Source organism: Epilithonimonas sp. (assembly GCF_036780765.1).
Classification (GTDB): Bacteria; Bacteroidota; Bacteroidia; order Flavobacteriales; family Weeksellaceae; genus Epilithonimonas.
The window spans coordinates 76,376-134,046 of the sequence record NZ_DAIQCG010000006.1 but is presented as its reverse complement, the minus strand read 5'-3'; the positions used below and the strand labels follow the sequence as shown (position 1 = coordinate 134,046).

44 protein-coding genes and 2 tRNA genes (2 of these 46 running past the window's edge) are annotated in these 57,671 nt (G+C 35.4%); 18 read left to right on the top strand and 28 right to left on the bottom strand.

The window, feature by feature from the left end; all coding sequences use genetic code 11:
- On the top strand, positions 1–1,014 hold the 3' portion of the coding sequence (locus tag V7P73_RS11020) for a Y-family DNA polymerase (protein ID WP_333853651.1). The gene continues 261 nt to the left of window position 1, outside the view; the window shows 1,014 of its 1,275 coding nt (coding positions 262–1,275); its start codon lies off the left edge, out of view; its stop codon occupies positions 1,012–1,014.
- 39 nt (positions 1,015–1,053) lie between these two features.
- Here the strand turns inward: V7P73_RS11020 and V7P73_RS11015 are convergent, their stop codons facing one another.
- From V7P73_RS11015 to V7P73_RS10975, 9 genes are all read right to left on the bottom strand, one after another.
- Complete coding sequence (locus tag V7P73_RS11015; RefSeq protein WP_333853649.1) at positions 1,054–1,356, bottom strand: ATP-dependent Clp protease adaptor ClpS; 303 nt, start codon at positions 1,354–1,356, stop codon at positions 1,054–1,056.
- Between the two features lie 8 nt (positions 1,357–1,364).
- Positions 1,365–2,720, bottom strand: a complete 1,356-nt coding sequence (locus V7P73_RS11010) for a hemolysin family protein (RefSeq protein ID WP_333853647.1) — start codon at positions 2,718–2,720, stop codon at positions 1,365–1,367.
- Between the two features lie 255 nt (positions 2,721–2,975).
- Positions 2,976–3,842 carry an ATP synthase F1 subunit gamma gene (gene atpG, locus V7P73_RS11005; protein WP_333853646.1) on the bottom strand — a complete coding sequence of 289 codons (867 nt, stop codon included), beginning with the start codon at positions 3,840–3,842 and terminating at the stop codon, positions 2,976–2,978.
- Positions 3,843–3,921: 79 nt separating this feature from the next.
- Positions 3,922–5,499: a F0F1 ATP synthase subunit alpha gene (gene atpA / locus V7P73_RS11000; protein ID WP_333853644.1), complete on the bottom strand. Its 1,578-nt coding sequence runs from the start codon at positions 5,497–5,499 to the stop codon at positions 3,922–3,924.
- A 17-nt stretch (positions 5,500–5,516) separates the two neighbouring features.
- Positions 5,517–6,053 carry an ATP synthase F1 subunit delta gene (gene atpH / locus V7P73_RS10995; RefSeq protein ID WP_333853642.1) on the bottom strand — a complete coding sequence of 179 codons (537 nt, stop codon included), beginning with the start codon at positions 6,051–6,053 and terminating at the stop codon, positions 5,517–5,519.
- Positions 6,054–6,058: 5 nt separating this feature from the next.
- Positions 6,059–6,556, bottom strand: coding sequence for a F0F1 ATP synthase subunit B (locus tag V7P73_RS10990; protein WP_333853640.1), 498 nt, complete (start codon positions 6,554–6,556; stop codon positions 6,059–6,061).
- A gap of 86 nt (positions 6,557–6,642) precedes the next feature.
- Positions 6,643–6,834 (bottom strand): ATP synthase F0 subunit C, encoded by a 192-nt coding sequence (gene atpE, locus V7P73_RS10985; RefSeq protein WP_027384648.1) that lies wholly within the window; start codon positions 6,832–6,834, stop codon positions 6,643–6,645.
- A 38-nt stretch (positions 6,835–6,872) separates the two neighbouring features.
- Positions 6,873–7,988, bottom strand: coding sequence for a F0F1 ATP synthase subunit A (atpB, locus tag V7P73_RS10980; RefSeq protein WP_333853635.1), 1,116 nt, complete (start codon positions 7,986–7,988; stop codon positions 6,873–6,875).
- A 415-nt stretch (positions 7,989–8,403) separates the two neighbouring features.
- The gene (locus V7P73_RS10975) at positions 8,404–8,658 is read right to left on the bottom strand and encodes an AtpZ/AtpI family protein (protein WP_089770082.1); all 255 of its coding nucleotides are present in this window, start codon (positions 8,656–8,658) and stop codon (positions 8,404–8,406) included.
- 293 nt (positions 8,659–8,951) lie between these two features.
- Between V7P73_RS10975 and ffh the strand changes: the two genes are divergently transcribed.
- Positions 8,952–10,316, top strand: coding sequence for a signal recognition particle protein (gene ffh / locus V7P73_RS10970; protein WP_333853632.1), 1,365 nt, complete (start codon positions 8,952–8,954; stop codon positions 10,314–10,316).
- A 123-nt stretch (positions 10,317–10,439) separates the two neighbouring features.
- Here the strand turns inward: ffh and V7P73_RS10965 are convergent, their stop codons facing one another.
- The 4 genes from V7P73_RS10965 to V7P73_RS10950 all read right to left on the bottom strand — a co-directional run bounded on the left by V7P73_RS10965 (position 10,440) and on the right by V7P73_RS10950 (position 19,663).
- Entirely contained in the window at positions 10,440–12,011 is a 1,572-nt protein-coding gene (locus V7P73_RS10965) for a SusD/RagB family nutrient-binding outer membrane lipoprotein (RefSeq protein ID WP_333853630.1), read from the bottom strand.
- Between the two features lie 5 nt (positions 12,012–12,016).
- Positions 12,017–14,938, bottom strand: a complete 2,922-nt coding sequence (locus tag V7P73_RS10960; protein WP_333853629.1) for a SusC/RagA family TonB-linked outer membrane protein — start codon at positions 14,936–14,938, stop codon at positions 12,017–12,019.
- 247 nt (positions 14,939–15,185) lie between these two features.
- The gene (locus tag V7P73_RS10955) at positions 15,186–16,763 is read right to left on the bottom strand and encodes a RagB/SusD family nutrient uptake outer membrane protein (RefSeq protein ID WP_333853627.1); all 1,578 of its coding nucleotides are present in this window, start codon (positions 16,761–16,763) and stop codon (positions 15,186–15,188) included.
- 11 nt (positions 16,764–16,774) lie between these two features.
- A complete protein-coding gene (locus V7P73_RS10950) occupies positions 16,775–19,663 on the bottom strand; it encodes a SusC/RagA family TonB-linked outer membrane protein (RefSeq protein ID WP_333853625.1) in 2,889 nt (962 codons plus the stop codon).
- Between the two features lie 184 nt (positions 19,664–19,847).
- On the opposite strand from V7P73_RS10950, the gene V7P73_RS10945 reads away from it, so the two are divergent.
- Together V7P73_RS10945 and V7P73_RS10940 are read left to right on the top strand one after the other, a co-directional pair.
- Positions 19,848–20,441 carry a ribonuclease HII gene (locus V7P73_RS10945; protein WP_333853623.1) on the top strand — a complete coding sequence of 198 codons (594 nt, stop codon included), beginning with the start codon at positions 19,848–19,850 and terminating at the stop codon, positions 20,439–20,441.
- A 235-nt stretch (positions 20,442–20,676) separates the two neighbouring features.
- Positions 20,677–23,826, top strand: coding sequence for a UvrD-helicase domain-containing protein (locus tag V7P73_RS10940; RefSeq protein WP_333853621.1), 3,150 nt, complete (start codon positions 20,677–20,679; stop codon positions 23,824–23,826).
- Between the two features lie 45 nt (positions 23,827–23,871).
- Here the strand turns inward: V7P73_RS10940 and V7P73_RS10935 are convergent, their stop codons facing one another.
- The 7 genes from V7P73_RS10935 to folE form a co-directional block, all read right to left on the bottom strand.
- Complete coding sequence (locus V7P73_RS10935; RefSeq protein ID WP_333853619.1) at positions 23,872–24,381, bottom strand: ferritin; 510 nt, start codon at positions 24,379–24,381, stop codon at positions 23,872–23,874.
- 106 nt (positions 24,382–24,487) lie between these two features.
- The gene (locus V7P73_RS10930) at positions 24,488–24,862 is read right to left on the bottom strand and encodes a hypothetical protein (RefSeq protein WP_333853618.1); all 375 of its coding nucleotides are present in this window, start codon (positions 24,860–24,862) and stop codon (positions 24,488–24,490) included.
- A gap of 100 nt (positions 24,863–24,962) precedes the next feature.
- Positions 24,963–25,934: a hypothetical protein gene (locus V7P73_RS10925; protein WP_333853617.1), complete on the bottom strand. Its 972-nt coding sequence runs from the start codon at positions 25,932–25,934 to the stop codon at positions 24,963–24,965.
- A 271-nt stretch (positions 25,935–26,205) separates the two neighbouring features.
- Positions 26,206–28,860: a 4-alpha-glucanotransferase gene (locus V7P73_RS10920; RefSeq protein WP_333853615.1), complete on the bottom strand. Its 2,655-nt coding sequence runs from the start codon at positions 28,858–28,860 to the stop codon at positions 26,206–26,208.
- Positions 28,861–28,931: 71 nt separating this feature from the next.
- Positions 28,932–29,651 (bottom strand): hypothetical protein, encoded by a 720-nt coding sequence (locus tag V7P73_RS10915; protein WP_333853613.1) that lies wholly within the window; start codon positions 29,649–29,651, stop codon positions 28,932–28,934.
- Between the two features lie 100 nt (positions 29,652–29,751).
- Positions 29,752–31,221, bottom strand: a complete 1,470-nt coding sequence (cysS, locus tag V7P73_RS10910) for a cysteine--tRNA ligase (RefSeq protein ID WP_313100756.1) — start codon at positions 31,219–31,221, stop codon at positions 29,752–29,754.
- A 120-nt stretch (positions 31,222–31,341) separates the two neighbouring features.
- The gene (folE, locus tag V7P73_RS10905; protein ID WP_333853681.1) at positions 31,342–32,007 is read right to left on the bottom strand and encodes a GTP cyclohydrolase I FolE; all 666 of its coding nucleotides are present in this window, start codon (positions 32,005–32,007) and stop codon (positions 31,342–31,344) included.
- A 180-nt stretch (positions 32,008–32,187) separates the two neighbouring features.
- Here folE and V7P73_RS10900 point away from each other — a divergent pair, with 180 nt between their 5' ends.
- The 5 genes from V7P73_RS10900 to pyk are packed head-to-tail and all read left to right on the top strand — an operon-like array spanning position 32,188 to position 36,364.
- Positions 32,188–32,427 (top strand): acyl carrier protein, encoded by a 240-nt coding sequence (locus tag V7P73_RS10900; protein ID WP_002976354.1) that lies wholly within the window; start codon positions 32,188–32,190, stop codon positions 32,425–32,427.
- Between the two features lie 23 nt (positions 32,428–32,450).
- On the top strand, positions 32,451–33,698 hold the full coding sequence (gene fabF, locus V7P73_RS10895; RefSeq protein ID WP_333853510.1) for a beta-ketoacyl-ACP synthase II: 1,248 nt from the start codon (positions 32,451–32,453) through the stop codon (positions 33,696–33,698).
- Positions 33,699–33,707: 9 nt separating this feature from the next.
- Positions 33,708–34,478, top strand: a complete 771-nt coding sequence (gene rnc / locus V7P73_RS10890; protein ID WP_074233002.1) for a ribonuclease III — start codon at positions 33,708–33,710, stop codon at positions 34,476–34,478.
- Positions 34,453–34,926 (top strand): IPExxxVDY family protein, encoded by a 474-nt coding sequence (locus tag V7P73_RS10885; RefSeq protein ID WP_333853509.1) that lies wholly within the window; start codon positions 34,453–34,455, stop codon positions 34,924–34,926. The genes rnc and V7P73_RS10885 overlap by 26 nt, the downstream gene beginning before the upstream one ends.
- A complete protein-coding gene (pyk, locus tag V7P73_RS10880) occupies positions 34,919–36,364 on the top strand; it encodes a pyruvate kinase (RefSeq protein WP_333853508.1) in 1,446 nt (481 codons plus the stop codon). The genes V7P73_RS10885 and pyk overlap by 8 nt, the downstream gene beginning before the upstream one ends.
- Before the next feature lie 69 nt (positions 36,365–36,433).
- Here the strand turns inward: pyk and V7P73_RS10875 are convergent, their stop codons facing one another.
- Positions 36,434–38,503 (bottom strand): S8 family peptidase, encoded by a 2,070-nt coding sequence (locus V7P73_RS10875; RefSeq protein WP_333853507.1) that lies wholly within the window; start codon positions 38,501–38,503, stop codon positions 36,434–36,436.
- Positions 38,504–38,663: 160 nt separating this feature from the next.
- Positions 38,664–38,921, bottom strand: coding sequence for a hypothetical protein (locus tag V7P73_RS10870; RefSeq protein WP_333853506.1), 258 nt, complete (start codon positions 38,919–38,921; stop codon positions 38,664–38,666).
- Positions 38,922–39,073: 152 nt separating this feature from the next.
- Here V7P73_RS10870 and dnaE point away from each other — a divergent pair, with 152 nt between their 5' ends.
- The 3 genes from dnaE (at position 39,074) to V7P73_RS10855 (ending at position 47,247) form a co-directional block, all read left to right on the top strand.
- Entirely contained in the window at positions 39,074–43,726 is a 4,653-nt protein-coding gene (gene dnaE, locus V7P73_RS10865; protein ID WP_333853505.1) for a DNA polymerase III subunit alpha, read from the top strand.
- Between the two features lie 255 nt (positions 43,727–43,981).
- Complete coding sequence (locus V7P73_RS10860; protein ID WP_333853503.1) at positions 43,982–45,514, top strand: T9SS-dependent choice-of-anchor J family protein; 1,533 nt, start codon at positions 43,982–43,984, stop codon at positions 45,512–45,514.
- A 149-nt stretch (positions 45,515–45,663) separates the two neighbouring features.
- Complete coding sequence (locus V7P73_RS10855) at positions 45,664–47,247, top strand: GEVED domain-containing protein (protein ID WP_333853501.1); 1,584 nt, start codon at positions 45,664–45,666, stop codon at positions 47,245–47,247.
- A gap of 271 nt (positions 47,248–47,518) precedes the next feature.
- On the opposite strand, the gene V7P73_RS10850 is transcribed toward V7P73_RS10855, so the two are convergent.
- Complete coding sequence (locus tag V7P73_RS10850; protein ID WP_333853499.1) at positions 47,519–49,543, bottom strand: M13 family metallopeptidase; 2,025 nt, start codon at positions 49,541–49,543, stop codon at positions 47,519–47,521.
- Between the two features lie 253 nt (positions 49,544–49,796).
- Here V7P73_RS10850 and V7P73_RS10845 point away from each other — a divergent pair, with 253 nt between their 5' ends.
- The 6 genes from V7P73_RS10845 to V7P73_RS10820 all read left to right on the top strand — a co-directional run bounded on the left by V7P73_RS10845 (position 49,797) and on the right by V7P73_RS10820 (position 55,982).
- The gene (locus V7P73_RS10845; protein ID WP_333853498.1) at positions 49,797–51,404 is read left to right on the top strand and encodes a Na+/H+ antiporter; all 1,608 of its coding nucleotides are present in this window, start codon (positions 49,797–49,799) and stop codon (positions 51,402–51,404) included.
- Between the two features lie 509 nt (positions 51,405–51,913).
- Positions 51,914–52,543: a Crp/Fnr family transcriptional regulator gene (locus V7P73_RS10840; RefSeq protein ID WP_333853496.1), complete on the top strand. Its 630-nt coding sequence runs from the start codon at positions 51,914–51,916 to the stop codon at positions 52,541–52,543.
- A 75-nt stretch (positions 52,544–52,618) separates the two neighbouring features.
- Complete coding sequence (locus V7P73_RS10835; protein WP_333853494.1) at positions 52,619–53,413, top strand: sulfite exporter TauE/SafE family protein; 795 nt, start codon at positions 52,619–52,621, stop codon at positions 53,411–53,413.
- An 86-nt stretch (positions 53,414–53,499) separates the two neighbouring features.
- The gene (locus V7P73_RS10830) at positions 53,500–54,906 is read left to right on the top strand and encodes an MBL fold metallo-hydrolase (protein ID WP_333853492.1); all 1,407 of its coding nucleotides are present in this window, start codon (positions 53,500–53,502) and stop codon (positions 54,904–54,906) included.
- A 16-nt stretch (positions 54,907–54,922) separates the two neighbouring features.
- Positions 54,923–55,486: a YeeE/YedE family protein gene (locus V7P73_RS10825; RefSeq protein WP_333853491.1), complete on the top strand. Its 564-nt coding sequence runs from the start codon at positions 54,923–54,925 to the stop codon at positions 55,484–55,486.
- A 10-nt stretch (positions 55,487–55,496) separates the two neighbouring features.
- A complete protein-coding gene (locus tag V7P73_RS10820; RefSeq protein WP_333853489.1) occupies positions 55,497–55,982 on the top strand; it encodes a DUF6691 family protein in 486 nt (161 codons plus the stop codon).
- A gap of 63 nt (positions 55,983–56,045) precedes the next feature.
- Here V7P73_RS10820 and V7P73_RS10815 read toward each other — a convergent pair whose 3' ends face one another.
- From V7P73_RS10815 to V7P73_RS10795, 5 genes are all read right to left on the bottom strand, one after another.
- Positions 56,046–56,741 (bottom strand): VIT1/CCC1 transporter family protein, encoded by a 696-nt coding sequence (locus V7P73_RS10815; protein WP_333853487.1) that lies wholly within the window; start codon positions 56,739–56,741, stop codon positions 56,046–56,048.
- Between the two features lie 66 nt (positions 56,742–56,807).
- Positions 56,808–56,975, bottom strand: coding sequence for a hypothetical protein (locus V7P73_RS10810; RefSeq protein ID WP_333853485.1), 168 nt, complete (start codon positions 56,973–56,975; stop codon positions 56,808–56,810).
- 22 nt (positions 56,976–56,997) lie between these two features.
- Positions 56,998–57,141 carry a hypothetical protein gene (locus tag V7P73_RS10805; protein ID WP_333853483.1) on the bottom strand — a complete coding sequence of 48 codons (144 nt, stop codon included), beginning with the start codon at positions 57,139–57,141 and terminating at the stop codon, positions 56,998–57,000.
- Between the two features lie 371 nt (positions 57,142–57,512).
- Positions 57,513–57,586 (bottom strand) — tRNA-Asp (locus tag V7P73_RS10800).
- Positions 57,587–57,618: 32 nt separating this feature from the next.
- A tRNA-Asp gene (locus tag V7P73_RS10795) sits at positions 57,619–57,671 on the bottom strand (it continues 121 nt past the right edge of the window).

Genomic DNA, 57,671 nt, shown 5'->3' with positions numbered 1-57,671 from the left:
GCGAAAAGTTACGTGATGAAGTACGAGATTTATAGTATTGATGAACTATTCTTAGACTTTCACGGTTTTAAATATTTTAATCTTAATGAATATTGCCGTAACATTAGAAAAGAGATAAAAGACCAACTTAAATTACCTGTAAGCATCGGAATTGCACCTACCAAAACACTTTGTAAAATAGCCAATCGCATTGTGAAAAATAATCCGGAAACATATCCTGACGGTGTTTATATTATGGACACTCAAGAAAAAATTGATGACGCATTAAGTAATCTGAAAATAGGAGACGTTTGGGGAATTGGTAGAAAGCTAAGTGCAAAAATGATGGACAATGGGGTTTATAAAGCTTCAGACCTATTATTAAAACCTGAAATGTGGGTTCGGAAAATAATGGGAATTCACGGCGTGAGAATGATTAACGAATTGAAAGGAATTCCTCAATTAGAATTAGACAAAGCCTCTCCTAAAAAATCAATAGTGGTAAGTAGAAGTTTTCTGAAAATGATTACCAAAAAAGAAGAATTGGCAGAACGTATTGAAACTTTCGCCATCTATTGTGCCGAGAAACTAAGAAAGCAAAATTCCTGCTGCAAAGTCATCAGTGTTTTTATTCAAACCAATAGATTTCGGAAAGAACTGGGCGAATATAAGGACGGATTTTCTATTGTTTTACCAAATCCAAGCAGTTCATCTATTATTTTGGCAAAGTATGCACATTCTATACTGGATGTGATTTATAAAGAAGGTTTTCATTATAAGAAAGCCGGTGTGATGGTTTCAGATTTTGTTCCGGATAATGAAAGACTGATTAATCTTTTTGAAAATGATATCGATTCCAAACATATTCCGATAATGAAAGCTATCGACAAGCTGAATTCCAAATACGGAAAGGACAAAATCAGACTCGGTGGAATGTCCGGAGAAAGTACTTATGGAAGAGCGATTCTTTCCCCAGAATATGAAGAGTTTTTGAAAAACAATACTCTGCCAGAAGCTAACTACAGATTCCAATAGAAACAAAAAACGATTACAAAATCTGTAATCGTGTTAATTTTATACTATTTCTGAACTTAAACCTTTGTCAAGTAATGCCTGATGCATCGGTTTAAGTTTTTCCAGAGCGCCTGTTTTTACGGTGCATTTTCCTTTGTAATGGACAAGGATTGTACATTGTTCTGCCTGTTCCAAAGTGTGCTCACAGATGTCCATCAAACACATTATCACAAAATCAAAGGTGTTGACATCGTCATTATGAAGCACTATTTTATACACTTCATCTTCTTCTTCCAACACCAATACTTCTTCCTCGTACTGGCGTTTTGGTTGGTCGTAAGATTGATTATTATAGATTTTCATTATCAAATTTATTCAATGATTTCGTCGGTCAAATCTTCTACAAAAGGTTTGTTGTAAAGAAGTTCTACCAACTCCACACTTTTGTTCTGCATTTTAAGAATCTTGAAATGATAATTTTCATAATCGAATTCTTGATTCTCTTCCGGAATATCCTGCAATTCGTTCAAGATAAAACCTGCCAGCGTATTATATTCGCCTTCTTCAGAAAGCGGAATTTTTTTTGGTAATTGCTCATTAATTTCATCCAAAGGCTGAGTTGCTTTTACCCAATAGACATTTTCGCCAACCTTATCTACGATTTTTTCTTCTTCATCTTCTTCATCCTGGATTTCTCCAACCAGTTCTTCTAAGATATCTTCAAGCGTGATAATTCCTTCTGTTCCTCCAAATTCATCAATCACGATTGCCAAATGCTGTTTTTTGAATTGGAAAACCTTAAGCAAATCAGAAATCTTCTTACTTCCAACAACAAAGAACGCTTCCCTCATCAGACCTTTCAAATCTTCGTGAGTCAATTGGCCTTTGCTTTTGATGTATTCTCTGATGATTTCTTTGGTGTAGAAAATACCCACAATATTATCAATCGAACCGTCATAAACTGGAATACGCGAATAACCGCTTTCCATAATTTGATTAATGATATCTTCTGGGTCATCCTGAATATTAATAGAAGAGATATTCTGTCTCGTAATCATAATCTGTTTTGCATTATGGTCTGTAAAATCGAATGCATTTTTTATGATTTCGTAATTCTCTTCTTCGATTTCTCCACTGTCTGCAGATTGTTTTACCAATAACTGCAACTCTTCTGTCGAGTGAATATCGTGTTCCGAAGCTGGGAATATTTTGATTAATTTCAAAAATGCGTTGGATAATGAGTTCATCAACCAAATGAATGGTCTGAAGATATTATAAAACCAATGCAACGGATAAGCAATGAAAAGCGTTGTAGATTCTGATTTTCTAATCGCAATTGATTTCGGCACCAATTCTCCGAATACAATGTGCATCACTGTAATTAATAAGAAACTACAAACAACCGAAATAGTTGTAACCGTCGCTTGAGTCAATTCGATATTCAGTGAGTGAAAAATAGATTCTATGATGTGATGCAGAGCGCTCTCTCCAACCCAACCCAAAGCAAGGGAAGCCAGCGTAATCCCCAGCTGAGTCGCTGAAAGATAAGCATCTAAGTTTTTGATAATGTTTTCGGCTTGTTTTGCTACAGCGTTTCCTTCCGCAGCTTTTAGCTGGATTTGGGAATAACGTACTTTAACAATTGAGAATTCGGCGGCTACGAAAAAGCCATTTAGAAGAACTAAAAATAATGCAATGAGAAGTTTGACTAAACTATCGGGGTCCATTTAATGTTGTTATATACAATATCTACAAAGATAGATATTTTTTTTAACTTCGATTTAGATATTAGAACTTAGGTTTTAGAAGTTGAAAAAATATGATTCGGGGAATAAAAAATTGGGTTAAAACCAACATTTCGGAGCTTCGCTCCTCAATAATTACTAGCGGAAGGCGGATTAAGCTGCCCAAAATAATAAAAAGCACTGAAGTTTGACCTCCAATGCTTTTTATAACTAACTACTAACTTTAACTTATCTTTATTAACTGTTCTTCAGCGCTTCTGCTCCGGAAACAATTTCTAATATTTCGTTTGTGATGGCTGCCTGTCTTGCTTTGTTATAGAAAATCTTAAGGTCATTTCTAAGTGCTTCTGCATTGTCGGTCGCCTTGTGCATCGCTGTCATCCTTGCACCGTGTTCTGATGCTACAGAATCTAAAACAGCTTTGAATATCTGAGTTTTAATCGATTTTGGAATCAATGTTTCCAATATCTCTTGTCTTCCTGGTTCGAAGATGTAATCTACATTAACGTCTGAACTTGCTTTCTCTGCAGAAACTGCAATTGGTAAAACCTGCTCAGTTACTACTTCCTGAGTAGCTGCGTTGATGAATTTGTTATAAACAACGTAAACTTTGTCAAACTTTCCAGCTTTGAAATCTGACATTACTTTACTTGTCATATTTGAAACGTGGTCGAAAGAAAGATTGTCAAACAAAGAACTGTAGTTTTCGTAAACAGTTTTGTTTTTTCTAAGTGCATCAAAAGCTTTCTTACCGATTGTCAAAACTTCTACATCAACATTTTCGTTAGCAGAGAACTGTGTGTTCAATTCTTTGATAACAGAAGAGTTGAAAGCTCCAGCCAAACCTCTGTTGGAAGTCACAGTAATGAAAAGTACTTTTTTAACTTCTCTTTCTATAGCGAATTCTGAGATACTCTCAGCATCAGAAGCAGCACTTACGTTCTCTATAATCTCCTGAAGTTTTTCTGAGTAAGGTCTCAGCATTACGATTGCGTCTTGTGCTTTCTTTAGTTTCGCAGCGGAAACCATTTTCATAGCACTTGTAATCTGCATCGTAGAAGATATAGATGAAATTCTGCCTCGTATTTCTTTTAAGTTTGCCATTCTTTAGTTCAAAGATTATTGTTTAAAAAGTTCAAGGTTTCAAAACCTATAGTTCTGAATCCTTGAACATTGAACTTTTTTAGTTGTATTTCGCAGAAAGCTCTGTTGCAACTTGCTTCAAAACTCCAGTTAATTGGTCATCAATTTTACCTGCTTTAAGAGCTGCCATCACTTCTGGATGTTTGTTTTTCAAGAAATCCACATATTCTACTTGGAATTCTTTTACCTTTCTAATAGGGATATTTCTCAATAGATTCTCTGTTCCTGCATAAATCATAGCCACTTGGCTTTCTACAGGAAGCGGAGAGTTCACAGGCTGCTTCAAAAGCTCCACGTTTCTTTCTCCTTTTGAGATTACCGCCAAAGTAGCAGCATCTAAGTCAGAACCGAATTTAGCAAACGCTTCCAATTCTTTATACTGAGCCTGGTCTAATTTCAAAGTACCAGATACTTTTTTCATTGATTTAATCTGAGCATTACCTCCAACTCTCGATACAGAGATACCAACGTTGATTGCCGGACGAACCCCTGAGTTAAACAAATCTGTTTCCAAGAAAATCTGTCCATCTGTAATAGAAATTACGTTGGTGGGGATATATGCAGAAACGTCACCAGCCTGAGTTTCGATGATTGGAAGAGCTGTTAACGAACCACCTCCTTTCACGATTGGCTTAAGAGATTCTGGCAAATCATTCATTTGTTTTGCGATAGAATCATCAGCAATTACTTTTGCTGCTCTTTCCAACAATCTTGAGTGTAGGTAGAAAACGTCTCCTGGGTAAGCCTCACGTCCCGGTGGTCTTCTCAATAGAAGAGAAAGCTCACGGTAAGCAACCGCTTGTTTTGATAAATCATCATAAACGATCAAAGCAGCACGACCAGTGTCTCTGAAATATTCTCCGATAGAAGCACCTGCCATTGCAGAATAAACCTGCATTGGAACCGGGTCAGAAGCATTAGCTGCAACGATAACCGTGTAAGCCAAAGCTCCTTTATCTTCTAAAGTTTTAACGATTTGTGCTACAGTTGAAGCTTTTTGTCCAATTGCAACATATATACAATATACTGGTTGACCAGCATCATAAAATTCTTTTTGATTGATGATGGTGTCAATAGCAACTACTGTTTTACCAGTTTGTCTGTCACCAATAATCAACTCTCTTTGTCCTCTTCCTACAGGAATCATAGAATCGATAGCAACGATACCAGTTTGAAGTGGCTCAGTTACCGGCTGACGGAAGATAACTCCTGGTGCTTTTCTTTCCAAAGGCATCTCGTAAAGCTCTCCTTCGATAGGTCCTTTACCATCGATTGGATTTCCTAGAGTATCAACAACTCTACCAAGCATTCCTTCTCCAACTTTGATAGAAGAAATTCTGTTAGTTCTTTTTACAGTATCACCTTCTTTTACCATTTTGGATTCACCAAGAAGCGCAACACCAACGTTGTCTTCTTCAAGGTTAAGAACGATACCTTCTACTCCAGCTTCGAATCTTACCAATTCTCCGTACTGCACATTTTCTAAACCGTAAACACGAGCGATACCATCACCGATTGTAAGTACAGTTCCAACTTCTTCTACGTTAGATTGAGTATCGAAATTTGCTAATTGCTGCTTCAGTATCGCTGATACTTCTGCCGGATTTATTTCTGCCATTATATGGTTGTTTTTTCTTAATTAAGTTGAAATTCTTTTTTGATATTGTTCAGTTGGGTTTTAACTGAAGCATCGATTTGCTGGTCGCCCACTCTCAGTATATAACCTCCTAAGATATCTGGTTTGATAATCGTTTCCAAATCGTAGTTAGAAACATTGACCATTTTGGAATCAGCAATTATTTTCTGAATATTTTGCTCTGACAATTTGGTAGCCATAACCAAAGAGATACGTTGAGTCCCTTTGATATCTTCTACTTTGTTGATGAATTCCTGAGCAATATTTTTAAGCTGAGCTTCTCTGCCTTGTTTGATAACTAATCTGATGATGTTCTTAGAAACAGGAGAAAAATCCTTGAAAATTTCCAAAGCTACAGCATCTTTTTTTCTAGCATCAATGAAAGGCGTATTCAGAAACTGAACTAACTCCTTAGATTCAGACATTATTTTCACAACGTCTCTCATCTCTCCGAAGACAGATTCTGTATTACCAGATTCCTGTGTGAAATCCAGTAAACCTTGTGCGTATCTTTTAGCTACTTTAGATGTAAGCATCCTGATTAGTTAAGGTTAGATTTGTTAAGAATATTTTCTACCAAAGCATTGTGAGAACCATCGTTGTTCAATTTTTCTCTAAGAATATTCTCAGCGATGTTCACAGACAAAGTTCCGATTTGGTTTTTGATATCAGCCATAGCCGCATTCTTTTCCGTTTGGATAGATTGTCTAGCCGCTTCAATCAATTTTTCGCCTTCAACTTTAGCACTATCTTTAGCTTGATTTACGATTTTATCTTTCATATCTCTAGCTTCTTTCAAGATACCATCTCTTTCTGCTCTAGCTTCACGAAGAATTCTTTCGTTATCTTCTTTCAACTGCGCCATCTCTTGTTTAGCCAATTTAGCTTGGTTAAGTGCATCGATGATAGAAGTTTCTCTCTCGTCTATAGATTTAAGAATTGGTTTCCACGCAAACTTTCCTAAAATGAAAAGCAATACTAAAAAAATGATGGACTGGATGATAAACAATCCTGATGAAAACTGATGAAGTAATTCCATTATATCGTAAGATTAATTTTTTTTGAAATTTTTAAATATAAAACATTGCTACAGCCAACCGCTGTAACAATGTTTGATTTTTTGGCTTATGATGCGAACAACGCAGCGAAAGCAACACCTTCTACAAGTGCAGCAGCAATAAGCATAGCAGTTTGGATTTTTCCAGATTGCTCTGGTTGTCTAGCGATTGCTTCAAGAGCTGCCGCACCAATTTTTCCAAGACCGATACCTACACCTAGTACAATAAGACCTGCACCAATAATTCTAGGAATTTCCATAATGTATATAATTTAAAAATTGTTTTTTTATAATTCTATTAATGAGCGTGATCGTGCTCGTGTTCTTCAACAGCCATACCAATGAACAAAGCAGAAAGCATTGTAAAGATGTAAGCTTGCAAGAACGCTACTAAAACTTCTAGTAGATAAATAACCAATGTCAAGAACGGGAATGCAACACCGGCAATCCAGTTTTTGAAGATATAAATAGACCCAATCAACGTCATTACAACAATGTGACCTGCTGTCATATTCGCAAAAAGTCGAATCATTAATGCAAATGGTTTAGTCAAAGTTCCCAATAATTCAATTGGCATCATAATAAACTTCATTGGAACAGGAACTCCCGGCATCCAGAAGATATGCTTCCAGTAATCTTTTGAACCTGAGAAAGTCGTAATCAAATAAGTCATAATAGCTAAGAAGAATGTAATCGCAATATTACCAGTTACATTGATCCCGAAAGGCATCAAACCTAAAACATTCAGAAACAAGATGAAGAAAAATACCGTTAACAAATAACCCATAAATCTCTTATACTTATGTCCAATATTTGGAATTGCAATATCATCTCTTACAAAAACAATAATCGGCTCAAGGAATTTTGCAACTCCAGTCGGCACCAATGATTTCTTATAAGACCTTGCCATTCCCCCGAAAAGCACTACCATCAGAATCGCAACTAAAATAATCGTCAAAACACTTTTGGTAATTGATAAATCCAAAACTCTTTTTTCAGTTGGGTGATGGTCTTTATCTAATGTTAAAGTTCCTTTAGAATCTGTTCTGTAGATTTTTTCGTGGTGAAGTGTATAGAACTTACCATTACTTTCTACCGGAGAACCGTGGATAAACTCGTGACCATCCACACCCTTAGTATTACTCATAAAGAAATGAAATCCTTCATCATAAATAATTACCGGCAAAGGAAAACCAATGTGATGACCGTCTTTAACCATCAAGGCAACATCGTGAGCATCCAAAATATGATGATCTACAAATTCCTTAACTTCCTTAGTCCTCTCTTCTTTTCCAGAAAGTTCCGGAGTTTCAGTTACAGCTTTACCGTGTTGATTTTCAACATTTTCGTGCTGAGCAAAAGCGCTTGCAAACATTAATAAACTGTAAAATAAAATTGCCGTTTTCTTTAGCATCGGTAGATTTTTTTTTCGTTTTGCAAAAATAGACTATTTTTTCTCTTTTGAAGAATATTTTTACTGTTTTTTGTCATAATTAATTAAACAGATCGCATAGTATGTAAGCAACGCTGTTAGAACAAAATATGGCATTATAAAATGGAATTTATAATTTGGGATTGCTTCAAAATGAAGCTTATTTTTGATGAGATACATCAACCCAAATTTCACTAAAATGAGTCCTATCACTGCAAGTCCGAGAAACTGAGGAACGATTTTATTAATCAAAATAATCAAGGTTATCATCATCATAAAAATAATCGTAAGAAACAAATAAAACTTGATAATAATAACTTCATCCAGATGAAATGCAAATTTCCAAATTGCGAAATGTATAATAAATGTGAGAAAAAATATCACACTGATAATTAAATTACTTTTGTTTTGCATTGTCCTGTTCTTCTTTATTTAAAATTTCGAGCCTCTTCAAAGTGGTGTATAGTGAAAGGCAAAGCCCACTGAGACCAATCACTAAAACCAAAACATTGGAACCAGTTTCAAAATACAAATCCAACTGATGTCCGCCCCAAAATGCAATGCCAATAATAAAGAGCATCTGAAAAACAACAGACGAATACTTTCCATATTTTCTAAGGGAATCGGAGGCGTTATTTTTTTTGTCTTCCAATTTTTTATTTTTGCAAAAGTAAGGAAAATCTGCTTTGGAGTTTTGAACGCGAAGTACGCAAAGTTTTTTTTATTTGATTCCATGTTTTTAAGTTCGCAAAGGCGCTTCGCTCAGCAAAAATATTCTTACACTATATCATAAGCTGCCCAAATCTTCAGATTCGATGGAGTCAAATTACAATAAATGATAAATGACAACTTATAAATGATGAATATTATTTCTAATAAGCTATTCTATATCTTTTGCTTAATTTTTCTTATTTTTGCAACCTTAAATATCTTATTAAAAAAGTTATGTTTAACAGTTTACAAGACAAGCTAGATAAAGCGCTTCATAATATTTCCGGACGTGGAAAAATCACGGAAATCAACGTTGCAGAAACGGTAAAGGAAATCCGAAGAGCATTGGTGGATGCCGATGTAAATTATAAAGTTGCCAAAGACCTTACAAAAAGAGTTCAGGATAAAGCGATTGGAGAAAACGTTTTGACTTCTCTGACGCCAGGACAATTGATGACGAAAATTGTTCACGATGAATTGGTAGATTTAATGGGTGGTTCTCAAGAAGGAATCAACCTTTCTGGCAAACCAACTGTGATTTTGATTGCTGGTCTTCAAGGTTCTGGTAAAACGACTTTCTCAGGAAAATTAGCGAACTATCTGAAACAAAAAAGAAGCAAAAAACCACTTTTGGTAGCTTGTGACGTTTACAGACCTGCGGCGATTGACCAGTTGAAAGTTCTGGGGACTCAAATCAATATTCCTGTCTATACCGAGGAAGAAAATAAAAATCCTGTTGCGATTGCTGAGAATGCGATTAATTACGCAAAATCAAATGGATTCGATACTATTATCGTAGATACGGCTGGTCGTTTGGCGATTGATGAGCAAATGATGAACGAAATCAAGGCGGTTCATCAAACGATTAAACCGACTGAAACGCTTTTCGTTGTAGATTCGATGACAGGACAAGATGCTGTGAACACGGCTAAAGCCTTCAACGACACTTTAAATTTTGACGGTGTTGTTCTTACGAAATTGGATGGTGATACACGTGGTGGAGCTGCGTTGACAATCCGTTCTGTTGTAGAAAAGCCTATCAAATTTATCTCTACCGGAGAAAAAATGGAAGCGCTTGACCTTTTCTATCCGGAAAGGATGGCGGACAGAATCCTTGGAATGGGAGATGTTGTTTCCTTGGTTGAGAGAGCTCAGGAACAGTTTGATGAAGAGGAAGCTAAAAAACTTCATAAGAAAATCGCGAAGAATGAATTTGGTTTCGATGACTTCTTGAAGCAAATCAACCAAATCAAAAAGATGGGTAATATGAAAGACCTTATGGGGATGATTCCGGGTGTTGGAAAAGCGATTAAAGATGTGGACATCAATGATGATGCTTTCAAACATATCGAAGCGATTATCCACTCGATGACGCCTGACGAAAGAAGAAGACCTTCTATTATCAATGTTTCCAGAAAGCAAAGAATTGCCAAAGGCTCGGGAAGAAAGCTAGAAGACGTCAATGCATTAATGAAACAATTTGACCAAATGGGCAAAATGATGAAAATGATGCAAGGTCCTCAAGGTAAACAAATGATGCAAATGATGAGCAAAATGCCTAATATGCCTGGAATGGGTGGTGGATTGTTTGGGAAGTAAAAGCCATATCTATAAATTTAAAAAACCTCAGAAATTTCTGAGGTTTTTTTATGGAACGTTTTGCATAAAAAAACCCGCAAGATGCGGGTTTTATTTATTTAGAATAAAATTAGAAACTAGTTTTTAATTTTTGTCCCAGATTAAAGGAGTGTCCATTTTATCTCCTCCAATTGATTGCACAGCTGCTTGGTAGTTAGCACCATTCAGATTCTGAACTGTTGTTGGATAAAAAATTCTTTTAGGAACATCTGTCAATCCAGCAATCAAAGGTGTGAACACATACGTTGTTTGACCAGTTGCTGTTGGTACATTTAACTCACCAGTTTGACCAGGTAATAATAATGTATTTGGATATCCTGTTCTTCTATACTCTGCCCAAGCTTCGTGAGGTTGCATAAATAATGCTACATATTTTTGTCCACCTACACTTGCAGGAGAAGCAGCAGGCAATGAAGCAACAAAAGAATTAATCTTAGCCGCATCTATTCCCCATCTTTCCATAGAAGCTCTAACTCCCTTTTCATAATGGCTTTGAGACCACCCGTTAGCTTCTGCAAGGAGGAACTCAACTTCCGCATACTCCATAAAAATTTCGGTATAGTCTAATTTCAGAACATCTTTCCCAAAGAAACTAGCAGTTGGAGCTTGTGAAGCTGACATTTGACTTGTAACACCATATGGCATACCAACAATTTCATCAACATTCGTAGCCTCTGTCATGGTTTGATTTCTGATATTTCCCACTTTCACAGATGTTGGAGCTGCATATTTAAATATTCTTGGATCTTCACCAAAATTACCTCTTTGTCCTTTTAACAATTCAACGAAAGTTTTTGAAATAGAAAAATCAGACCTAGAAACGTAAGTTAACCAAAAAGGAGAAGCTGTTAGGTTTGTATTACCATAGGTTATACCTACTGTATCATCGTTAGAAGTCATAACACCCGAAGCAATAGCATCTGTAATATGAGCTTCTGCTCCAGGAACAACGCCTTTTACTCTTGTTGCAACTCTAAGTCTTAGCGAATTTGCAAACTTCTTTAATTTAGCAGTAGTTCCAAAAATTTGGTCTCCTTCTGAAAACACTCTACTATTAGCACTACCATTAATCATTTCTGCTGACTCTTTTAATTCTTTTAAAATGTCAGTATAAATTTTCATTTGCGAAGCAAATTTAGGCTGAACTTGATCATTAACATTAAGGGCTTGAAAATCCGCATCTTTATTACCATAAGACCAATATGGAACATCTCCAAATGAGTCTACCATATTTAAGAATACATAAGACAACATAATTCTTGCTGCCGCAATCTGATTTTCATTAGAACCATAAACCTTCATTTGATCCTTTGTTGCAGGATTAGTATTTAAGTCTATGATTTTTTTGTAATCCGTTGCCACATAATAAGATCTGGTCCAAAGTTGCACATCTGTGCTTAATCTATATTGATATCTATCTTCTTCTGTATAAATCCTTTGAGCTGAATATTGCACCCATGGTAAAATCATTCTTGCAGAAACCCATCCATCTCTAGTATAATCCATATATTCTTTATTTGCACTATTAAATAGACCTGTTGGAAGTGGATTCTCTGTTGAGTTAGGGTTTGTATCGATTTCTTCAAATGTATCTGCACAACTTGTAACTGTAAGTGATAGAGCTACAATTGATAATATTGAAAATATTTTTTTCATTTTAATTAAAATTTAAAGTTTACATTAAATCCATAAGTTCTTGTAGAAGGTAATGAACCTCCTTCCAAACCTTGGAAATTACCTGACCCATAAGAAACGTTTTCTGGATCAATGCCTTTGAAATCAAGATTCCAAACAAATAGATTTCTTGCAAATGCTGAAATTCTTATTCCTTGGAAAGCATTACCTATAAGAGATTTAGGTAAATCATATCCAATTGTGATATCTCTTAATTTGATATAACTAGCGTCAAAAACGTTTTGTGCATCCACAGTACTATAATAAGTTCCACCCCAAGTTGGTGCATCTAACAAAATATCATTAATGCTTCCATCTTGTTTCACACCTTGAAGAATAACACCAGCTTCTCTGTTTCCCCCCAATGCAGATTCCTCAAGCATTCCAGAGTACATACCCCACATGTGAGATGTTGAGAAATAACTTCCTCCTTTTTGCATATCAAATAAGAATGATAAACTAAGGTTTTTGTACTTGAAAGTATTTCTTAGACCCATATTGTAATCTGGTAAAATAGAACCCAATGGCTTGATTGCAGATGCCAAATATTGACCATTTGAACCGACTACTTTATTTCCGTTATCATCATAGACAAAATCAGTTCCTAAAATAACACCATAAGAATATCCTACTTGCGCCGCAAGTTGAGCTCTAAAAGGAGCATTCGTCAAAACATAAGTATTTAAACCTTCAGCAAGTTCTACAAGCTTATTTCTATTTTGCGCAAAATTCCAAGTCATATCCCAAGAAAAATCACTTGTCTTAATAGGTGTTACATTTACCATAGCTTCCAAACCTTTGTTGGTCATTAAACCTGCATTCACTGTTTTGAAACCATATCCTGATGCAGGGTCAATTGGTAAAGGAATAATCAAATCAGTAGATTCAACATCATAATATGTTACATCAAATCCAACTCTGTTTTTAAAGAAACTTGCTTCCAATCCAATTTCCTTGGTTTTCTTAAGCTCTGGTTTGATTAATGGATTTCCAAAGGTATTTGGCATTGAATAACTCGGATCTCCCTGGAATGGATTATTAATTACAGTATAAGTCCCTCTAATATAAGGATTACCTCCACCTGCTACACTAGACCATCCTGCTCTCAACTTACCAAAACTCAACCAATCTTGTTTTAACAAACTTGAGAAAACAAAACTACCAGTTACTGATGGATAGAATTGATCATCATTTAACATTGAGAACCAGTCATTTCTCGCAGTCGCTTCTACATATAAAAAATCTTTGTATCCTAATGAAACTGATGCAAATAAACTTCTAGTTGACCAGTGACTAGCACTATTTGTAGAAGTAGCATTATCTCTACTATTTGATAAGTTATATAAATTAGGAATTACAAGTCCTCCATTAGTATTACCATTCAGTACATCTACCTTATTATCCATAATGTTAAATCCAGCAAATGAATTCAAACTTAAATCTCCAAAATTATCATTATAGTGTAGTTTTGCTTCGTAGTTGAACTCAGATCTATTTCTTTTCTGAATATTAAATTCTGAAAGTGCTGCAGAACCAATCGCAACTTGTGAAGTTATTGTTTGAGAATATGTATCTCCGTAAACCTTACCAGTAGCAAATAACTTTTTGCTAAAATTATAAGTCAAACCTGCACTACCGAAGAATCTGTTTCTTTGATCTGCAGAGGTGTTTTCATAGATAGTCCAATAAGGGTTATCAGAATATAAAGGAGTAGCGTCATCAAAAGCAGTTCTATTCCACGTTCTCTGTTCTCCAGTAGAGAGCTTGTAATCTTTTAATTTAGAGTAATCAAGCTGTCTTTGACCCCATTGATACATTTTTTGTGCAATGGAATTATCACCATAACCTTGTTCTGGTCTATTGAAACCTGCGGTACGAACATAATTGATATTTGCTTCCGCTTTTAATTTATCAGAAAGGGCAGTACTAACATTAATGTTAAGGTTATCTTTATTAATCTTACTATTAGGTACAATACCACTGATATTAGTATTAGTATAAGATAATCTTACGTTTGTATTTTCAAAAGACTTTGATACTGAGAAGTTATTAGTATAAGTCACACCAGTATTGAAGAAAGAATCTACGTCATGAGTAGGCGAAACCCATGGCACTTCTTTTAAATAATCACCAGCAAATTCTGGATCGAAGGCATTCCAAGGAAGATACATTAAATTAGGATCATATTTTGGACCCCAAGATTCGTCATAACTATAATCTGGAACATTGTAAGTTCGACCATTAATTTCTACTTGTTGAAGGGCAGACTCACTACCTCCACCATATTGAGTTTGTAATTTTGGTCTTATATTGATACTCTCAAAAGTAACACCAGTATTCAATTGAACTTCAGTCCTTCCTTTCTTAGCAGACTTTGTTGTATAAATGATAGCACCATTTCCAGCTCTAAAACCATAAAGTGCTGCAGCAGGACCACCTTTAAGTACAGTTACACTTTCGATATCATCTGGATTTATATCAAATGTAGCATCTCCATAATCTCTACCTCCCGCACCTCTTTGAGTATCAACACTATTAACATTGGAATTATCCAATGGAACCCCATCAACAATAATTAAAGGTCTATTCTCGCCAGTTACTGAACTAATCCCTCGCATTGTAATCCTTGTAGACCCTCCCATCGAAGAAGGAGCAGTTACTTGTACACCTGCAACGTTTCCTGACAAAGCACTCAATGCATTAGTTTGTCCTGCATCTGAAAGTGTTTCTCCAGAAACTTGTTGGGTAGCGTACCCCAAAGATTTTTTTTCTCTTTTGATACCTAAAGCCGTTACTACAACACCTTCGATATCTTGCGTTTTAGCAGTGTCTTGTACTTTTTGCGCAGAAACCATTGCAAAAGACGACGAAAGAACTACTGCCAACACGCTTGTTGTTAATTTTTTCATATCAAATCAAATTTTTCAATAAACAAAAATGCAAAAGTTTATTAATATATACAACACAAATTGTTAATAGATGTTAAACTTTCACATTGTTAACATAATATTATATTTAAAAAAACATCAATTTTCAGTTGTAATTTACTGCATAAACTATAATTTTAAGATTTTCCAAAACAATAACACCAGCTTGTTTTAAAAATAATACAAAAAAAAATACTTCAACTTAATGAAGTATTTTTTTAATTTAATATTAATATCCGGGGTTTTGCTGAGCAGCAAGTGTCGGATTTGCACTGGTTTCCAAAGTTGGAATTGGCCAGACATATCTATAATCTGTGTAAGGAATCGCTGTTACATCACCTGCCTTTACAACGTAAGGTGTTCCTATCTTGTAATCTGCTGCAACTGGAGCTGCGCCATTTTTATACTTTGCAGGAATTCCAGACATTGGGGCCACATCGTCTTGCTGAAGACGGTGTATTGTATTCCATCGTAAACCTTCTGCTAAAAATTCTATTCTTCTTTCTGTGAGAATTGCATTTACAGCTAATGTTTTGCTTGCGAACAAAGTATACTGTTCTGTACTTGGATTAACAAGAGATCTGTTTCTAACAGCATTTAGATCTACAAGATATGTTGCATTATCTAGTCTTGCTTTTGCTTCTGCCCTATTTAAAAGAACTTCTGAATATCTAAGTAGAGGAGATGCATCAGATAATGTAGAAGTATCTTTATATTTATTGGTATAATAAACACCCGATTTTACTGTAACAAGGTTTGTACCTCGTCTTTTATCAGTTGCCAACCAGCTCACATTATTCCATATAATCGGACTGATAGCAATTAAACTTCTTCCTAAGTATTGAGAAGCTAATGCCCCATTTACAGATGGATTGTTAGTAGCAGAATTTTCCAAAGAAAAAATACTTTCTGTATTGCCATAGTTATTAGCAAATGGAGTATTAGGATCAGCAGTTATCGTATACTTTCCATCCAATTTGTTTGCTTCTGTAATAACGCTTGCATAGTCTCCTTTACTAAGATAAACTCTGGTTTTCAAAGCAATCGCTGCTTCTTTTGTAGCATAAACTATTGCAGCTTTTGCCGTGCCTCTCTGGGTTTTTGAGTACATAAAGTTTTCAGCATCATTCAAATCTTTTAATAGTTGCTCATAATTTGCCGCTACAGTACCTCTTGGCAACTTCTCATTTTCAGCAGCTGTGGCAATGGATGTACTCGCGACAGTACGATATGGAACACCAAGATGCGAAGCATCAGCAGTATGCTTATATGGTCTTGCAAAGAAATTGAGTAATTCGTAATGGCTGAATGCTCTGAAAAATAATGCTTGTCCAATATAATCATTACCTTCTGCCTCAGTAAGCACCCCATTGCTAACAGCCTTTTTAACGCCCTCAATAACCAAATTAGCACGAGCGATTAGCCTGTAAGTATCAATCCAATAATAAACGGTATTTAGCGCTCCTGCCGGATCCCAAGTACCAACATAAGTAACAGCATAAAACGCTGCGGTATTCACCATATCTTCCCCGCGCATATCATTTTGCTGGAAATAGGCAGCACCAAACGGATACCCTCTTCCTGACTGAGATGGTGTGGCATTATTATATTGTCCCACCTGTGCGGCTTGATACATTCCATTTACGGATAGAATAACATTCTCTTTAGTACTGAAAGCTCCATCTTCACTGGCTTGATTATAAGGCTCAAGATTAAGTATATTTTCCTCATTACAGCTAGATAAAGCCAGAAGTGCAAAGCCTGTTGCTGCGATAAAAATTTTTGATTTATGTAATAAACTATTCATTTCTGTTAATTTTAAAAAGTTGCATTAAGACCTAGTGTTACTGTCAATTGTCTTGGGACTCCGTTGTAATCCATACCGTTTGATTCCATCTCAGGATCCAATCCTGTATATTTAGTGATCGTTATGGCATTTTGTACAACACCAAAAACCCTCAATTTACTAAGACCAACCTTTTCTATATAATTTCGATCAATGGAATATCCTAGCGTAATATTATCAATTTTTACGAAGTCACCTTTTTCAACAAATCTAGAGTTAGCCACACCGGTTGTGTTAATATTACTTGTGTACCCACCTCTCAACTTAGGCGTCCAACCATCACCAGGATTATCAACGCTTTGCCATCTTCCTAAGATTTCTGTTCCATTATTATAAAAATCTTGGTTTAATAATTCTCTTCTAGTCACATTATAAATATAATTGCCTCCACTAAATCTAGCTAAGAAACCAAAATCAAAATTTTTGTACTTCATTGAAGTATTGAGAGACCCAAAATAAGTTGGAAGTGTATTTCCTAAAATATAACGGTCAGCTCCTGTAAGCGATGATGATGCCCCTAAAGTACCTGGGTTATTTGCATCAAATACTCGATAAGCATTAGTTGCAATATCCAATTGAACTAAACTTCCATCTGCTTTGTAATACACCGGATTACCATTTGATTTATTTACTCCCCAATATTTATATCCATATAAACTTCTCAATGACTCACCAACACGGGTTAAATATGCAGTTTCACCATTTTGACTTTGAATAATATCAGAACCATCAACTAAGCTGAGCACTTCGTTTTTCGTAAGCGATAAATTACCTCCTACATTCCAAGTGAAGTTATCATTTTTGATAATATCTGTTCCAAGAGAGAACTCCCATCCTTTGTTTACCATAGAACCGATGTTCATATTAATAAAGTTACCTGGCAATCCCAAAGAAGGCGCATAAGGTCTAGCCAAAATCAAATCGTTATTGTCATTTTGGTAATATTCTGCACTTAATGTAATCCTGTTATTAAGTAGTCCAAAATCAGCACCTATATTCTTTTTAACATTTGTTTCCCATCTTAGCTGATTATTTCCCGTATTAGAAAATCCCCAACCATTATAATCAGCGTATTTATAACTGTTATAAAGTCCTAGATATGGATAGTTACCTATGTCTGTATTTCCTACTTTACCGTACGAAGCTCTCAGTTTTAAATCAGAAATATATTTGTTGCCTTTCAAAAACTCTTCATTAGAAATGGTATAACCTAAAGAGACTCCCGGAAAATTACCCCATTTATTAGCTGCAGGCAAAGAAGAAAGCCCATCTCTTCGGATTGTTCCCTGCACAAAATATTTATTTGCAAAATTATAACTTAACCTTCCCGCGTAGGAAATCAGACCATTCTCTGTTGCAGATCCTCCTGAGTATTGCGTGGTGTAGGAACCAGTAATAACATTATCTTGTCCAAAGAAATCTGTAGAAAGCCCTTGACCATCAGCATAAAAAGAATTTGTTTTTTGTTTCTGATATTCATTGAATAAAACCAAATTCACATTATGGCTACCAAAAGACTTGTCAAAATTTAAAATATTTTGGATATTCCATCTGTCAAGATTTAGATAATTATTATCTATATAACCGCCTCTTGAGAAACCATCTCCGTGTACACGGTTCCAATATAAAAATCCAGTTGTAACAGATCTGTCTTTACTAGCCTGCAAAGTATATGTAAGCCATTTAGTAATATTTACATCACCTTTTACACTTCCTATAAATCTAGATAAATTAGAAGTATAAGAATTATTATTTACTATGTAAGCAATATTCGTAAGATCACTTGTTATAGGTATAAGGTTCTGCCACTGTCCCACCCTACTTACTGTACCAGAGGTAACGATATTATAACCAGTTGGGGTTGTTGGATCATAGATTGGTGTATTTGGCAATTGTCTTACCGCACTAAACATTGCTCCTGAAATGGAGTTATAACCATTATTTAGCCCTTTGTAACCAGTTTCAGAATAAGCTAAACTCGTAGCGACTTTAAACCAGTCCGTTACTTTTTGGTCAGCGTTCAAACGGAAAGACATCCTTTCCATCTCATTTGGTTTAATAACACCTTCTTGCTTTGTATAACCTAATGATGCATAATAATTACCCTTACCCAAACCTCCTGTCATAGAAAGAAAATGATCCGTTTGAGTTCCTGTTCTTAGAACAGCATCTTGCCAGTTTGTATTAAAATCAGTGCCCTTTGCCCAAACAGTACCAACTGCAGCAGCGGCAGCTTTCTCATTTGCAATGGTTACAAAATCAGGAGTTTGTAAAAGATCATATTTTTTAACTACAGTAGCAACACTAAACTGGTTGTTATAGTTTACAGCAAACTTACCGTTTCTGCCTTTTTTTGTAGTTATCAAAATAACCCCATTGGAAGCTCTTGATCCGTAAATTGCTGTTGCAGCCCCATCTTTCAAAACAGTCATAGTCTCAATATCAGAAGGGTTTATGTCCGCAAGTGCATTTGCCGGAGTATTACCCCCACCTGTATCACCAGACCACATTGGCATACCATCTACAACATAAAGCGGTGTGGTTCCAGATGTAATTGAGTTAACACCTCGTATTCTAACTACTGGCGCTCTTCCAATCTCACCAGAATTGCTTACTACCTGAACACCTGAAGATCGTCCCGCAAGCTGTGCTTCAAACGTTGGTGTATTCAAATTTGAAATTGCGTCGCCTTTTACAGTCGTAACAGAGGATGTTACCTGACTCTTTTTCTGCGTTCCATAACCCACAACAACTACCTCTTCTATGTTTGAAACTTTTGAAGAATCAGTTTTTTGAGAATAAAGTGCCGCTCCTGTAAAGAAAAGAACTCCGACACTTAAAACTTTTAATTTAACATTCATATTAACTCTTTTTAATATTCTTTTGCAAATATGTTAAATAAAATTTAAATACAATGCAAAATATCTCAAAAAATCACAAAATAATTTAACTTTAAATAAATGTTTAATTAAAAACCTGCTTTTCTATCATTTTTTATTATAATAAAATAATTTTAAATGATTAGCTTTGCAATGCTTTTTTATTATGTTATTAATACAAAATTTCTCTAAGTCCTTTATTGAAGCAGGCTGCGACGAGGTCGGAAGAGGCTGTCTTGCAGGTCCCGTAGTTGCTGCAGCTGTAATAGTCGATAAAAATTTTAAGCAAAATTTAGTTAATGATTCTAAAACGTTAAATTTTAAAACCAGACAGAATCTTGATCTTTATATTCGGGAAAATGCGGTTGATTTTGCCATTGCAGAATTGTCTCCCGAATTCATAGACGAACATAATATATTGAACGCTAGCCTCCACGCAATGCATCGTGCACTCGACCAACTTAGCACAAGACCGGAATTGATTTTAGTGGATGGCAACAAATTCCACCCTTATAATTATATCCCACATCATTGTATTATAAAAGGTGACAGCAAATATCTCTCGATTGCCGCGGCGTCCATTCTTGCGAAAAACTATCGTGATAATCTGATGATAAAACTTCACGATGAGTTTCCCGAGTATGGATGGAATACCAATTTTGGCTATTGCACCAAAGTTCATCAAAAAGCATTGAAGAAATATGGACCAAACATCCATCACAGAAGATCTTTCCGGTTGGATTATGATGTAGAAATATAACCTACAATTATATTAGTACTACTAAATCCACATCCTATTCCATAAGTATTATTTCCTTACATACTCCATACATATCCCGTACATACTCCATATCATAGCAAAAATTAAAATCACAATCAATTATTTTTTTTTAAAACATTACATTCTAGAAATCACCCATTATATTTTTTTTAAAACAATCTAATTAACCAAAACAGCATCTTACAATCTTCATGATATTGGTTATATTTGTTTTATGCAAAACTCATACTCCGTCATCAATGCTTCTGCTGGGTCAGGTAAAACTTACACACTTGTTCAACGTCTGTTAATGATTTGTCTTAGATTTCCTAATCAGTCAGATGCGATTAGGACAATTCTCGCATTAACCTTTACCAACAAAGCTGCCAACGAAATGAAGGAAAGAATTCTTTTCTATCTTGGCGAGTTTGTAAAAGATAATTATTCCGAAAATCAAGATCTTAAGAATATTCAAGAAGCACTTGCAGAACAAGGTTACAGAATCTCTTTGGATGATTTGCGATTGCGTTCCCAGAAAGTTCTTGACTATATCCTGCATCACTACTCTACGCTTAACATTGGAACGATTGACAAGTTCAATTCCCGATTGGTCAAAAGTTTTTCTTATGAATTAGGTTTGGCTCAGAACTTCAACCTGGAAATTCAACCGGAACCTTATTTGATAGAAGCGGTGGATAAAATGTTGGACGAAATTGGCGAAGAACAAACCGTTTCCGAAGCATTTATGGATTTCATCAATTATAATCTTGATAATAATGAGCGTGTTAATCTGAATCAAACGCTTTACAACTCAGCAAAGAAGTTCGTAAATGACATTCACTACAAACCTTTGCAAGACAACAAAGATTTTGAATGGCAAGCGTACGAAAACAAAAAAAACGAACTGAGAAAAAGAATCAATCAAAACAAAACTCAGTCGTCTGACTTAGCCAAACAAGCGCTTGAAAATATCAGAAGCAGAGATATTGACATCGAAGATTTTGCTCAAGGTAAAAACGGATTAGGCGGGTTTTTCGTAAAAGTGATTGATTTTCATAATAAAAATAGAGACAAATTCCCTTTCCCAACAAGTGAAAACTCTGCGTTAGCAACGTTCCAAAAAGGCTCTTCCGCGAAGGGAAAATCTAAGGATTCTGAGATTCAAGAGATTTTACCTCAACTCATTTCCTGGAGAAAAGATATTATTGACCTTTATATCGATTCTCAGAAAAAAGAAAAAATTCTGGAAGCGATTCTTCCTTTGAAAGTCAACGCTGATATTCAGAAAAAACTTATGGAAATAGAGGAAGAAAACGATTTGGTTTTGCTTTCGAAATTCAATATTATCATTAATGAAAATCTTCGGAATGAGCCTTCTGCGTTCATCTACGAAAAAGTAGGAACCCAGTTTCAGCATTACTTTTTTGATGAATTTCAGGATACGTCGGCGATGCAATGGCAAAACTTCTTACCGCTTCGTGACAACAGCATCACTTCTGACAATACGAGTTTTACGATTGTTGGCGACCCAAAACAAAGCATTTATAGATTCCGAGGTGGCGAAAGTAAACTGATGCTGGACATTATTAGTGGAGAAGAAACAACGCCCAAGAAAGCGATAGCAGAACACTTGAAATTTAACTGGAGAAGTGCGAAGAATATTGTTGATTTTAACAATCGATTATATGATTTTATGTCTCATAATTTGAGTGAAGAGCATCAAAAGATATTCGGGGAAAATGCCATCCAAGGCGCACAATCTAAACTTGATGGCAGAGTGAAAGTTCATCTTCTGGAAAACTCTGTAAAAGCAGTTTTTTATGAAGAAACGTCACAGAAGATGCAGCAGGATATCCAAGAATGCCTGGATAATGGTTTTAGTTTTTCGGACATTACGATTCTTTGCCGTGGTAACAATGATATTTTTAATTATTCCCAACTTTTGGGAAATCTGAAGGTTAATTATAACGGAAAGGAAACTTACATCAAAACTATTTCTGAAAAAGGATTGACTCTGGATTTATCTTTTACCATCAAAGCTTTGATTGAGTTCCTGAAGTGGGAAATCAATCCAAAAAACAGACAGTTTTTGGTAAAGATGATGTACTTCCTGAATGTCTCGGGAAGAATAAAGATGAACGATTTCACTTCTGAAATTAAAACCATTTTAAGTCTCGAATCCAAGAAAGATATTGAGAATTATATTAATGCTCATTACCAAATTAAATTGGTTCAAAATGATGTTCCACAACTGAATCTTTACAATTTCATCGAATATTACATTAAGGAATTTTCTGTAGAGAATAAGGAAATAGATTTCCTTCTGAACTTCCTCGAGATGTTATTCAATTACACTCAAAATGCTGGTGCAACGTTGAAAGAATTCCTTAAATTCTGGGATGATGAAGCTTCGAAAATCAGCATTCAAGCGAGTGAGAATATCGATGCGGTTCAGATTATGACCATCCACAAAGCGAAAGGTCTGGAGTTTCCTGTGGTTTTCATCCCAATGGAAAATAAAAACAATGACAAAAAATTCTCCGAATGGTACGACCTCAACAGCGAAGATGAATTGAAAACCGTGATTCTGAATCAGTTTTCACCCGAACTGGAAAATTATGATGAGGACTTGGCTCAATTCAATTTTGAGAACTCTTACCGCAATAAAATCGACCGCTTCTGCATCCAATATGTTGCAACCACCCGACCAGTCGAACAATTGTTCTTTTATATTGAGAAACCGAGCAAATCTTCTAATAATTTGGAATTGTATGATTTTGTTACACAATTTCAACCGACAGAAAATGGTGAATCATTAGATTCATTTGATATTTTCCCAGTTTCTGATTTGAAGAAGCAAAAGAAAAAGGAGAAGAAAGACTATCAGTCAGAAAATATTAATTCGATTTCTCAACAAACTGAAAAAGTATCGAATATAGAAATTGCAACAACTTCTAAAAATTACCAAAATCGCGTAGAGCACGTAAGGATGGGAATTTTCACCCACGAGATTCTGTCCCAAATCAAAACCAAGAAAGATGTAACGAAAGTTCTCAATTCTTATTTGTTAGAAGGAAAAATAACCAATGAAGAAAAAACATCGATTCTGGAAAGGATTGAAAATGTTCTTAATGATGCAAATTATTCTGTTTATTTCACTGAGAATCTTAAAATCATCAATGAAAGAGAAATGTTTGCCACAGAAAACGAGCAGTCCAAAACCTACCGACCAGACCGCTTAGTAGAAACCAAAGACGGCTTCATCATTATCGATTTCAAAACCGGTGAGGAAAAAGAAAAAGACCAAAAACAAGTAGAAACGTATAAAAATAAATTGGAACAATTTGGGAAGAAAGTTGTGAAGACAGATGTGATTTATATTTAAAAGAAAAATCCCGAAATCATATCGGGATTTTCTTTTTATTTTTATTTAGTTATCAGCAGCAGGATTGAAAACCCTTTGCGCCAATTCTTGGTCAAAAAGATATAGTGCGGAAGGATTATCTTTTACCATTTTGATTTTAGAAACCAAAGTAGAAGCACTAGCTTCCTCTTCCACTTGCTCATTGATAAACCATTGCAAGAAGCTTGTGGTTGCAAAATCACCTTCTTCATTCGCAACTTTTACGATATTAAAGATACTTTTTGTAACCAATCTCTCGTGGTCCAGAGCTTTTTCAAAAACCTCTTGAGCATTATTAAATTCGTACGGTGGTTTTGGAACTTCGTTTAGGATAATTTGCCCACCTATGTCGTTCACATAATCGAACATTTTATCAGCGTGCATCAATTCTTCTTTAGACTGTACTCGGAAATAATTCCCAATTCCTTCCAAATCCTGCGCATAAAACCAAGCGCTCATAGAAAGATATAATTGTGCGGCATATTGTTCTTTGGTAATTTGTTCGTTGACGAGTGTAATAATTTTCTCTGAAACCATAACTTATTATATTTTTTTATGAATTTTTAACTTTAAGACCCAAATATAAAAAAAAGAGCCGTTAAAAATATAACGACTCTTTCTGAAATTAATCACCAACTAAAACTTATTTCGTAGCTGTGGCATCAGCACTTTTTCTTGCTTGGAATTTATCTTTTCTTTCTGCCATTTTTTTAGCCTTCAATTCTTGGAACTTTTTGTATTGCTCAGGCGTTAAGATTTTCTGCATTTCAGCTTCATTTTCTTTCATCTTCTGCATTCTGTCTACTTTTTTCGCCGTCATTTCCTGCTTTCTTTCTGCCGCTTTGGATTCGTGTAAAGCTTTGATTTGAGCAACTTGTGCATCAGTAAGATTCAGTTCTTGTTTCATTTGTTGCAAACGTTCTGCTTTTTTCTGAGAATGATCTGCTTTTGCTGTAGTCTGTGCAAATCCAAAAACTCCTAGTCCAAGAAATGCTGCGCTTAAAATTAATTTTTTCATTTTGATCGATTTTAATATTTGTAATTTTTATCTGTTTGTTGGATTTACTTTAATTTATAATGTTAAATTATTGATATTATAAATTTTTGTTAAATTATTTTTATCTAGAAGTGAATCTCATTCCAGAACCTCTAGTTCCGCTTTCAGATTTTGGAGTAGAATTTCTTTGGTTAGAACGTTCGTTACTTCTATTTTCTATTCTTCTTTCAGAGTTTTGATTTTGTCTAATACTGCCTTGATTTCTAATATTAGGAGAAGATTGATTTCTTATATTCTCAGAATTACTTCCGCTTCTTATTCCTCCAAAATTATCTCTTGTTCCCCCAGAGTTTCTGATTCCTCCATTTTCATTAGGTCTAACTCTTCCGTTTTGCTGATTTCTAACTCCATTATTTTCAAAACCTCTGATTACTCCCCAATTATTTCCATTAGAACCACTTCTTGGATTATCATTTCTGATTCCGTTATTTCTGGTTGGATTTATCATCCCTTGATTTCTGACATTTTCTCTAAATCCTTCTCGGAAATTTCCTCGGTTTACTTTGTAGATATTAATATTCACATTTCTGTAAATCGGTCTTACCGGATAACGTCTTGCATAGAAGTTTACGCAACGGTTTCTGTAATACACAAACGGACTTGCTCCACGGAAATAAACATTTTGATAAACTACAAAGATTCTTGGACCAAGGATATTTTGAAGCGCATAAAATCTGTCATAATACCATCTGTTCGGGTTCCATCTGTAATAAGAGTTCCAAGCATCATAAGAAGCAAAACGATTATTAAGAATCATAATCTGATTGATTTGGAACGGACTCAATCTGTATTGTACAAAAAACTGATTCCAATTTACAGAGAAAACCGCATTTCGGTAATCGTTATAATATCCTTGATAATATTGGTCCGGATAATAATCCGTTGGATAGTTGTAATAATAATCATCTGGATAATCGTAGGAATCATCATAATATTCGTATCCGTTATAATCGGTTGGATAAGTGTCATAGTAATCTTGTGCAGAAACTAATCCTCCAAAAATAATAGCAAGTGTTAAAATTATCTTTTTCATTTGTTCTTATTTATTTTGTTAATTGTCAAATGGAACATTTTCAATGTTTCATTTCTTTTATTTTAAAAATTAAATTCGAAAATCCATTTTTTCCTTGAAATGAAACTTTCTATCTTTTGGATATTGACGAATAATAAAAGTTAAACGAAAATTTAGATTTCGAATCAAAATTCAATTCAAAAAACAAATTTACATCTGATAATCAGTCTAATAATTTTCAACAAAAAAGCCTTTCAAAAATTTGAAAGGCTTTAAAATTTATTTTTTCGGATTAAAATCGGTCGCTATTTTCAACCCAACTTGCAATTTTTTGATTGAATTGGTCTTTGGTTTTCAAATCTTCCAATTTCAGATGCATTCTGTATCGCCAATAATGTGGAAAAACTGCAGGATTGTTAATTCTCTCCTCATTCATATTCGGATTCATCAATTCTTCGTCAGTTGCTAAAAATTCCTGAATAGGGAAAATCGCCAACATTGCATCCGTATAAAGGTGTTGTTTCATTATCATTTCTGACAATTCCGGAGACAAATCCCAAGGCGCAGTTCCATATTGCCCTAATTGATTATTAAAATATTTCTGAGTCAGATTTCTGTCCTCGTGCCACCATTGTCTCAGTGTAGAACTGTCGTGAGAAGATGCGGTTACAACATTCAAGTAACTTGCATTTTTCGGGTCGTACCAAGCGATATTTTCAGAAGGCATTCTTTGAACCTTCAAAGCGGTAATCGCCAATTTATCCATTACAACCGGAACAGAATCCGGAACTAAGCCTAAATCCTCGCCACAAATCAGCATCGTTGTAGAATTCAGTAAAGCCGGTAATTTTTCCATTGCTTTCTGATACCAAAGTCCATCCTGACGTTTGAAGAAATAATCATTATAAACATCATTCAGTTTTGCTTTTTCCCAATCCGGAAGATATTTATAAGAAGCAGTTTTAGTAATATTGAATCTTGGATGATAAACAACTCCGTTTTCTGTATCTTCGGTTAAAAACAAAACATTTCCAGCCAAAGAAATCAATTTTTCTTCTGCCCAATCCCAAGATTCTTTCTCGAAATAATCGGTTAATTTTCTCTGCGTATCAAATTCTGGTTTGAAAGTATAAACACCGTTATGATGATTATCGAAAAATTGATTCTGAACTTTTTCTTTCGCATCTCCGAAGTTTTCCCAAAGAATCGGGTCATTCACAAACGGTTTCACATAACGGTCAAAGCTAAACGGAATCTGTCTGTCAGCAAACTCTTTCTCAGTCACAGGAAGCGCAGGATAAAAATACCCTAACAAACCTTGAGTCGCAGAAATCGGCATTCTCCAAATTCTGAAAAATCCAAGAATGTGGTCTATTCTCATGGCATCAAAATATTGCTCCAAAACTTTGAAACGTTTTTTCCACCATTGGTAACCGTCGGCTTTCATCACTTCCCAATTATAAGTCGGGAATTCCCAGTTTTGTCCCAAATCCGAGAACTGGTCAGGCGGTGCTCCGGCTTGGAAATCCATTCCGAATAACTCAGGCTCTGTCCAAGCTTCTACAGAATATCTATAAATCCCAATCGGCAAATCTCCTTTTACAGAAATCCCCAATTTATGGAGATATTCTACAGCGTCTTGTAACTGCAAATGCAATTGATACTGAACCCAAGCGTGAAGCATCAACTGAGAATATTCTTTATGTTTTGGTGAATAAAGTGTCGCTACTTTTCCTGCAACATATTTTTTATGAGTCTTCCATTCATTAAAATTCGGGGTTTTGTATTTGTCTCTCAAAACACAAAAAGCAGAGTAAGGCATCAGCCATTCTTCATTATCTTTAATGAATTTTTTGAAGTTTTTATCTTTAAGAATTGTTTCTTGATTTTCTTCGAAAACAGCCTTTGCATATTTCCATTTTCCAGAAATCATCTGCTCGTAATCTATCAGACTTAAAGCATTCAGTTCTGCTTTTTTCGTTTGATAATCTTCAACCAAATCTTTTGGCAAAGCATATTCTAACTTCTCAATCGAAAGATATTGTGGGTGAAGCGCATAAACCGAAATCGCTGCATAAGGATAAGAATCTGTCCAAGTGTAATTCGCAGTCGTGTCATTAATCGGCAAAATCTGAATCACAGACAATTTGGTTTCATTAGCCCAATCTCCTAATTTTTTGATATCTGGAAATTCTCCAACACCAAAACCATCTTCCGTTCTCAAAGAGAAAACAGGAACCGCAACACCCGCAGAATGCCAAAGCGTATGATTATCAAATTTGAAATAATGGTCCGCTTTTACATAAAGAATATCCTTATTTGGATTTCCGAAAACCCAACGATTTTCGCCTGGTTCTACATAAAAAACTTTCCCTGTATTTTTATCTTTAATGGCGTATTTGTAAAGAATTGTTTGATGAGAATTGATTTCTACGCCTGTTTCCCAAACACCATAATCAGTTTCATTCAGTTCGATTGCTTTTTCATAGTCCCAGTTACCTAGAGCATCTACATTTCCAATCAAAACCAATTGCCAGTTTGGATGATAAAGCGGCGCTTCTATTCGGAAAAGATGTGTATGCTTCTTAACAACTGGTTGTTTTGCAGGTTGAAATCCTTGCAGACGGTTGTGAAGGATTTTGTTGGTGAGATAATTTTCGGGGAAATTTTTAAGATTCCATTGGTCAAAAATTACAAATTCTTTGAAGCTGTTCGGAAAATCCAGTTTATGGAAAGGAATCTCTTCCTCCAAAACTTCCCCATCTTCACTCACAAGAAGATATTTGTAAAGAATTGATTTAGAAAAATAATCCAATTCTGTGGTCCAGTTGTTATTTTCGGAATAAGTTAAGTCGTAGTCCCGATGCTCTGTTTTGTCTTCAAATAGGCGCAAAACGAGTCGTTGGCCAACTTTTGTTCCGAAGTTAACACTAAAGTATAGTTTCATTTATTAAGGTCTATTAATATTGACGCAATTTAATGATTTATTGAATTACAACTAATATTCCCGTAAAAAAATCATTTTTTCGTAATCCTTTCGAGATAAGTAGCTATATTATTGTCCAACGCAACCGTAATTCCGCCTACATTTTTGGCTTTCATATACATCAATACTTTTTCATCTTTTAATGAAAACATCAGAAAATCATTGAATTTATCTGGCAAAATTCCGGCTTCTGCAAAATATTCTAAGTCTACATTATTCTGAATCCAAGCCAAACCTTCCTGCAAATCTTCATATTTATAGCGATTTTTTAATCGTCTAGAATTGCCCGAAAGCCATTTATACAGATTATCAACATTAAGCGAAGCTCCAAGTAGCGGCAACAACACTTCTTTTGCGCCCACTGGTTTTTCACGAGGTTTTTCTGGCCCTTTTGGTAATCCGATATCTTTTCTAAGTTTTTCTTCCTGAGATTCCGCAAGTCTTTTATTGATGATTTTAACTTCTTCTATTTCCTGTGGCAATTGCTGAAGAACAACTTTCAATAAGTTATTGATGATAATTATTTTCTCGCCTTTGTATCTTTCTTTAGCAAAACGAAGTTCGTCGCCAATTTTACCTTCAATGGAAAAATTTCCAACATTGTCTGAATAAACTTTTTGATTAGAAGTCATATTCACAATCAAAACCTTTGAAATAGGGTTGCTTTCCTCCGAAATCACTGTACCAGAAATCGTCTGAGAGCAAATTGCTATAGAGATTAGGAGAAAGTAAAAGAATAGAAGTCTTTTCAAAATTGTTTAATTTTATTCAAAAGTAAAGTTCTTTACTAAAACAAAAATACGGTTTAACTTTCGTTAACCGTATTTGTTGTCATTTATGATTGTAATGAATTTAATTCAGAACATAAGTCGTTCCATCTCGCCCATCTTTCAGCTCGATTCCTTTTTCAAGAAGTTGGTCGCGGATTTGGTCAGAAAGTTCCCAATTTTTAGATTTTCTGGCTTGATTTCTCAAATCGATTAAAACCTGAAGAGTTTGGTCTAGTTTATCGTTATTAGATTCTTCAATCGTTTCCAATCCTAAAACATCAAAAACAATGGCGTTTAAGAATTGTTTCAAATCTTCATAATCTTCTGTAGAAATACTTTCTTTTCCCAATTTTGAAGCCGAAATAAACTTCACTGCCTCAAACAAATGAGAAATCAAAATTGGACTATTGAAATCGTCTGTCAAAGCTTCCAGCACTTTTTCTTTCCAATTTTTATAATCAAAAGAAGAAGTTTCTACACCTTCCACCTGAACTTGTGTATTAAGAATTTTCACAGCTTCCATCAATCTGTTGAAGCCTTTTTCACTTGCCAGCATGGCATCATTCGAAATATCAAGAACACTTCTGTAATGCGCCTGTAAAAAGCAAAATCTCAACACACTTGGATGAAAAGCTTTTTCAAAGAAATCATTATTTCCGGTAATCAATTCCATTGGAAGGATGTAATTTCCAGTGGATTTACTCATTCTTTGACCATTCATTGTCAACATATTGGCGTGCATCCAATATTTCACAGGTTCTAGACCATTGCAAGCTTTTCCTTGCGCGATTTCACATTCGTGGTGTGGGAATTTCAAATCCATTCCACCACCGTGAATATCAAATTGATCGCCCAGATATTTTGTACTCATCGCAGTACATTCGAGATGCCAACCAGGGAAACCTTCTCCCCAAGGCGACGGCCATTTCATAATATGTTCCGGTGACGCTTTTTTCCAAAGTGCAAAATCTTGTGGATTTTTTTTCTCACCTTGTCCATCCAAATCTCTTGTATTGGCAAATAATTCCTCGATATTTCTTCTGGACAATTCGCCGTAGTTAAGACCTCTTGCATTATATTCCAAAACATCGAAATAGACAGAACCGTTACTTTCGTAAGCGAAACCTTTTTCTACCAAAAGTTTGGTAAGTTCTAATTGTTCTATAATGTGACCAGTCGCAGTTGGCTCAATCGTTGGCGGAAGTAAATTGAATTTCTTCAAAACATCGTGAAAATCGACAGTATATTTTTGAACAATTTCCATCGGTTCCAGTTTTTCTAATCTGGATTGTTTGATGAATCTGTCATTATTGATATCGCCATCGTCCGTCAAATGACCAGCATCTGTGATATTTCTGACGTACCTTACTTTATAACCAAGAAATTGAAGACTTCTGTAAATAAAATCGAATGACAAAAAAGTTCTTACATTTCCCAAATGTACATTGCTGTAAACTGTTGGTCCACAAACGTACATCCCGATATTACCTTCTAATATTGGTTTGAAAACTTCTTTTTCGCCTGAAAGCGAGTTGTATATTTTTAGTTGCATTGTTTTAATTAATGATTAATTATAATTGATAAGTGATTTAAAATTTAAACATAAAAAATCAACAACAAATAATTGTTGTAATGAAGATTTTGTGAGATTGTTTTTTAAATTTTATCATTATTAATCAAATTTCGCATGACTTCCTACATAATGTAAGAACTCTTGTCTTGTAATGGGGTTAGTTCTGAAAATCCCGCTCAATTCTGCTGTAATCGTAGAACTAGCTGTATCTTTTATTCCTCTACAATTCACACAAAGATGTTTTGCATCGATGATACAAGCCACATTATTTGTTCCTAAAGCTTCCTTCAAAGCATCTACAATCTGCATCGTTAATCTTTCCTGAACTTGCGGACGTTTTGCGTAATAATCAACAATTCTATTGATTTTTGACAATCCTATCACTTCACCGTTGGAAATATAAGCAACGTGCGCTTTTCCTATAATCGGCAAAAAGTGATGTTCACAGAAAGAATAAACCGTAATATCTTTCTCAACCAGCATTTGGCGGTACTTATATTGGTTTTTAAAAGTTGAAACGCCCGGTTTATTTTCAGGAAGAAGACCACCAAAAATCTCATTCACATACATCTTTGCAACACGCTTAGGAGAATCTTTCAAAGAATCATCTTCCATATCAAGACCCAAAGTCTGCATAATCTCTGCAAAAAGTCCTTCTATTTTCTTAACTTTTTCTTCTGGTTTCAAATCAAAAGCGTCCTTTCTGAGAGGTGTATGATCTTTGCCAGTGAACAGATCATCGTCATTATCAGGAAAATGTTCCATAATATCATTAGTAATAAGACGCAAAAATAAACAAAATTTTGTAGCCTGTACAGAGTAAATCTAAAGATTTGATTATAAAAAGAATAGATTTAGAACGAGTTTAAAAAAGTAAAAAAAAATTGAAATGATTTGAAATTTTATATATTTGCACCTAAATTAACATAATTAAAAATAAATACTATGTCAGACATTGCATCAAGAGTAAAAGCTATCATCGCTGATAAGCTTGACGTTGAAGAAACAGAAGTAACTCCAGAGGCTAGCTTCACAAACGATTTAGGAGCTGATTCTTTGGATACTGTAGAGCTTATCATGGAGTTCGAAAAAGAATTCAACATTCAAATCCCTGATGACCAAGCAGAAAAAATTACAACTGTAGGTCACGCTATTGCTTACATCGAAGAAGTTGTAAATAAATAATATTATCTAGACAGAAAAAATTTATGGAATTAAAAAGAGTAGTTGTAACCGGCTTCGGCGCTATTACACCAATCGGAAATAATGCGAAAGAATACTGGGAAAACCTAAAAAAGGGAGAGAGCGGCGCTGCTCCTATTACTCTTTTTGATTCCACTAATTTCAAAACTAAGTTTGCGAGCGAAGTAAAAAACTACGATCCTCTTAACTATTTCGATAAAAAGGAGGCAAAAAAAATGGATAGAAACTCTCAGTTTGGACAGATTGCCGCTAGAGAAGCTATCGCTCACAGCAGACTTATAGAAGATAATGTTAACAAAGATCGCGTAGGTGTAATCTGGGGTTCTGGAATTGGCGGACTGGAAACTTTTGAAACAGAAGTTTTAGGTTTTGCTGAGTCTAATGGTATTCCGAGATTCAATCCTTTCTTTATTCCAAAAATGATTGCAGATATCACGCCTGGTAATATCTCTATCGAATATGGTTTCCACGGTCCAAACTACACAACAGTTTCAGCTTGTGCATCATCTGCGAATGCTTTGATTGATGCTAAAATGCTTATCAACCTTGGTAAAGCAGACGTAATTGTTTGTGGAGGATCAGAAGCTGCTGTTACAGCAAGCGGAATGGGAGGCTTCAACGCGATGCACGCACTTTCTACAAGAAACGATGATCCAAAAACAGCTTCTAGACCTTTTGACAAAGACAGAGATGGATTTGTTTTAGGAGAAGGTGCTGGTTGTATCATTCTTGAAGAATATGAGCACGCAAAACAAAGAGGAGCAACAATCTATGCAGAATTAGCTGGTGGAGGAATGAGTGCAGATGCACATCATATGACTGCACCACATCCTGAAGGATTAGGCGCTTATCTGGTAATGAAAAATTGTTTGGAAGATGCTGGTGTAACTGCTGACGAAGTAGATCATATCAATATGCACGGTACATCTACTCCATTAGGAGACATCGCAGAATCCAATGCCATTGCAAAATTATTCGGAGAACACGCTTTTGATATTCAGATCAATTCTACAAAATCAATGACTGGTCACCTTTTGGGTGCCGCTGGTGTTATAGAAGCTATTGCTGCTTTGCACACTATTATTCACGGTATTGTTCCGCCAACTATCAATCATTTTACTGACGATGAAAAAATCGACAGCAGACTCAACTTCACCTTCAACACGGCTGTTGAGAAAGAAGTTAATATTGCGATGAGTAATACTTTTGGTTTTGGAGGTCACAACGCTTGTGTTCTTTTCAAAAAAATATAATATGTTTTTATGGAGTTGAAAAGTTATTTTTCAAAATTACTTCCAAAAAACAGAGCACAAAAACTTTCGGAAAAAGATATTCTTTTTCGCAAAAAAATTTCTGAAATTGTTGGATACAATATCCATAATTTAGAAATCTTTAAAGAGGCATTTTCTTTAAAATCTTCTTCAAAAAGTACGAATAAAAAAAATTACGAACGTCTAGAGTTTTTAGGGGATTCTGTTTTAGGAACCATTATTTCTTGTCATCTTTTTCAGGCTTATCCTAATGAAAACGAAGGATTTCTCACGCAGATGAAATCCAAAATTGTTAACAGGAAAAACCTTAACAAACTTGGAGAAGACTTGAAATTAAGTTCGTTATTGCAAGCAGATACAAGTCAAACGATTCTGAGCGAAAACATTTCCGGAAATCTTTTGGAAGCTTTGATTGGTGCTATTTATCTAGATATTGATTATGAATTTTGCAAGAAAATTGTTTTAGACAGAATTCTTACGCCTTCCACAATCAATAAGCTGGAAAATAAAATCATCAGCTACAAAGGACTACTGTTGGAATGGAGCCAGAAGAAAAAAGTTCCAATCAAGTATGAAACTTGCGAAGAATTCCAACCTAACAAAGTCACCGTCTTCCGATGCCACGTTTGGTTGCACAACGAAAAGATTGCGAATGCCGTAGAAAGTTCTAAAAAGAAAGCCGAGGAAAAAGCAGCGCAAAGAGCTTTCTATGTTTTGAGTAAAAAAGAGAATATTATTGAAGGTCAAAAAACAATTTCTTAAGCTAGAAGAAGATCACACGGAGATCGTCATAGGGTTGATTCGACTTGTTAAAACAATCCCGGAGCACGAATTGTTTTTTTTACTCAATAAGACCAACGATTTTAATTTCAAAAGAATTGATGACATCAGCATCAAAGGCGAATTTTTTGATCATCAATTTTCTCGTTATCAAGCTTATGACAGATATTCAAAAAACTGTTATAGCTTCATTTCCAACAAATCGATTTTATCTACAGAAAAAAAAGTTCAAAATCAACTTTTTTCAGATGAATCAAATATTAAATTTTTACTAAATCTGCACCAAGATGTAGATTACATCCTAACAAATTCCGATATGTTTGCGGATTTTTCATTAATTTTGCTCCCGGAAAATTTCGTATTTCAAATTCAGGAATATTCACTGAGTTCTGAAGAAGAACTTTATCAATTAATTCAATATTATGAATAAAAACCTAAAAAAAACAAAAATCATTGCAACACTAGGCCCTGCTACTTCTAGCAAGGAGACGATGATACAGATGATACAAGCTGGTGTTGATGTATTTAGAATTAATTTTTCTCACGCCGATTACGAATTGGTGAAGAGAAATGTTGAATTAATTCGTGAAATCAATAAAGAATATGGCTACTCAGTCTCTATTTTGGGAGATTTGCAAGGTCCAAAATTAAGAGTTGGTGTAGTAAAAGAAGGTTCTTTCCTTAACCCGGGAGACGTTCTTACTTTCACAAACGAAAAAATGGAAGGCGATGCGACTAAAGTTTTTATGACTTATGAGAAGTTCCCTCAGGATGTAAAAGTTGGAGAAAGAATCTTGATTGATGACGGAAAATTGGTTTTTGAAGTTATTGAAACTAATAATGTAGATACAGTAAGAGCAAAAACAATCCAAGGTGGACCATTGAGTTCTAAAAAAGGGGTTAACCTTCCTAATACCAATGTTTCTCTTCCTGCTTTGACGGAAAAAGATATCGAGGATGCTAACTTTATGTTGGATCTTGAGCTGGATTGGATTGCTTTATCGTTCGTGCGTCACGCACAGGATATCATTGATTTGAAAGAATTGATGGCAAAACATCCAACCAACAAAACAAAAACACCAATCATTGCTAAAATCGAAAAGCCAGAAGGTGTTAAAAACATCGATGAAATTTTGATGGAGTGTGATTGCTTGATGGTTGCAAGAGGAGATCTAGGTGTTGAAGTTCCAATGGAGCAGGTTCCTGTTATCCAGAAAAACTTGGTAAACAAAGCTAGACTTTATGCTAAGCCTGTTATCATTGCTACCCAAATGATGGAAACAATGATTAATAGCTTGACACCAACAAGAGCGGAAGTAAATGACGTTGCAAACTCTGTGCTTGACGGTGCTGATGCCGTAATGCTTTCCGGAGAAACTTCTGTTGGAAAATACCCTGTGGATGTGGTTAGAAATATGGCTAAAATTGTTAAGAATATCGAGAAAACAGCTTTATATTCAAAACTAAACCACGTTATCGAAGAAAAAATCAACTGTGTAGATGAGCGTTTTATCACTGATAAAGTTTGTCGTTCTGCTGTTGATATTGCAAAATCTACAGGATCTGAAGCTATCGTAACTTTGACAAGTTCTGGTTATACTGCATTCCAAATCTCTGCACACAGACCTTCGTCTCACATCATCGTTTTCAGTAACAACAAGCGTGTGATTACGATGTTGAATCTTCTTTGGGGCGTTAGAGCATTCTATTATGATATGCAAAGATCAACTGACGAAACTGTAATCCAAGTGAATATGTTGACGCATAATTACGGATTTGTAGAGCAAGGTGATTTTGTTGTGAATCTAAACGCAATGCCAGTTCATAATGGCGGAAAAACAAATACATTGAGATTATCTACAATCTAATTTGTAGTAATTATAAAATAAAAAACCATCGAGATTCCGATGGTTTTTTTGTTCTGATTGATTTAGAAATTATTCTTTAATAATTTTCTTAGAAATAGTTCCCGATTTTGTTTTCACAGTAATGATGTAAACACCGCTTGTGAACTTATTCAAACTAATAGCTTGAGATTTTGAAGTCTTTGTATTTTCAAGAATCAATTTACCATTCATATCAAAAAATGCGATTCTCTCGATATCATTAGGCGCATTAACATTGATTATATCTTTTGTTTTCGTAGGATAAATTTTAACTTCTTCCTTACTCGAATCATTGGCTGTCAAAGTTATTTTCTTAGTTCCTGTAGCTACCAAAGCAAAATTTTGAGTTGCCTCATTTCCTTCTTGATTAACCAAAGAGTTTTTATTGGTAACCTCAATTCTATAGATTCCGTCAACTGTTGGATTATCAATCACGACTTGTTCTACATTATCAACCGTATTATCGCCTTTTGTAGCATTAGCATTCGGATCATTAATATCAAGTCTCCAAGGATAATAAATCGCTCCCGAACCAACTTCCACTACTCTAAGATCTAGATCATTCACAATTCTTGAAGTATGATTATTTTGAAGGTCTATATCGTTGGTAAATGGTGTGATAGCAGGATCAACCCAAGAAATGCTCACTTTCAACGGTTCGGTTCCAGTTGCTTTGATTTGTTTTGTAAAAGGTTGCCCAGATGTCAAAGTTTGTTTTTCTAAGTAAGCATCTTCATCAAGTCTATTGACTAAAACTTGAGCTGCTTTCTTAGCATCTACCAAGCCCCAACCGTACCAAACATCTGGTCCTGGTCTTCCAGCTTCATTCGCCGTATGGGTTAACAATGCTTTCATCTCATCAACATTGAAAATAAAACTGCTGTTTCCAGAAATATTTCTTTCAATTTGAGTCAATGCACCAGCAATACCGGAAACCATTGGCGCAGCGTAAGAAGTTCCGAAATTAACAACATAAAGATTAGTCGCATTGGGATTTGCAGTAGTATAATTAGCCATAATCATATCTACTCCTACTGCTGTAAGATCTGGTTTCACAGCGCCATCTTTTCTTGGACCGGCACTACTGAAACTTCCTTTTACAACATCACTAGCTTGAGTATATTTATGATTTCCTGGCAATTGGTTTACAGCACCTACTGTAATAATATTTTTAGCCAACGACCCATATCCTATACAGTTATAGCCTTGACTACAGTTTGCTGGCGGAACCTCATCATTAGCCTCAAATAAAACCCAACTACTTGTTGTAGAATTATATTTATACTTCTTAGAATTTGCAGATGGTCCTACCCCATAATAGTTCCCAGTTGATTTTACAATAATTTGCTGTGGTTGACTATAAACGATTTTATCAAATTTATAATCATTATCAGCATAAGCTCCGGAATATGTGTCGGTATGATTCAGTTCATAATTTCCGATCCAATAATAAGTGTTGGTGCCAGAAAGTTGCCATCCAACGTTAACACCATAGGAATGATTGGAAATATTAAGTCCTGGTAAACTAGTTAATTTTTCATAATTATTCCCCAAAGCAGTTGTTCCGAACATATAATTATCTATAACCCCTTGCGTTAATATACCTTTTGCATTGGCTTTAGGATAAGAGACACTACTTTGTGTGAAGTTTCCAGTCGCTAATCCGTTTCCAATCAAGATACTATTAACATTGGTACCGTGATAATGCTTCGCTTCTGTTGTAGCTTCTTTATTAATTGCTCTGCTAGTTGTAAATTGCTCGTGCGTATCTTGTACGCGGCCAGCATCAAAAACAGTCAGTTTGATTCCATTACCATTTACAGGAGAGGTAATCCCAGGAACAGTCCCCGATTGAAGTTCATCTATATTGGCAGTGGCATTGGCACTGGTTTCTTCTATAGAATAAAAAACTGGAATTTTTCCAGCAAAACCTGAAAGATTCTTTTTCAGGCTGTCTTTTTCTTTTTGAGAATATTTTGCAGTGGATTTTGAAAAATAAGAATCTAATTTATTCTCATTATTTACTCTTTGCTGAGTGAACTCATTTTTCAGTTTAAGATCCTGAGCATTAGAAAAATAAAATGAAAATATAAAACTTATACTGAATAAAATTCTTTTCATTAGAATTGTTTTTGCAAAGATAAAAAAATACTTATCTCATATTAGTTTTAAAAGTATTAACTATTTATTTCTGAATTTCTTAAATGAAGCTTCGAAATGAAGTTTCAGATTCCCGACATCCTGCTCATCACAAAAACCATATTTCAAAATAGTTTTGGTTTTAAATGTTTTCAACGAATAATATAAAACATTCATCTTTACGTTCGTAACCTAATTTTACGAACCGAAGTTCATCATTAATATTTCCGTTAATCAAAAATTGACCTTTAGAATCAGAATAAGTTTTCTCCTGAGAATTGATATTAATAACCAAAACCTGATTCACAGCAATAGAATCAGAGACAATTCTTCCCCTAATCTGTTGAGAAAAAATAAAATGCGAAATGAATAAAAGAGTAACTAATAAAAGTTTTTTCAAAGGCTATTTTTTCTTCAAAATTAGATTTAATTCTCACTGAGAAAAGAGTTTTAACCAGCATAAACTTTTTTATGAACAATTAACAAAATCGGACTTTGAAGCCATTTTTTTTCTCTTATTAAAACCTTAACTTTACACAAAATTCTATTTTAATGTATTTAGTTTTCGATACAGAAACCACCGGTTTACCCAAAAATTTCAACGCTCCGCTCTCAGATTCAGACAATTGGCCAAGAATGGTTCAGATTGCCTGGCAAATCCACGATGACAACGGAAACTTGATAGAAAACCAAGATTACATCATAAAACCAGAAGGTTACGACATCCCCTTCAACGCAGCGAGGATCCACGGAATTACCACAAAAATTGCGAATGAAGAAGGTCGTGATTTGCAGGAGATTTTGGAAGAATTTTCTAAAGCTCTGGAAAATGTAAGAGTTGTTTCCGGACACAATGTAGAATTCGATTATAACATTGTTGGAGCAGAATTTTATCGAAAAAACATCAAAGACAATCTTCAGGAAAAACCAAGAGCTGACACAATGATTCTGGGAACAGATTATTGCAAACTAGAAGGTGGACGTGGCGGAAGATACAAATCTCCGAAACTAGAAGAACTTTACGAAAAATTATACGGACACAAATTTGACGAAGCTCACAACGCCGCTGCCGACGTAAATGCAACAGCGCAGGTTTTCTTCGAAATGATGAGAATCGGTGTGATTCCGACTGAGGTTTTGAAAATCAATGAAGCTCAGTTAAAGGAATTTCAAGCACTCAATCCAAATCCGATAAAACCTTTCGGAATTGTTATCAGGAGACAAATCGCAAGTTTCAACAACAAAAAGAAACAAGTTGATATTACGAACATTGATGAGATTGATTTAGGCAAATATTTCCATTTTGATAATCACACTGTATTTTCAACTTTGACGGCAACTACCAATATCAACGACCTTATCACGAAAGCTAAAGAAGAAAACTTCTCGGCTGTCGGGATTGTTGATATTGGCAATATGATGGGCGCTTTCAAATTCGTGACAGCGGTTGAAGCTTCCAATTCTGCTATTTCAAAAAAGCATAAAGAATATTTAGCAAAAAAAGCGGAAGCTGAAGAAAATGGAGAAGAATTTAATGAAGAAGAACCAGATTCCAGTCAACTGATTCCAATCGTTGGTTCAGAATTTTATATTTCTGAAAGATATGAACAAAAGCAATTTACAAAAGATGACCCAGACAGAAGAACTCAAGTCGTTTTGTTGGCGAAGGATTTTGATGGTTATAAAAACTTAGTCAAATTATCAAGTATTGGTTTTCAGAAAGGATTTTATTTCGGCGTTCCGAGAATCAGCCGAGAACTGATTGCGCAATATAAAGAAGGCTTGATTGCTTTAACCTCTGGAATCAATGGTGATATCCCAAGCACTATTCTGAACATCGGAGAACAAAAAGGAGAAGAATTATTCCAGTGGTGGAAAGAGGAATTTGGAGAAGATTTTTATGTTCAAATCCAAAATCACAATCTGCCAGAAGAAGAACATTTAAATGAAGTTTTACTTCAATTCGCTGATAAATATAATGTGAAAATTTTGGCTCAGAATGAGACTTACTACACTAATAAAAGTGATGCGAATATTCAGGATATTTTAAGTTGCATCAAAGACGGAGAAAAACTTTCAACGCCTATAGGTAAAGGATTTGGAAAAAGAAAAGGTTTAACCACTGATGAATATTACATCAAAAATTCGGAAGAACTGAAAGCTACTTTTCTAGCTTATCCAGATGCTTTTGAAGCATATGATGAGTTTTTGGCAAAGTTCAAACCTTACACTTTGAAGCGTGACGTTTTGCTTCCGAAGTTTGATATTCCAGCAGAATTCATCAATCCAGAAGATGACATCGATGGTGGAAAACGAGGCGAAATGGCTTACCTGACATATCTGACTTATGAAGGGGCGAAAAAAAGATATGGTGTTGAGGGAATCACTGATGACATCAAAGAACGTTTAGACTTCGAATTGGAAGTTATTGCCAACACAGGTTATCCAGGTTATTTCTTGATTGTTCAGGATTTCTGTAACGAGGCTCGAAATATGGGCGTTTGGGTTGGTCCAGGTCGTGGTTCTGCGGCAGGTTCTGCGGTGGCTTACTGTATCGGTATTACCAATGTTGATCCAATTAAATATGACTTACTTTTCGAGAGATTCCTTAATCCGGAAAGGGTTTCTATGCCCGATATTGATATCGATTTTGATGATGAAGGTCGCGATAAAATTATCAAATGGGTAGTTGAAAAATATGGTCAGGAACAGGTTGCTCAGATTATTACTTACTCCGTTTTGGGAGGAAAATCGGCGATTAAAGATGCTGGTCGGGTTCTGGATGTTTCGATTCCGGAAACCAATATGATTGCAAAATTAATTCCGCCAAGTCCCGGAATGAACATCGCAAAAGCCTTAACAAAATACGACAAGCTCAAACCAGAAGACCAACAACTGGTTGATGAGATGAAAGCTATTTTAAGTGACCAAAACGACTCCAGATTTTCTGTTTTGGACAGTGCCAAAAAGATGGAAGGCTGTATCCGAAACACCGGAATCCACGCTTGTGGTGTGATTATTACGCCGGAACCTGTGAGCAATTTGGTTCCGATTACGATTGCGGCGAAAGATGCAGAGATTTTGGTTTCTCAGTTCGACAACTCGGTGGCGGAAGATGCAGGCCTTTTGAAAATGGATTTCTTAGGGTTAAGAACTTTAACGATTATCAAAGACGCTGTAAAACTCGTGAAAGAACGCCACGGAATTGATATTAACCCAGATGAAATTCCGCTTGATGATGCTAAAACTTATCAATTATTCAAGGACGGAAGAACCATCGGAATTTTCCAATATGAAAGTCCCGGGATGCAAAAATATATGCGTGAACTGAAGCCTACGGTTTTTGCCGATTTGATTGCAATGAACGCTTTGTACCGTCCAGGCCCAATAAAATATATCCCAAATTTCATCAACAGAAAACACGGAACCGAGGAAATTATTTACGATTTACCGGAACTTGAAGAATATCTGGAAGAAACTTACGGAATTACAGTTTATCAGGAACAGGTAATGCTTCTGTCCCAAAAACTCGCCAATTTTACAAAAGGTGAAGCCGATACTTTGAGAAAAGCAATGGGTAAAAAGCAGATTGATGTTCTGAATAAAATGTATCCGAAATTCATAGAAGGTGGTAGAAAAAACAACCTTAACGAAGAACGATTAGAAAAAATATGGAATGACTGGAAAGCCTTTGCAGAATATGCTTTTAACAAATCCCATTCTACTTGTTATGCGTGGATTGCTTATCAAACTGCTTATCTGAAAGCCAATTACCCCGCAGAATATATGGCGAGTGTAATGAGTAATAATATCAACAACACGGCTTCTATCACAATGTTTATGGAAGATTGTAAAGCAATTGGTGTAGATGTTTTGGGTCCAGACGTGAATGAATCTCAATATAAATTCTCTGTAAATGAGAAAGGGCAAATTCGTTTTGGCCTTGGTGCAATCAAAGGAATTGGCGAAGGTCCAAGTGAGGCGATTACGTTAATTAGAGAAAATGGAAAATATAAAAACATTTACGATTTCTTCGAAAGAATACCACCTTCGCAAGTTAATAAAAGAGTTGCTGAAAGCTTGATAATAGCAGGTGCTTTTGACGAATTGGATTCTTATCACCGTGGACAATATTTTGATATAGACCAAGCCGGAAGAACTAACATAGAGAGACTTGCCAGATATGGACAAAGCTTCCAAGACAGTAAAAACGAGATGGAAAACTCGCTTTTTGCAGATTTTGCCGAGGAAGTTCAAATTGAACAACCGAAACTTCTACCTTGCGCAGAATGGCCAAATATGCATAAACTAAACAAAGAAAAAGAAATCATCGGTTTCTATCTATCTGCGCATCCTTTGGACGAGTTCAAATATCAGTTTCAATTTATGCAAGGCGTTCTTTCTAAAAAAGCCGTTCTGGAAGAGAAAAAAGAAGAAATCGTTTTGGAAGAAGTGGCTCCAATTTTAGAAAAAGATAATGTTCCAGACGAAGAAGTTCAAGATATTTTAGCTTCGGATGAAGTAGGTCTGGAAGAAGAACTCCTCGAAGAATCAACAAAAAAAGCAGAACCAAAAGGAAATTTTAACTTCCTGAATCTGGACGAAGTAGAAGCATTCAAAGATTTGGCTTTTCCTGCAAAAACAACAGAATTGTTTGAGGAAAAGAAAAGTTGGAAAGACAAAATGAATGAAAAAGATAACACTAAAGAATATACTGTTGCCGGACTAATCACTGAATATCGTGTAGCTGACGGTTTCCGTAGCGGAGAAAAAGTAGCCTTTGTTATGCTGGAAGATTACACAGGCTCCTACTCTTTCCGATTGGGCGATAGAGATTATATGCGATTGAAAGATAAACTAGAAGTTCAACGATTCGTGATTATGAAAATCAAATATTCTCAAGGAAAAGATGGACGTGTTTTCGTGAATGTGAATGAAGTTCTGGAATTGAAAGAAGCATTCGAAAAATTTGCTAAAAGTTTGTCTGTTGTTGTTCCGTTAGACTCATTGCGACAATCTGATATTGAGTTTTTCAAAGAAAACATCATTCAAAATCAAGGCGAGCAAAAACTTAATTTTTTTATCAAAAATCCAGAAGACGAATCTGTTTTAGAAGTGGTTTCTATGCAGCATAAGATTAACATCAATGAAAATCTTTTGGAAATGATGCATCAAATCAATAATTACGAGGTTTTTTTGAATTAAACCTAATACTACAACACAACACTTATTTAACATAATATTTTTCAACTATAGTTAATAAACACCAAAATACTTACATAATCAATATATAAAAATCTACCCTTAATCAAAAGAGTAGATTTTTTATTTTATACACCAATTTAAATAAAAGAGAAATTGTGTTAATAAATTAAAATAAAATAAATAATTTTCAAATAATTCGCCATTTGAATAATTATTATTTATTATATTTACAAACTTAATATAAATTAAATAATTATGAAGAAACTTTTACTATCGTGCTTTGTAGCACTTGGAATTTGTGCCAGCGCACAAACAACAGTAGTTTTTGAAGACAGCTTTGAAAGCTATACAGATTTTGCTATTGCTGATATTGGTAGCTGGACTTTAAAAGACGTTGATCTTAAGACAACATACGGTATTACCTCTGGTGGCGCTGCTGTGGTTTTCCCAAACTCAGGAGTTGCAAAATCTTATCAGGTTTTTAATGCTTCAGCTACTGTTCCTGCATCTGGGGCTGGATTCTCCGCAAGAACTGGTGTCAAAAATCTTGTTTGCTTCAATGCAACTTCTTCCCCTTGGAATGACGACTGGTTGATCTCACCTCAAATCAGCATGGCTGCAACAGGAACTTCAGCAGTTAGCTTTTGGGCAAAATCAGCTAACTCTTCTTATGGTTTGGAGAAATTTCAGGTCTTTGTATCAACTACAGGAACTGATATAGCAAATTTCACTGCAATCTCTCCTGTTGTAGTTACACCAGCAGATGTTACATATCATGAATACACTTATGATTTATCATCATATAAAGGACAACAAATTTATATTGCAATCCGATGTACTTCTGATGACCAATTTGCACTAAATATAGATGATTTTAAAGTAACAAATACTGCGCCTGCCACAACTGCTCCAGATTGCGCTACATTAACATCTCCAACAAACAACAATACAGCGGTTCCTCCGGGCACTACTACACTATCTTGGACAGCACCAACTACAGGAGGTACTGTAACTAGTTACGATGTATATTTTGGAACAAGTCCAAACCCTACAACCTTACTTGCAACTGTTGCCGGAACATCTACTACTGCACCAACAGCCGTATCTACAACTTATTACTGGAGAGTAGTACCTAAAAATGATATCGGAAGCGCTACAGGATGTAATGAATTCAGTTTCACTACTGCAGCTGCTTCATATTGCACAACTGCTCCTAATGCATTATATGGTACTCTAACACCATCTACTTGCAACGGAACAACTGCTGTTACTAGAACACTTGCTTATGCAGGTGAATATTCAGCAATTAATGTTGTAGCAGGAAGAACCTATAAATTTGATATACTACTTAAAACTGGATACTATATCACAATTGCAACCAATGATGCAACGCCTGTTGGATTAGCTTCTGGTACAAACTCAGTAACTTATACTGCAACTACAACAGGAGTATTAAGGTTCTACAGCCACACGAACTCCACATGTTCTGGAGCTACAGATTCTTCAACTTCACACACAAGAAGTGTTACTTGCATGGGTACATTAGCTGTTTCTGACCTTAATAAAGCTGATATTTCTGTATATCCTAATCCATTCAAAGACATCTTGAAAATATCTGATGTAAAAGGCGTTAAGTCAATTACTGTAAATGATATGTCTGGAAGAGCGGTTAAATCTCTGGAGCCAGCTGCAGAAATCAACTTATCTAATCTTAAAGAAGGATTATATATCGTAAACCTTAAGATGGAAGACGGAAGCGTGAAAACTTTCAAAGCCATTAAAAAATAATTTGAAACTTAATTAAATTATCTAGCCACTTCTTTTACAGAGGTGGCTTTTTTGTTTCACTAACATTATTTAACTTTTAATGTTAATATACTTCCTCAGAATAAAAAAAAATTCTATATTCGTATCAGTTTAAATAAATTTATAATTTTATGAAAAAAATTCTATTATCTTGTCTTTTGGCATTAGGTATTGGAGTCAATGCTCAGTATGACTTCTCTCAAGATTTTGAAGATGACACAACTGGTTTCTACCAATTTGGTGGAGGTGGTTTTAACACAGTGAACTATTGTAGCGCAACTACATCTGGGTCTTTGACTTACAGCGCAACAGTAACACAAACTGGATGGTTTGCAGATCTTTTAGAAATTGGAGATCTTTATGGTCAAACTAACAATGGTCAAGCTATGACTGTTAGTTTCAATTACAAAAAAGCAGCTAACCTTACAGGGACACTTTATGTAATGTATGCTGAGTTAAATGAAGAAACAAATAGCTGGTCTATCACAACTGTTGGAACCGGTGTAACTTTGGGAGCTGCGGCAATCACTACTTGCGAAAATCTTAGTGCAGTAATTCCTGCAGGAACATTCGATCCAAATAAAACTTATGGTGTAGGGACTTGGTTACAAAGATCAGGAACTTCTACCGGTGCGCTATACATTGATGATTTTGTTGTAAAACAAGCAGTAGTTACCAATGCCCCAGCTTGTACAACTTTTACAAGCCCAGCTAACGGAAGTACTATTTCTGCCGGAACTGCAGGATTATCTTGGCCAAGTGTGCCAGAGGCAGCAGGTTACAAGGTAACAGTAGGAACGACTCCTGGCGGATCTGACGTGTTGAATACTTCAGTTATCGGAACATCTATTAATACTTCTTTAGTTGCTAATACAACTTATTATGCTAAAGTTGTTCCTACAAACAACGTAGGAGATGCAACAGGTTGTCAAGAGATTACTTTTATGACCAACTCTACTGTAGGTCACTGTGGTCCTTTGACATCGTCTGCTCCAACAGCCATTGCTCCAATCAGATCTGTAACTTTTGCAGGAATGACTAATACTTCTGACCCAACTCCTGCTGGTATCGGAAGCTTCCCGGTTCATCAAGATTACACAAGTATAGAATTCCCTTGGTACCGTGATGTGACTACTATGCCTTTATCTATAGTAGGAAGTAATAACACTACTATAACAAATGGATGGGCAATGTCTGTGTTCATTGACTGGAATAACGATGGTGATTTCGACGATGCTGGAGAAGCTTACTTCAACACTACACCTACAATGATCAGAGTAGTTGGAATTCCTACTACAATTCCTGTAACTGGAAATATCACTATTCCTGCAGGTACTTCTTTTGGTAAAAAATTCATGAGAATCAAGTATAACTTCTCTGGGACTACAATCCACAATGCATTGACAACTGCTTGTACTAATATGATCAATGGTCAGGTTGAAGATTATACAATTAATTATATTGATGCTCTTGCTGTTTCTGATGTTGCTAAAAAAGGAGTTTCTGTATATCCTAACCCATTCACAGATGTTCTTAATATCTCTGACGTGAAAGGAGTTAAATCAGTTTCTGTAAACGATATCTCTGGTAGAGAAGTTAAATCTCTTGCTCCAGCAGCAGAACTTAATCTTTCTAGCTTGAAAACAGGTCTTTACATCGTAAACTTGAAGATGGAAGATGGAAGTGTTAAAACTTTCAAAGCTATCAAAAAATAATTCTTAGAATTATAAATAAATTCAATCCCATCTCTTGCGAGATGGGATTTTTGTTTACTAATAAAAAAGCAAGCTTACTTCCGTAAAATATTAAGTTCTTACTTTTCCTTAAACCAAGCTTTTTAAGCACAAAGTCTACTCTATTCAATAACAAATTTATCCTTGATATTGAACTTTCGAAGCAAAACACAATATCATTTAAAAACCTTTAGAAATTATATAAAAAATACCCTGCGAAAATCACAGGGTAATTTTTTATAAGGAAATTGTATTACCAGATTTTAACTCGTTCTTCTGGTTTCTTGTAAAGCTTATCTCCTTCTTTTACATCAAATGCTTTATAGAAAGCTTCTGTATTAACCAAAGGTCCAAAACTTCTGAAGAATCCTGGAGAGTGCGGATCTGTCTTAACCTGATTAGTTAAATATTTATCTGTTGACAAAGTTCTCCAAACTGTTGCCCAGCTTAAGAAAAACCTCTGATCCGGCGTATAACCATCAATTTTGCCTGGATTTCCTTTATCCTTCAGATACATTTGTAAAGCATCATAAGCGATGTTAACTCCACCTAAGTCAGCGATATTTTCTCCATTGGTAAAAGTTCCATTCACGTGAACATCTTTTGCTGGTTCATATTTATCATATTGCGCAGCTAAACTTTTTGTCGCTTTTTCGAAGTTAGTTTTATCCTCAGCAGTCCACCAATCGGTTAAGTTTCCGTCACCATCAAACTGGGCACCACTATCATCAAAACCGTGTGTCATCTCGTGACCGATAACCGCTCCAATCCCTCCAAAATTAACCGCTGCATCTGCATCTGGGTTGAAGAAAGGTGGCTGAAGAATCGCAGCAGGGAAAACGATTTCGTTATTTACAGGATTATAATAAGCATTTACTGTTTGTGGAGACATTCCCCATTCTGTTTTATCTACTGGCTTTCCTACTTTTTCTATTTCTTTGTCATAATGCCAGCTTTCTACATTTTTCAAATTAGAATATAAAGAACCTCCATCTTTCTCAGATTTCAGTTGTAATTTAGAATAATCTTTCCATTTATCCGGATAAGCAATTTTAACCGTGAATTTATTTAATTTATCCAATGCTTTTTGCTTGGTTGTAGAAGACATCCAGGTTAAACCATTGATATGTACACCGAAACTTTTCTTAAGATAATCAATATAAGTCAGCATTTGAGATTTAGCTTCTGGCGTAAAATACTTTTCAACATACACCTTTCCGAAAGCTTCACCAAGAACACCATTGATTAGAGACAAAGCTCTTTTGTTAAGTGCTCTTTGCTCTTGCTGACCTTGCAGATATTTGCTGTAAAAATCAAATTTCAAATCATCCATTTTCTGATTTAGGTAACCAGCACTTCCTGATGTCAAATGAAATTTAAGATAATTCTTGATTAAAGGAATATTTTTCTCAGTTAAAAACGTATCAAGATTTTTATAATAATTAAGTTCTCCAATAATTACTTTATTTGTTTTAACTCCAGCCTGAGTAAGATATTTTGGAAGATCCACACTCTTCACTAGAGCTTTTAGTTCAGGTAATGTTTTAGGATTATATTGAAGGTTAGCATCACGGATTTGCTCATTCGTCAATAATGTTTTAGCCATTTTCTTTTCGAAATCAACAATTTGCCCCGCAACAACATCAGCATTTTTGTAACCAATTTCTGTTAAAACTTTAGCTACATATTTTTTGTATTCTGCAATCGTTTCTGTGTTCTTCGCAGATTCTTTTTGATAATAATCTCTACCAAGACCAAAAGAAGCGTCGCCTAAATAGACAGCATTCATCTTAGAATCTTTAAGATCTCCATCAACTCCCCATCCATAGAAAGCATTCTCTCCTCTTTTAGTAGCCTCGATAAGATAGTTTTGCAAATCATTAAGATTCTTAATCGCGTCAATTTTGGCTAAATCTGCTTTTATAGGATTAAGACCATCAGCATTACGCTTATTCATATCCATATAAGTTTCATAAAGCGCCTGAATTTTCTGACCTTCAGAACCTGTAGCAAATTTTTCTTTTAGGATGTTATCCAATAATCCTAAAGAATTGTTATCTGTAGTTTCTCTTAATTGGTTAAAAGAACCCCAACTTGGTTTATCTGCAGGAATTTTCGCAGTTTTCATCCAAGTTCCGTTAACGTAATTGTAGAAATCATCTTGCGGACGCACTGATGTGTCCATATAATTAAGCTCCAAAGCAGCTTGTTTGGTTTGTGCAAAAGCAACATTAAATAATGAAGCCAACATCAATGCACTAAGAGAGATCTTTTTCATTTTTTGATTGTAATATTTAGTTTTTATGAGTAGTTCTATTTTGCTATTTGTTACAAAAATCAGTAATTATTTTTGGCATTAAACAACAATAAGACAATTCCTGCTCTATCATTTAAATATCAGTCAATTAAATCATTAAACAAATCCCAAAAAATTATCATTTTCATTTTTTTATTTAATTCCAGAAAGCTATAGGATTTTAATAGGCAGAATTATATTTTTACAGAAAAAACATAATTTAATTTCTTTTCAAATGCATCATAATTTATTATTGATTCTGGCATTACTTTTTTCTGTTTTTATGATGGTAATGGTAGCAAAAAAAATGAAAATTGCTTATCCTATCTTTTTAGTTTTAGCCGGTTTAATCATTAGCCTTTTACCTGGAATTCCCAAGATAGAATTAGATCCAGAACTAATATTCCTGATTTTCTTACCACCATTATTATATGAAGCCGCATGGTACACCTCGTGGAACGACTTTTGGAAATTGAAAAGACCAATCGCCTTATTAGCTTTCGGATTAGTGTTTGCGACGTCGTTAATTATTGCTTATCTTTCTCAGGCATTGATTCCGGGATTCACTTTGGCGTTAGGGTTTTTATTAGGCGGAATCGTTTCTCCGCCAGATGCTGTTGCAGCTACAACAGTTTTAAAAGGATTACCCGTTCCGAAAAGAATCATCAGCATTTTGGAAGGAGAAAGCCTTGTGAACGACGCATCATCATTGATTGTATTCCGATTTGCATTAGCTGCGATTCTAACAGGAAGTTTTTCTATGAATGAAGCTACCGGACAATTCTTTTTAGTCGCAGGAATGGGAATTGTAGTTGGATTGATTGGAGCCGTAATTATGTATCTCATACATCGTTACCTGCCAACAACATCAGCCATTGATGCGGCTTTGACGATTATGACGCCCTACATTTTATATCTGGGTGCAGAACAATTTCATTTTTCAGGCGTAATGGCTGTTGTAACAGGTGGACTTTTCATTTCATATAGATCTCACGAAATTTTCAAAAACGGAAATACACGTCTCAATATGCTAGGTGTTTGGACAACTGTGATTTTCGTAATGAATGCAATGGTTTTCATCCTGATAGGACTATCACTACCTGCTATTATTCACGGATTAGAAGAAGCATCATTAATCCAAGGCATCAAATACGGTATTATCATTAGTGTTGTGGTTATTGCTATTCGATTTTTATGGGTTTATCCTGCTGCATTTGTACCAAGATGGCTCTTCAAATCTGTAAGAAAAGAACCTTCGCCAGGCTGGAAAGGCCCAATAGTTATCGGCTGGGCTGGTATGCGAGGTGTTGTATCATTAGCAACCGCACTTTCTATCCCTTTTGTGATGAACGACGGAAGTCCTTTTCCTCACAGAAATTTAATATTATTAATCACTTTCATTGTTATTTTCATAACCTTAGTTGTACAAGGATTAACATTACCTTTCATTGTCAAAAAACTAAATATGCCATCATTGGATGCAGTTTTACCACAAGAACAGCAGGAAGCACAGATACAAATAAGATTAAACAGACTAGCGCTTAATCACATTAATTCTAATTATTCAGAAATCGTTGGAAAAAGTAATCTTTTGAAAAATTATCATTTGCAAATTTCTATCGAAACAGAAAATACAGAGAACCAATTAGACATTTTGGAATGTAACAATTGTACAACTCAGGAGATTGATAAATTTGCTGAAATCCTTCAAGAAATCTATGCAAAACAAAGAGTTGATATTTTCCAGATGAGACGCGAGAAATATTATGATGATGAGGAAATCCGAAAAGCAGAATTACAACTCGACCTAAATGATTTGAAATTAAATCCAAGCTTTCATTAATATAAAAACTCTTCCGAAGCGGAAGAGTTTTTTGTTTGTTTAAATTGTTTTAAAGAACAATATTATTTTCAAGAAGAATTGGCGCCGATAAATCATTTTTATCCAACATATCTTTCATATCAATTTCAAATGTTCGGCTTATTTGCGTCATCGGAATATCAGGGGTACTCCTCTCAAAAGGATTCGAAAAAGTTTCTGCAACCGTGTCCAAAGTATGAAAAGCTCAAGTGATTATCGCTGCAAAAGGAATATTAAACCAAATTGTATAATCTTCCAAAAAAGTTCTGACTGTACAGCTGTCAGTTATATTGCTCTGTTCTTTTTGGAAAGAATATATTGACTTCTGATGATAAGAAAGATTTCATATTATCAATGTCTTCTAATAAATGGCTTGAGCATAGTTCTACGGAGTTCACCAAAAGCCAAATGGCACCAGCCGAAGACAGTTGGCACCATTTCTTTTTTCTATTGATAGAAATTTACATAATTTTATTTCCTAATTCAAAAAAATGAACAACTCCGTTTTATCAAAAGAATTTTCAACTTCAAAGGATTTGCTGGATAAGCTTTACCAGAACAGTATCACAAAAATATATCACGAAGGCGACATCATCCTTGATGAAAATGCGTCCATCCGCTCTATTCCTATTGTGATGAGAGGGATGATTAAGGTGATTCGAACAGAAGAGGACGGACGTGAGATTTTGTTATATTACATCAAAGCAGGCGAAAGCTGCATTATGTCTTTCCTTGGCGGAATGCACAACGAAAAAAGCGTGGTAAAAGCCGAAGTTGAAGAAGATGCTGAAATTCTGTTTTTACCGGTGGATAAAGTTTCGCTTTTCATTAAGGAATATCCCGAATGGCTCGATTATATTTTCAGGCTGTATCATAAACGTTTTGAGGAATTACTCGATATTATCAACGCCATTGCATTTAAAAAAGTAGATGAAAGACTTCTTAATCTATTATATAAAAAATCATCAAATTCTGATTCGAAAACCATTACTGTTACCCACGAACAGCTCGCCAATGAACTCGGAACAGCAAGAGTGGTCGTTTCCAGACTTCTGAAACAGCTTGAAGATGCAGGCAAATTGAAACTCGGACGTAATAAAATTACACTTTCGGAAAACTAACTAATCCTTATGTAACAAAAGTAGCGGTGTACGTTCTTCAGGATTTCCAATTTTGCATCATAAATAAAAAAGCAAATGGAAATTTTTGGCTATATAGCTTCTGTTCTAATTGGAATTTCTTTAGGATTAATCGGTGGTGGCGGAAGCATTCTTACAGTTCCGGTACTGGTCTATCTTTTTGGGGTTGATGCAATTTTGGCAACCGAATATTCACTGTTCATTGTCGGGATCAGCAGTGTTGTGGGTTCTTTTTCTTACTTTAAAAAAGGTCTTATCAATCTGAAAACGGCTTTCGTTTTTGGAATTCCTTCCGTTATTTCCATTTTTCTGACCCGAAATTATCTCGTTCCACTGATTCCTAATGAAGTTTTCAGCATTAATAATTTTGTGGTGACCAAAGATATTTTTCTGCTTCTCATTTTTGCAGGTTTAATGATTTTAGCTTCATACAAAATGATTCAGAAAAGTCCGGAATTACAATTACAAGCGGAAAGTATTAATAAAAGCAAAAATCTTTTGGCGGCAGGCGAAGGTTCTGTTGTGGGAATTCTTACCGGTCTTGTCGGTGCCGGTGGGGGATTTATGATTATTCCAGCTCTTGTTAATTTGCTTAAAACACCGATGAAAGTAGCTATTGGAACTTCTCTGGTGATTATTGCTCTCAATTCTCTTATCGGTTTTTTCTCATCAGTAAAAAATGTCGAAGTCGACTGGAAACTTTTAAGCACAATTTCGTCCATAGCCATTATAGGAATCATCATTGGCGCACAACTTTCAAAAAAAATTGATGGAAAAAAGCTGAAACCAGCTTTTGGATGGTTTATTCTAATAATGGGAATTTACATTATCGTGAAAGAATTATTCTTCTAAAAAACGCTTATGTAACAAAAGTAGCGGTACAAAAATTTCTAATCGCTCAACTTTGTATCAATAAAAAAACTTAAAAAATTATCATAATGAATATAGAACAGATTTATACAGGATGTCTTGCTCAAGGCGCTTATTACATTGTTTCAAACGGAGAAGCAGCGATTATCGACCCGTTAAGAGAAACTCAACCTTATATCGAAAGACTGCAAAAAGACGGCGTTGTTTTAAAATATATTTTTGAAACCCACTTTCACGCAGATTTTGTGAGCGGTCATTTGGATTTAAGCAAAAAAACAAAAGCTCCAATCGTTTACGGCCCAACGGCAAAACCCGAATTTGAAGCGATTATCGCAGAAGACAATCAGGTTTTTGAAGTAGGAAATATCAAAATAAAAGTCCTTCACACGCCCGGTCATACGATGGAAAGTTCATCTTTTCTATTAATAGATGAAAACGGAAAAGAAAAAGCATTATTCAGTGGAGATACTTTGTTTTTAGGCGATGTCGGTCGTCCTGATTTGGCACAAAAAGCGGCGAATCTTACACAGGAAGAATTAGCAGGTCTGCTTTACGACAGTTTGTACGAAAAAATCTTACCACTGAATGATGATATTATCATTTATCCGGCACACGGAGCGGGTTCGGCCTGCGGAAAAAATATGCAGAAAGAAACAATCGACAGTTTAGGAAATCAGAAGAAAACAAACTACGCGCTCAACCAAAAAGACAAGGAAAGTTTCATCAAATCGGTTACGGCCGGGCTTCTTCCACCACCTGCTTATTTCGGGATGAATGTTGCGATGAACAGAAAAGGCTACGAAAGTTTTGATAAAATTTTATCGAAAGGGCTTCACGCATTGTCTCCTGATGAATTCGAAGAAACTGCCGAAGGCAGCGGAGCATTATTGTTAGATGTCAGAAACAACAATGATTTTGCTGAAGGTTTCATTCCGCAATCTGTAAATATTGGTTTAGATGGTGATTTTGCACCTTGGGTTGGAGCGCTTGTTGTAGATGCGCAGCAGCCGATTTTATTAATTACAGACGAAAATCAGGAGGAAGAAACCGTTACCAGACTGAGCCGTGTAGGTTTTGATAATGTCATCGGTTTTTTAAAAGGCGGTTTCGATGCGTGGAAAAACAGCGGTAAAGAAATCGATACTGTAAATAGAATTTCTGCTCAGGAATTTGAGAAAGAAATCATAGGAAAAGAAGTGAAAATTATCGATGTAAGAAAAGAATCCGAATACGAAGCGGAACACATAGAAGAAGCTTTCAACAAGCCTTTGTCTTATATCAATCAATGGATTAACACATTAGATTCTAAAGAACATTTCTACATCCATTGTGCAGGCGGCTATAGAAGTATGATGGCTGCAAGTATTTTGCAGGCAAGAGGATACAGAAATTTTAGCGAAATTGCAGGTGGTTTTGGCGACATTGCAAAAACAGGAGTTCCGAAAAGCGATTTTGTTTGTAAGAGTAAAGTTTAAATTAAAAATAGAATTGATGTTAGAATTAATAAAAGAACCTTGGCCTTGGTATGTTGCAGGTCCCATCATTGGTCTTACAGTTCCGGTTTTGCTGATTTTAGGAAACAAATCTTTCGGAATCAGCTCTTCTTTGAGACATATTTGTGCGGCTTGCATTCCTGCGGATATCAGTTTTTTTAAATATGACTGGAAGAAAGAATTATGGAATCTTTTTTTCGTTTTCGGAATTTTTTTGGGTGGATTGATTGCTTCTCATTATCTTATCAACAACGCAGAAATTTCAGTAAATCCTAAACTAAAAACCGAATTAGCCACTTACGGAATTACAGATTTCAGCAATCTTGTTCCTCCACAGTTGATGAATTTTGCAAGTCTATTAACTTTAAGAGGTTTCCTGACAATGGTAGTCGGAGGTTTTCTGGTAGGCTTTGGAACTCGATATGCAGGCGGTTGTACCAGCGGTCACGCCATTATGGGATTGTCCAATCTGCAATGGCCTTCTCTTGTTGCCACAATCTGCTTTATGGCAGGCGGGTTTTTAATGGCCAATGTTATTTTGCCGGTTATTCTTTCACTTTAAAAATTAAAAAATGATAAAAGAAACAGAAGATATACATCATCAAGACACGATTTGCATCAAAGAAAGCAAACTGAAACACAAATGGTATCACAACATAAAATACCTCATCGTCGGCATTCTTTTCGGGATTGTATTTGTAAAAGCGGAGGTTATCAGTTGGTTCAGGATTCAGGAGATGTTCCGTTTGCAGTCTTTTCATATGTACGGCGTGATTGGGAGCGCTGTTCTTACGGGAATGATTTCCGTTTGGGTCATCAAAAAGTTTAACATTAAGACCGTTTATGGCGAACCCATCAAAATTGCGCCCAAGACATTCAATAAAGGTCAAATCTATGGCGGATTGATTTTCGGATTTGGCTGGGCGATTACAGGCGCTTGTCCGGGACCTCTTTTTGCACAGATTGGAACTGGAGCTTTGGCGGTTATCATTACTTTGACAAGTGCCATTTTAGGAACTTGGGTGTATGGCTATTTCAGGGAAAAATTACCTCATTAAAATGGAAGAAAAAAGACTGTAATTCAAAACTACAGTCTTTATTTTTTTATTTAATAATAATTTTTACGCCACAGAAACTCCAAAAAAATGCCCAATCAAAGCGGTGACTCCCATTGCAAAAGTGCCCCAGAAACAGATTCTCAAAACAGCAATTCCTATTTTTGAACCCCCTGTTTTTGCAGAAATTGCGCCAAGAATCATTAAGAAAATAATTGAAAATCCATACTGGAAATAAACCATTTCTTTTATCGGCGCTAAAAGTGATACTGCAAAAGGTAATATTGCACCCAAAGCAAAAGAACCAAACGATGCGAACGCCGCCTGCAAAGGTTTTGCCTGAGTAATCTCGTTGATTCCCAATTCATCGTGAGCGTGCACTCCTAAAGCATCGTGATTGGTTAATTCAGTAGCAACCTGTAAAGCAGTTTCCTTACTTACACCACGCTTTTCATAGATTTTTGCCAGCTCTATCAATTCAATTTCCGGCATTTCTTCCAATTCCTTTTTTTCCCTTAGCAAATCAGCTTTTTCAGTATCTTCCTGTGCACTTACGGAAACATATTCTCCGGCTGCCATAGACATTGCTCCGGCAATCATTCCGGCAAGTGCTGCGAGAATAATAGTATTTCGGTCAGGATTTGCTGCGGCAACACCAATCACGATACTTGTGGTAGATAATAATCCGTCGTTTGCACCCAAAACCGCTGCACGAAGCCAGCCGACTCTGTTCACATAATGTTTTTCAAGTTGATGATGCATAATTTTTAGTTTTTGATTGAAAAAAATAATTTGCTAAAATTTGTAGTAAGTCAAATTTAAAAAGATTTACTTGAATCCTAAATTTAATGGATTAATATCTGGCTTCATCCTGATAGATTTCATGTAATGACCGTACCAGATTTCTTGCATATTAAGTCTAGAAATTCCAAATATCCCATCTTTAGCATTGATTCTAATTCCGGCACCATAAAAATTGCTACTGAATTTAGACAAATCGTAATTGCTTTTATAAAAATCATCGTACGCCGTGTGCTTGTTGATAAGGCGTAAAATATTTTGCCGAAGTCTGGGAATAATAGCTGTAAAAAGGACTTACAGAAACAAACGGAAAAATCTTCATAGACGTTTCCAAGCTGAATGTTTTTTTGATTTCAAGCACCAATCATCAGTGTAATAACGACAATATGCTCTTAAAATCACAATACGAAGAGAAATAGAAGCTTCCCCACAGAGTTGATCTTGGATTTCTTTACATAGAATAGTAATTTGAATGTCTTGTTGATTTGCCTTTATTTCAAAGTTTTAAAATTAAACAACTCAAAACATATCGGGAAGTCATTCAGTTGGCAAACAGCCTAAATAAAGACTTTGACTGAATCTTCAGTGAACTTTTTCATCCTTTTTTAAAGGTTAACTCAATAGCTCACTTTCAGATTGTGCTTTTTTAGCGCTTTTTGAACAGACATACAACAAAAAAAGCCTTAAAACATACGTTTTAAAGCTTTTTGTACTACTTTGATGTTGTAGTTGCGATCCGGACGGGACTCGAACCCGCGACCTCCGCCGTGACAGGGCGGCATTCTAACCAGCTGAACTACCGGATCAATTTTTTGAAAAGTAATTGATAAACTTTATGCGATCCGGACGGGACTCGAACCCGCGACCTCCGCCGTGACAGGGCGGCATTCT

Excerpts from the sequence above, each read along its gene's own strand:
- V7P73_RS10835 (WP_333853494.1), top strand. The coding sequence starts at position 52,619 with ATGGAAATTTTTGGCTATATAGCTTCTGTTCTAATTGGAATTTCTTTA.
- V7P73_RS10990 (WP_333853640.1), bottom strand. The coding sequence starts at position 6,556 with ATGGAATTACTTCATCAGTTTTCATCAGGATTGTTTATCATCCAGTCC.
- V7P73_RS10855 (WP_333853501.1), top strand. The coding sequence starts at position 45,664 with ATGAAAAAAATTCTATTATCTTGTCTTTTGGCATTAGGTATTGGAGTC.
- pyk (WP_333853508.1), top strand. The coding sequence starts at position 34,919 with ATGAATAAAAACCTAAAAAAAACAAAAATCATTGCAACACTAGGCCCT.
- atpH (WP_333853642.1), bottom strand. The coding sequence starts at position 6,053 with ATGCTTACATCTAAAGTAGCTAAAAGATACGCACAAGGTTTACTGGAT.
- V7P73_RS10965 (WP_333853630.1), bottom strand. The coding sequence starts at position 12,011 with ATGAAAAAAATATTTTCAATATTATCAATTGTAGCTCTATCACTTACA.
- V7P73_RS10955 (WP_333853627.1), bottom strand. The coding sequence starts at position 16,763 with ATGAATAGTTTATTACATAAATCAAAAATTTTTATCGCAGCAACAGGC.
- atpE (WP_027384648.1), bottom strand. The coding sequence starts at position 6,834 with ATGGAAATTCCTAGAATTATTGGTGCAGGTCTTATTGTACTAGGTGTA.
- atpG (WP_333853646.1), bottom strand. The coding sequence starts at position 3,842 with ATGGCAAACTTAAAAGAAATACGAGGCAGAATTTCATCTATATCTTCT.
- V7P73_RS10830 (WP_333853492.1), top strand. The coding sequence starts at position 53,500 with ATGAATATAGAACAGATTTATACAGGATGTCTTGCTCAAGGCGCTTAT.
- V7P73_RS10850 (WP_333853499.1), bottom strand. The coding sequence starts at position 49,543 with ATGAAAAAGATCTCTCTTAGTGCATTGATGTTGGCTTCATTATTTAAT.
- ffh (WP_333853632.1), top strand. The coding sequence starts at position 8,952 with ATGTTTAACAGTTTACAAGACAAGCTAGATAAAGCGCTTCATAATATT.
- dnaE (WP_333853505.1), top strand. The coding sequence starts at position 39,074 with ATGTATTTAGTTTTCGATACAGAAACCACCGGTTTACCCAAAAATTTC.
- V7P73_RS11010 (WP_333853647.1), bottom strand. The coding sequence starts at position 2,720 with ATGGACCCCGATAGTTTAGTCAAACTTCTCATTGCATTATTTTTAGTT.
- V7P73_RS10930 (WP_333853618.1), bottom strand. The coding sequence starts at position 24,862 with ATGAAAAAATTAATTTTAAGCGCAGCATTTCTTGGACTAGGAGTTTTT.
- V7P73_RS10950 (WP_333853625.1), bottom strand. The coding sequence starts at position 19,663 with ATGAATGTTAAATTAAAAGTTTTAAGTGTCGGAGTTCTTTTCTTTACA.
- rnc (WP_074233002.1), top strand. The coding sequence starts at position 33,708 with ATGGAGTTGAAAAGTTATTTTTCAAAATTACTTCCAAAAAACAGAGCA.
- V7P73_RS10875 (WP_333853507.1), bottom strand. The coding sequence starts at position 38,503 with ATGAAAAGAATTTTATTCAGTATAAGTTTTATATTTTCATTTTATTTT.
- V7P73_RS10815 (WP_333853487.1), bottom strand. The coding sequence starts at position 56,741 with ATGCATCATCAACTTGAAAAACATTATGTGAACAGAGTCGGCTGGCTT.
- V7P73_RS10820 (WP_333853489.1), top strand. The coding sequence starts at position 55,497 with ATGATAAAAGAAACAGAAGATATACATCATCAAGACACGATTTGCATC.
- V7P73_RS10825 (WP_333853491.1), top strand. The coding sequence starts at position 54,923 with ATGTTAGAATTAATAAAAGAACCTTGGCCTTGGTATGTTGCAGGTCCC.
- atpB (WP_333853635.1), bottom strand. The coding sequence starts at position 7,988 with ATGCTAAAGAAAACGGCAATTTTATTTTACAGTTTATTAATGTTTGCA.
- V7P73_RS11015 (WP_333853649.1), bottom strand. The coding sequence starts at position 1,356 with ATGAAAATCTATAATAATCAATCTTACGACCAACCAAAACGCCAGTAC.
- V7P73_RS10840 (WP_333853496.1), top strand. The coding sequence starts at position 51,914 with ATGAACAACTCCGTTTTATCAAAAGAATTTTCAACTTCAAAGGATTTG.
- atpA (WP_333853644.1), bottom strand. The coding sequence starts at position 5,499 with ATGGCAGAAATAAATCCGGCAGAAGTATCAGCGATACTGAAGCAGCAA.
- V7P73_RS10920 (WP_333853615.1), bottom strand. The coding sequence starts at position 28,860 with ATGAAACTATACTTTAGTGTTAACTTCGGAACAAAAGTTGGCCAACGA.
- V7P73_RS10860 (WP_333853503.1), top strand. The coding sequence starts at position 43,982 with ATGAAGAAACTTTTACTATCGTGCTTTGTAGCACTTGGAATTTGTGCC.
- V7P73_RS10845 (WP_333853498.1), top strand. The coding sequence starts at position 49,797 with ATGCATCATAATTTATTATTGATTCTGGCATTACTTTTTTCTGTTTTT.
- V7P73_RS10960 (WP_333853629.1), bottom strand. The coding sequence starts at position 14,938 with ATGAAAAAATTAACAACAAGCGTGTTGGCAGTAGTTCTTTCGTCGTCT.
- V7P73_RS10945 (WP_333853623.1), top strand. The coding sequence starts at position 19,848 with ATGTTATTAATACAAAATTTCTCTAAGTCCTTTATTGAAGCAGGCTGC.
- V7P73_RS10925 (WP_333853617.1), bottom strand. The coding sequence starts at position 25,934 with ATGAAAAAGATAATTTTAACACTTGCTATTATTTTTGGAGGATTAGTT.
- V7P73_RS10900 (WP_002976354.1), top strand. The coding sequence starts at position 32,188 with ATGTCAGACATTGCATCAAGAGTAAAAGCTATCATCGCTGATAAGCTT.
- V7P73_RS10940 (WP_333853621.1), top strand. The coding sequence starts at position 20,677 with ATGCAAAACTCATACTCCGTCATCAATGCTTCTGCTGGGTCAGGTAAA.
- cysS (WP_313100756.1), bottom strand. The coding sequence starts at position 31,221 with ATGCAACTAAAAATATACAACTCGCTTTCAGGCGAAAAAGAAGTTTTC.
- V7P73_RS10935 (WP_333853619.1), bottom strand. The coding sequence starts at position 24,381 with ATGGTTTCAGAGAAAATTATTACACTCGTCAACGAACAAATTACCAAA.
- folE (WP_333853681.1), bottom strand. The coding sequence starts at position 32,007 with ATGGAACATTTTCCTGATAATGACGATGATCTGTTCACTGGCAAAGAT.
- fabF (WP_333853510.1), top strand. The coding sequence starts at position 32,451 with ATGGAATTAAAAAGAGTAGTTGTAACCGGCTTCGGCGCTATTACACCA.